The organism is uncultured Acinetobacter sp. (genome assembly GCF_947624825.1).
In the GTDB taxonomy this organism is placed as follows: Bacteria; Pseudomonadota; Gammaproteobacteria; order Pseudomonadales; family Moraxellaceae; genus Acinetobacter.
In genome coordinates, this window is the sequence record NZ_CANQLZ010000001.1 from 115344 (window position 1) to 173014 (window position 57671).

General features: G+C 41.6%; 61 protein-coding genes (2 of these 61 cut by a window edge). 50 read left to right on the forward strand and 11 right to left on the reverse strand.

Annotated features, from left to right (window positions below):
• The 4 genes from Q0017_RS00480 to Q0017_RS00495 form a co-directional block, all read left to right on the forward strand.
• Window positions 1-134, forward strand: partial view of an AAA family ATPase gene (locus Q0017_RS00480; protein WP_298141446.1) — the final stretch only. Its footprint begins 1579 nt before the window's first position; the window shows 134 of its 1713 coding nt (coding positions 1580-1713); its start codon lies off the left edge, out of view; the stop codon is at window positions 132-134.
• A 126-nt stretch (window positions 135-260) separates the two neighbouring features.
• Window positions 261-1481: a sodium/glutamate symporter gene (gene gltS / locus Q0017_RS00485; protein WP_298141449.1), complete on the forward strand. Its 1221-nt coding sequence runs from the start codon at window positions 261-263 to the stop codon at window positions 1479-1481.
• A gap of 71 nt (window positions 1482-1552) precedes the next feature.
• On the forward strand, window positions 1553-2470 hold the full coding sequence (locus tag Q0017_RS00490; RefSeq protein ID WP_298141452.1) for a LysR family transcriptional regulator: 918 nt from the start codon (window positions 1553-1555) through the stop codon (window positions 2468-2470).
• 105 nt (window positions 2471-2575) lie between these two features.
• A complete protein-coding gene (locus Q0017_RS00495) occupies window positions 2576-3751 on the forward strand; it encodes a CynX/NimT family MFS transporter (RefSeq protein WP_298141454.1) in 1176 nt (391 codons plus the stop codon).
• Here Q0017_RS00495 and Q0017_RS00500 read toward each other — a convergent pair.
• Window positions 3725-4180 carry a DUF441 domain-containing protein gene (locus Q0017_RS00500; RefSeq protein ID WP_298141679.1) on the reverse strand — a complete coding sequence of 152 codons (456 nt, stop codon included), beginning with the start codon at window positions 4178-4180 and terminating at the stop codon, window positions 3725-3727. The two genes, Q0017_RS00495 and Q0017_RS00500, sit on opposite strands and share 27 nt — an antisense overlap.
• 100 nt (window positions 4181-4280) lie before the next feature.
• Between Q0017_RS00500 and Q0017_RS00505 the strand changes: the two genes are divergently transcribed.
• Window positions 4281-4997 (forward strand): pseudouridine synthase, encoded by a 717-nt coding sequence (locus Q0017_RS00505; RefSeq protein WP_298141457.1) that lies wholly within the window; start codon window positions 4281-4283, stop codon window positions 4995-4997.
• Here the strand turns inward: Q0017_RS00505 and Q0017_RS00510 are convergent.
• Together Q0017_RS00510 and Q0017_RS00515 are read right to left on the reverse strand one after the other, a co-directional pair.
• Complete coding sequence (locus Q0017_RS00510; protein WP_298141459.1) at window positions 4989-5432, reverse strand: GNAT family N-acetyltransferase; 444 nt, start codon at window positions 5430-5432, stop codon at window positions 4989-4991. The genes Q0017_RS00505 and Q0017_RS00510 overlap by 9 nt on opposite strands.
• A gap of 124 nt (window positions 5433-5556) precedes the next feature.
• On the reverse strand, window positions 5557-6552 hold the full coding sequence (locus Q0017_RS00515) for an RluA family pseudouridine synthase (RefSeq protein WP_298141462.1): 996 nt from the start codon (window positions 6550-6552) through the stop codon (window positions 5557-5559).
• Between the two features lie 101 nt (window positions 6553-6653).
• Between Q0017_RS00515 and tsaE the strand changes: the two genes are divergently transcribed.
• From tsaE to hfq, 4 genes are all read left to right on the forward strand, one after another.
• A complete protein-coding gene (gene tsaE, locus Q0017_RS00520) occupies window positions 6654-7130 on the forward strand; it encodes a tRNA (adenosine(37)-N6)-threonylcarbamoyltransferase complex ATPase subunit type 1 TsaE (protein WP_298141682.1) in 477 nt (158 codons plus the stop codon).
• The gene (gene mutL, locus Q0017_RS00525) at window positions 7123-9036 is read left to right on the forward strand and encodes a DNA mismatch repair endonuclease MutL (RefSeq protein ID WP_298141465.1); all 1914 of its coding nucleotides are present in this window, start codon (window positions 7123-7125) and stop codon (window positions 9034-9036) included. The genes tsaE and mutL overlap by 8 nt, the downstream gene beginning before the upstream one ends.
• A gap of 5 nt (window positions 9037-9041) precedes the next feature.
• Window positions 9042-9986: a tRNA (adenosine(37)-N6)-dimethylallyltransferase MiaA gene (miaA, locus tag Q0017_RS00530; protein WP_298141468.1), complete on the forward strand. Its 945-nt coding sequence runs from the start codon at window positions 9042-9044 to the stop codon at window positions 9984-9986.
• Window positions 9987-10082: 96 nt separating this feature from the next.
• Window positions 10083-10598, forward strand: a complete 516-nt coding sequence (gene hfq / locus Q0017_RS00535; RefSeq protein ID WP_298141471.1) for an RNA chaperone Hfq — start codon at window positions 10083-10085, stop codon at window positions 10596-10598.
• A 93-nt stretch (window positions 10599-10691) separates the two neighbouring features.
• Here hfq and Q0017_RS00540 read toward each other — a convergent pair whose 3' ends face one another.
• Together Q0017_RS00540 and Q0017_RS00545 are read right to left on the reverse strand one after the other, a co-directional pair.
• Window positions 10692-11993: a peptidylprolyl isomerase gene (locus tag Q0017_RS00540; RefSeq protein WP_298141474.1), complete on the reverse strand. Its 1302-nt coding sequence runs from the start codon at window positions 11991-11993 to the stop codon at window positions 10692-10694.
• Window positions 11993-14452, reverse strand: a complete 2460-nt coding sequence (locus tag Q0017_RS00545; RefSeq protein WP_298141478.1) for an LPS assembly protein LptD — start codon at window positions 14450-14452, stop codon at window positions 11993-11995. Before Q0017_RS00545 ends, Q0017_RS00540 begins: the two co-directional genes overlap by 1 nt.
• A 120-nt stretch (window positions 14453-14572) precedes the next feature.
• Here Q0017_RS00545 and Q0017_RS00550 point away from each other — a divergent pair, with 120 nt between their 5' ends.
• The 27 genes from Q0017_RS00550 to pyrF all read left to right on the forward strand — a co-directional run bounded on the left by Q0017_RS00550 (window position 14573) and on the right by pyrF (window position 35753).
• A complete protein-coding gene (locus Q0017_RS00550; protein ID WP_298141481.1) occupies window positions 14573-15586 on the forward strand; it encodes a phosphotransferase in 1014 nt (337 codons plus the stop codon).
• Entirely contained in the window at window positions 15587-16276 is a 690-nt protein-coding gene (gene murU / locus Q0017_RS00555; protein WP_298141484.1) for an N-acetylmuramate alpha-1-phosphate uridylyltransferase MurU, read from the forward strand.
• Between the two features lie 81 nt (window positions 16277-16357).
• Complete coding sequence (gene rsmG, locus Q0017_RS00560; RefSeq protein ID WP_298141486.1) at window positions 16358-16990, forward strand: 16S rRNA (guanine(527)-N(7))-methyltransferase RsmG; 633 nt, start codon at window positions 16358-16360, stop codon at window positions 16988-16990.
• Between the two features lie 24 nt (window positions 16991-17014).
• Window positions 17015-17791: a ParA family protein gene (locus Q0017_RS00565; protein ID WP_297427642.1), complete on the forward strand. Its 777-nt coding sequence runs from the start codon at window positions 17015-17017 to the stop codon at window positions 17789-17791.
• Window positions 17788-18678 carry a ParB/RepB/Spo0J family partition protein gene (locus tag Q0017_RS00570; RefSeq protein ID WP_298141490.1) on the forward strand — a complete coding sequence of 297 codons (891 nt, stop codon included), beginning with the start codon at window positions 17788-17790 and terminating at the stop codon, window positions 18676-18678. Before Q0017_RS00565 ends, Q0017_RS00570 begins: the two co-directional genes overlap by 4 nt.
• Before the next feature lie 11 nt (window positions 18679-18689).
• A complete protein-coding gene (locus Q0017_RS00575; RefSeq protein ID WP_298141493.1) occupies window positions 18690-19301 on the forward strand; it encodes a MotA/TolQ/ExbB proton channel family protein in 612 nt (203 codons plus the stop codon).
• Window positions 19298-19726 (forward strand): biopolymer transporter ExbD, encoded by a 429-nt coding sequence (locus Q0017_RS00580; protein ID WP_298141495.1) that lies wholly within the window; start codon window positions 19298-19300, stop codon window positions 19724-19726. Before Q0017_RS00575 ends, Q0017_RS00580 begins: the two co-directional genes overlap by 4 nt.
• Window positions 19723-21450 carry a lipid A export permease/ATP-binding protein MsbA gene (gene msbA / locus Q0017_RS00585; protein WP_298141497.1) on the forward strand — a complete coding sequence of 576 codons (1728 nt, stop codon included), beginning with the start codon at window positions 19723-19725 and terminating at the stop codon, window positions 21448-21450. The genes Q0017_RS00580 and msbA overlap by 4 nt, the downstream gene beginning before the upstream one ends.
• 3 nt (window positions 21451-21453) lie before the next feature.
• Complete coding sequence (gene lpxK / locus Q0017_RS00590) at window positions 21454-22458, forward strand: tetraacyldisaccharide 4'-kinase (RefSeq protein WP_298141499.1); 1005 nt, start codon at window positions 21454-21456, stop codon at window positions 22456-22458.
• A 3-nt stretch (window positions 22459-22461) separates the two neighbouring features.
• Window positions 22462-23223, forward strand: coding sequence for a 3-deoxy-manno-octulosonate cytidylyltransferase (gene kdsB, locus Q0017_RS00595; protein ID WP_298141501.1), 762 nt, complete (start codon window positions 22462-22464; stop codon window positions 23221-23223).
• Between the two features lie 10 nt (window positions 23224-23233).
• Entirely contained in the window at window positions 23234-24211 is a 978-nt protein-coding gene (locus tag Q0017_RS00600) for a DNA polymerase III subunit delta' (RefSeq protein WP_298141503.1), read from the forward strand.
• An 11-nt stretch (window positions 24212-24222) separates the two neighbouring features.
• Window positions 24223-24564, forward strand: coding sequence for a PilZ domain-containing protein (locus tag Q0017_RS00605; RefSeq protein ID WP_298141508.1), 342 nt, complete (start codon window positions 24223-24225; stop codon window positions 24562-24564).
• Window positions 24565-24591: 27 nt separating this feature from the next.
• On the forward strand, window positions 24592-25365 hold the full coding sequence (locus Q0017_RS00610; protein WP_298141512.1) for a TatD family hydrolase: 774 nt from the start codon (window positions 24592-24594) through the stop codon (window positions 25363-25365).
• A 34-nt stretch (window positions 25366-25399) separates the two neighbouring features.
• Complete coding sequence (locus Q0017_RS00615; RefSeq protein ID WP_298141515.1) at window positions 25400-26008, forward strand: TetR/AcrR family transcriptional regulator; 609 nt, start codon at window positions 25400-25402, stop codon at window positions 26006-26008.
• A complete protein-coding gene (locus Q0017_RS00620; protein ID WP_298141518.1) occupies window positions 26009-26521 on the forward strand; it encodes a prepilin-type N-terminal cleavage/methylation domain-containing protein in 513 nt (170 codons plus the stop codon).
• The gene (gspI, locus tag Q0017_RS00625) at window positions 26511-26900 is read left to right on the forward strand and encodes a type II secretion system minor pseudopilin GspI (protein WP_298141522.1); all 390 of its coding nucleotides are present in this window, start codon (window positions 26511-26513) and stop codon (window positions 26898-26900) included. Before Q0017_RS00620 ends, gspI begins: the two co-directional genes overlap by 11 nt.
• Window positions 26887-27483, forward strand: a complete 597-nt coding sequence (locus tag Q0017_RS00630) for a type II secretion system protein GspJ (protein WP_298141525.1) — start codon at window positions 26887-26889, stop codon at window positions 27481-27483. The genes gspI and Q0017_RS00630 overlap by 14 nt, the downstream gene beginning before the upstream one ends.
• Window positions 27483-28430, forward strand: a complete 948-nt coding sequence (gene gspK / locus Q0017_RS00635) for a type II secretion system minor pseudopilin GspK (protein ID WP_298141529.1) — start codon at window positions 27483-27485, stop codon at window positions 28428-28430. Before Q0017_RS00630 ends, gspK begins: the two co-directional genes overlap by 1 nt.
• A gap of 102 nt (window positions 28431-28532) precedes the next feature.
• Window positions 28533-29129: a 6-carboxytetrahydropterin synthase gene (locus Q0017_RS00640; RefSeq protein WP_298141531.1), complete on the forward strand. Its 597-nt coding sequence runs from the start codon at window positions 28533-28535 to the stop codon at window positions 29127-29129.
• A 26-nt stretch (window positions 29130-29155) separates the two neighbouring features.
• Window positions 29156-29869, forward strand: coding sequence for a uracil-DNA glycosylase (gene ung, locus Q0017_RS00645; RefSeq protein ID WP_298141534.1), 714 nt, complete (start codon window positions 29156-29158; stop codon window positions 29867-29869).
• Window positions 29866-30990, forward strand: a complete 1125-nt coding sequence (locus tag Q0017_RS00650) for an enoyl-CoA hydratase/isomerase family protein (RefSeq protein WP_298141537.1) — start codon at window positions 29866-29868, stop codon at window positions 30988-30990. The genes ung and Q0017_RS00650 overlap by 4 nt, the downstream gene beginning before the upstream one ends.
• A 3-nt stretch (window positions 30991-30993) precedes the next feature.
• Complete coding sequence (gene tadA, locus Q0017_RS00655) at window positions 30994-31506, forward strand: tRNA adenosine(34) deaminase TadA (protein ID WP_298141541.1); 513 nt, start codon at window positions 30994-30996, stop codon at window positions 31504-31506.
• A 72-nt stretch (window positions 31507-31578) separates the two neighbouring features.
• Window positions 31579-32262: a (d)CMP kinase gene (gene cmk / locus Q0017_RS00660; RefSeq protein ID WP_298141544.1), complete on the forward strand. Its 684-nt coding sequence runs from the start codon at window positions 31579-31581 to the stop codon at window positions 32260-32262.
• A gap of 109 nt (window positions 32263-32371) precedes the next feature.
• Window positions 32372-34048, forward strand: coding sequence for a 30S ribosomal protein S1 (rpsA, locus tag Q0017_RS00665; protein ID WP_298141547.1), 1677 nt, complete (start codon window positions 32372-32374; stop codon window positions 34046-34048).
• 161 nt (window positions 34049-34209) lie between these two features.
• Window positions 34210-34515, forward strand: a complete 306-nt coding sequence (locus Q0017_RS00670; RefSeq protein ID WP_298141685.1) for an integration host factor subunit beta — start codon at window positions 34210-34212, stop codon at window positions 34513-34515.
• Between the two features lie 16 nt (window positions 34516-34531).
• The gene (locus Q0017_RS00675) at window positions 34532-34891 is read left to right on the forward strand and encodes a lipopolysaccharide assembly protein LapA domain-containing protein (RefSeq protein ID WP_297427700.1); all 360 of its coding nucleotides are present in this window, start codon (window positions 34532-34534) and stop codon (window positions 34889-34891) included.
• Window positions 34892-35072: 181 nt separating this feature from the next.
• Window positions 35073-35753 carry an orotidine-5'-phosphate decarboxylase gene (pyrF, locus tag Q0017_RS00680; RefSeq protein WP_298141550.1) on the forward strand — a complete coding sequence of 227 codons (681 nt, stop codon included), beginning with the start codon at window positions 35073-35075 and terminating at the stop codon, window positions 35751-35753.
• Between the two features lie 51 nt (window positions 35754-35804).
• Here pyrF and Q0017_RS00685 read toward each other — a convergent pair whose 3' ends face one another.
• Window positions 35805-36713 (reverse strand): lysine exporter LysO family protein, encoded by a 909-nt coding sequence (locus Q0017_RS00685; RefSeq protein ID WP_298141552.1) that lies wholly within the window; start codon window positions 36711-36713, stop codon window positions 35805-35807.
• Window positions 36714-36882: 169 nt separating this feature from the next.
• Here Q0017_RS00685 and Q0017_RS00690 point away from each other — a divergent pair, with 169 nt between their 5' ends.
• From Q0017_RS00690 to Q0017_RS00705, 4 genes are all read left to right on the forward strand, one after another.
• Entirely contained in the window at window positions 36883-37890 is a 1008-nt protein-coding gene (locus Q0017_RS00690; RefSeq protein WP_298141555.1) for an AraC family transcriptional regulator, read from the forward strand.
• 59 nt (window positions 37891-37949) lie between these two features.
• Window positions 37950-39095, forward strand: coding sequence for a cell division protein ZapE (gene zapE, locus Q0017_RS00695; protein WP_298141687.1), 1146 nt, complete (start codon window positions 37950-37952; stop codon window positions 39093-39095).
• 273 nt (window positions 39096-39368) lie between these two features.
• Window positions 39369-41534, forward strand: coding sequence for a malate synthase G (locus Q0017_RS00700; protein WP_298141557.1), 2166 nt, complete (start codon window positions 39369-39371; stop codon window positions 41532-41534).
• Window positions 41535-41659: 125 nt separating this feature from the next.
• Window positions 41660-42322, forward strand: a complete 663-nt coding sequence (locus Q0017_RS00705) for an SOS response-associated peptidase (RefSeq protein WP_298141560.1) — start codon at window positions 41660-41662, stop codon at window positions 42320-42322.
• A 5-nt stretch (window positions 42323-42327) separates the two neighbouring features.
• Here the strand turns inward: Q0017_RS00705 and Q0017_RS00710 are convergent, their stop codons facing one another.
• The gene (locus tag Q0017_RS00710) at window positions 42328-42792 is read right to left on the reverse strand and encodes a MarR family winged helix-turn-helix transcriptional regulator (RefSeq protein ID WP_298141563.1); all 465 of its coding nucleotides are present in this window, start codon (window positions 42790-42792) and stop codon (window positions 42328-42330) included.
• A gap of 418 nt (window positions 42793-43210) precedes the next feature.
• Between Q0017_RS00710 and Q0017_RS00715 the strand changes: the two genes are divergently transcribed.
• Entirely contained in the window at window positions 43211-44734 is a 1524-nt protein-coding gene (locus Q0017_RS00715) for a TerC family protein (protein ID WP_298141566.1), read from the forward strand.
• Between the two features lie 463 nt (window positions 44735-45197).
• Here Q0017_RS00715 and brnQ read toward each other — a convergent pair whose 3' ends face one another.
• Window positions 45198-46490 carry a branched-chain amino acid transport system II carrier protein gene (brnQ, locus tag Q0017_RS00720; protein WP_298141570.1) on the reverse strand — a complete coding sequence of 431 codons (1293 nt, stop codon included), beginning with the start codon at window positions 46488-46490 and terminating at the stop codon, window positions 45198-45200.
• A 352-nt stretch (window positions 46491-46842) separates the two neighbouring features.
• On the opposite strand from brnQ, the gene map reads away from it, so the two are divergent.
• On the forward strand, window positions 46843-47643 hold the full coding sequence (gene map, locus Q0017_RS00725; RefSeq protein ID WP_298141573.1) for a type I methionyl aminopeptidase: 801 nt from the start codon (window positions 46843-46845) through the stop codon (window positions 47641-47643).
• A gap of 14 nt (window positions 47644-47657) precedes the next feature.
• Here the strand turns inward: map and Q0017_RS00730 are convergent, their stop codons facing one another.
• Entirely contained in the window at window positions 47658-48566 is a 909-nt protein-coding gene (locus Q0017_RS00730) for a LysR substrate-binding domain-containing protein (protein ID WP_298141576.1), read from the reverse strand.
• 156 nt (window positions 48567-48722) lie between these two features.
• Between Q0017_RS00730 and Q0017_RS00735 the strand changes: the two genes are divergently transcribed.
• Window positions 48723-49049, forward strand: coding sequence for a hypothetical protein (locus Q0017_RS00735; protein WP_298141578.1), 327 nt, complete (start codon window positions 48723-48725; stop codon window positions 49047-49049).
• Window positions 49050-49085: 36 nt separating this feature from the next.
• Here the strand turns inward: Q0017_RS00735 and glnG are convergent, their stop codons facing one another.
• A complete protein-coding gene (glnG, locus tag Q0017_RS00740) occupies window positions 49086-50555 on the reverse strand; it encodes a nitrogen regulation protein NR(I) (protein ID WP_298141582.1) in 1470 nt (489 codons plus the stop codon).
• Entirely contained in the window at window positions 50542-51651 is a 1110-nt protein-coding gene (gene glnL / locus Q0017_RS00745) for a nitrogen regulation protein NR(II) (protein WP_298141585.1), read from the reverse strand. The genes glnG and glnL overlap by 14 nt, the downstream gene beginning before the upstream one ends.
• 354 nt (window positions 51652-52005) lie before the next feature.
• On the opposite strand from glnL, the gene rimO reads away from it, so the two are divergent.
• The 7 genes from rimO to rseP form a co-directional block, all read left to right on the forward strand.
• Window positions 52006-53346 (forward strand): 30S ribosomal protein S12 methylthiotransferase RimO, encoded by a 1341-nt coding sequence (gene rimO / locus Q0017_RS00750; RefSeq protein ID WP_298141587.1) that lies wholly within the window; start codon window positions 52006-52008, stop codon window positions 53344-53346.
• A 39-nt stretch (window positions 53347-53385) separates the two neighbouring features.
• Complete coding sequence (pyrH, locus tag Q0017_RS00755) at window positions 53386-54117, forward strand: UMP kinase (RefSeq protein WP_297424773.1); 732 nt, start codon at window positions 53386-53388, stop codon at window positions 54115-54117.
• 62 nt (window positions 54118-54179) lie between these two features.
• On the forward strand, window positions 54180-54734 hold the full coding sequence (frr, locus tag Q0017_RS00760) for a ribosome recycling factor (protein ID WP_298141591.1): 555 nt from the start codon (window positions 54180-54182) through the stop codon (window positions 54732-54734).
• 3 nt (window positions 54735-54737) lie between these two features.
• Window positions 54738-55487 (forward strand): polyprenyl diphosphate synthase, encoded by a 750-nt coding sequence (uppS, locus tag Q0017_RS00765; protein WP_298141593.1) that lies wholly within the window; start codon window positions 54738-54740, stop codon window positions 55485-55487.
• Between the two features lie 3 nt (window positions 55488-55490).
• Entirely contained in the window at window positions 55491-56318 is an 828-nt protein-coding gene (locus Q0017_RS00770) for a phosphatidate cytidylyltransferase (RefSeq protein ID WP_298141596.1), read from the forward strand.
• The gene (gene ispC / locus Q0017_RS00775) at window positions 56319-57512 is read left to right on the forward strand and encodes a 1-deoxy-D-xylulose-5-phosphate reductoisomerase (RefSeq protein ID WP_298141599.1); all 1194 of its coding nucleotides are present in this window, start codon (window positions 56319-56321) and stop codon (window positions 57510-57512) included.
• A gap of 3 nt (window positions 57513-57515) precedes the next feature.
• Window positions 57516-57671, forward strand: partial view of an RIP metalloprotease RseP gene (gene rseP / locus Q0017_RS00780; RefSeq protein ID WP_298141602.1) — the 5' end (the start) only. Its footprint extends 1197 nt past the window's final position; the window shows 156 of its 1353 coding nt (coding positions 1-156); it begins with the start codon at window positions 57516-57518; the stop codon falls past the right edge of the window.

The window sequence follows — 57671 nt, forward strand, 5'->3', positions numbered from 1 at the left end:
AGCGTTTAATCAAGCGCCAAAATCCTGAACATTTCAATGAAGACGGTCAAATTAAATTGCGCCCGATTGTTGAGGCAACCACACCACGTATGGGCTATGACCAAGTGCGTTTGGCGCTTTTATTTATTAAGTAGCACAGTGCTTTAAAGCCAGTAAAACGGGTTTTAAACTGAGCTATACGCCAAGATTTACATTTTAAAACGGGTCTTGATTAGATTGCACTTTACTATAGCAATACAAAACAAGAACTCGGATATAAAATGAATCTGGAAATAACGGCTTTTGGAACGATTTTTATTGCGGTGATGGTGTTGTTTGTGGGACAACGCTTAGTGAACCGCATTGCTTTTTTAAAGCGTTACAATTTACCTGAACCTGTGGCAGGTGGGCTAGTTGCAGCCTGTGTGACATTGTTGTTGTTTCAATTTTTTGATGTGCGTTTAAGCTTTAATGCTGATATTCAAAGCGCTTTTATGCTGATGTTTTTTACCTCGGTGGGTTTAAGTGCCAGTGTGGCCAAACTCAAAGAAGGTGGCAAAACCTTATTGCTATTTTTAGTGTGTATTTTCATGTACCTATTATTGCAAAATGCAGTCGGCATGGGGTTGGCAACCCTGTTGGGTTTAGAGCCATTAATTGGCTTAATGACAGGTTCCATTACCCTCATTGGTGGGCATGGTACGGCTGGTGCTTGGGGTGGGGTATTTGAACAACAATACGGTTTACAAGGTGCCATTGTTTTAGGTATGGCCAGCGCCACTTTTGGATTGATTATTGGTGGGGTAATGGGTGGCCCTGTAGCAAAATTTTTAATTCAGCGTTATCAGCTTGCACCTGAGCAACCGCTTGAAAAAAGCCTAGAGCCTGCGCCACCTGCTGCAGAAGTCGCTCCGTTTGAATATCCTGAAAAAACCCGTCTCATTACTGCCGAAGATGCTGTTTTGACCTTAGGTATGTTTGCTGCGTGTATTTATTTTGCCAATTGGATGGCAACCGTTGCCAGTGGACAATGGTTTGAACTTCCTACCTTTGTCTGGGCTTTAGCCGCAGGTGTGCTGCTGCGTAATAGTCTTGAACATATCTTTAAAATTGAACTGTTTGATCGTTGTATTGATGTTTTTGGTAATGCTTCGTTGTCTATGTTTTTAGCCATGGCACTTATGGGTTTGCAATTGTGGATGCTGGCAGATTTAGCAGGTCCTTTAGTATTGATTTTAGCCACACAATCTTTGGTATTGGCACTTTATTTATACTTTGTGACTTTTAAAGTGATGGGTAAAAACTATGATGCGGCAGTGCTGTGTGCGGGTCAATGTGGTGTAGGTTTAGGTGCCACTCCCACCGCGATTGCCAATATTCAAGCTGTAACCAATACTTATGGCCCCTCCCATAAAGCCTTTTTAATTATTCCGCTATCTGGGGCATTTTTTGTGGATATTATGAATGCGGTGGTGATTCAAACCATTTTGAGTTGGTTTTAAAGCATTACATGAATTATAATCATAATTTTTATGCTAAATTGAAAGCTATTCATCTTTAACACCTAGGCGTTATGTTAGAAATTCGGCATTTAAAAACCTTACTTGCGCTGCGTGAACATGGTTCCTTGGTGGCAGCAGCCAGTGATTTGTGTTTAACCCCATCGGCAATTTCGCATCAACTCAAAGAGCTTGATCATTGGTATGGGGTTGAGGTGGTCAATCGTCGTAGCCGTCCGGTGAGTTTTTCACAGGTTGGTCAACGCCTACTTAAATTGGCCGATGAGATGATCCCGCAATTGCAAATTGCGCATACCGATATTACTCGTATTGTGCATGGGCAAACCGGACGCATTATTTTTTCCTCAGAATGTCATAGCTGTTTTGATTGGTTGATGCCACTGTTAAATCAGTATCGTCAGCAATATCCTGATGTAGATTTAGACTTTGCCTCAGGCTTTGAAGCCAATCCACATGAGCTGCTACAACATTCTGAATTTGACTTACTGATTACTGCCGACCCGATTGCGTTAAAAGGCATTGAATATTTTGCCATTTTTGAATACGAATCACGTTTGGTTCTGTCACAAACGCATCCTTTAGTCCGCGCTGAATCCATTAGCGTACAGGACTTGGCCGAGGAAACTTTAATTACCTATCCTGTGGACAAGCATCGCCTTGATATTATGGCCAAGCTGTTTATTCCTGCCAATATTCAGCCCAAAAGTATTCGCACCACCGATTTAACCCAAATGTTAATTCAGTTGGTGGCCAGTGGTCGTGGTGTAGCAGCCCTGCCAGACTGGGTAGTCAATGAATATGAGCAAAAGGGTTGGGTCACCTCACGGCGTTTAGATTGTGTGGCGCAAGAAGGTTTAAGACGGACCCTATATGCAGGCTTTCGGACTGAAGATAAAGACAAAGGCTATTTTGATGGGTTTTTAAAGCAATTGGCCAAATTTTCACAAAAGCGACAGTCGTATTACCACTAAAACGACCACTTAAGCTGTATTGTGGTGTTCAAAGCAGTGCTACAGCCGCTATTTTTTTAACCTAAGCATTGCAATATGTGCGTGTGAAAAACATAAGGAAACATGATGCGCCGTGAGCTATGGATTATTGTTGCTGGATTTATGGCAGCAGTACATGTGGGAAAATTGCCAGCCAGTGTGCCAGTACTCACCCAAAGCTTAGGTTTAAGCTTGGTACAAGCCGGTATTTTATTGTCCTTGGTACAAGGTGCAGGCATGTTGTTGGCTTTGCTCTTGGGCAGTTATAGCCAACGGATTGGTCTTAAACGTTGCATGCTGTTGGGTTTAATAATTTTAGGGGCAGCCAGCACCTGTGGCGCAATGTTTAGCAGCTTAAATATGTTATTGCTGTTACGTGCTGGTGAGGGTTTGGGCTTTTTATTGGTGACCTTAACTGGCGCGGCTTATTTGCGTGAGTTGGTATCTAGTGATCAATTACAAAAAGCCTTAGGTGTATGGAGTGCTTATATGGGCGGTGGTATGGGGATCGCCTTACTGCTTACGCCGTGGTTATTGCACTACACCACTTGGCAAGGCGTTTGGGTAGCTTATGGCATAGCAAGTTTTGTTTTGGCAGCAATCATTTATATTTATGTGCCACACACCACGTCCAATGCCAAACAGCAAGTGGGACAAATTTTAAAGCTCACCTTGGGGCATCGTCCTGCTTGGCTATTGGCACTGGTTTTTGCCTTGTACGCGGGACAATGGTTATGTTTGGTTGGGTTTTTACCCACCATTTACGCTGAAAATCAAATTTCCCTGACTGTGGCGGGCAGTTTAACTGCTTTTGTTGCTATGAGTAATGCTGTGGGTACTGCCTTATGTGGACGCTTGTTACAAGGTGGTTATCCAGCGGTCACGTTAATACGGGTTGGTTTTTTGGTGCTCAGTATTTGTGCTATAAGCTTTTACACCTTACCAACTGAGCTTAATTTTGCCATGCAATATTTATGTGTGGTGCTGTTCTCTTTAGTGGGTGGTTTAATTCCTGCTAGTGTATTTTCTTGTGCCATGTATGTGGCACCGCAGCCGGCTGCCATTCCCGCCACCATAGGTTTGACTTTACAATGTTCTGCTTTGGCCCAGCTTGTCTTTCCACCATTTTGTGCCATGTTGGTGGCAACCACGCACAGTTGGTCAGGTGTGGGCATCAGTATGCTGCTGATGTCTTTGCTGGCCTTAGGATTGGTACATTTATTATTTAATAAGTCTTTAAGATTGACCGATCAGCAAGGATAAAATCCCTGCAGCAATTAGTGGACCCACAGGGACGCCGCGCAATACGGCGACCCCGGCCACTGTACCGATTAATAAACCAGCCACAATATTGGGTTGATGACTCATTAAACTGACCCCACGCGCACCTAACCAAGCCACAAACATGCCCACAGCAATCGCCAGTAAAGATTTCCAATGTAAAAAAGATTTTAAGATTGCATCGCCTGGAATTTTGCCACTGGCAATCGGTGTAAGTACACCAATGGTTAAAATAATCACCCCAATATTGAGACCATGTTGTTGTAATAAAGGAAAAAACTCAGCCAATGGTGTGATTTTAAACACAATTAATACCGCAGCCGCAATGGTCACTGCGCTATTGTGGCTCAAGACGCCCACCACCAGTAACAGCAACAACACAGCCAAATTGACATCTAAATGGGAGAGCATAGACATAGGCCAAAACAAAGATCATGCATTGTAAGCCCAACCGACATTTTCTACAATTTTAGGCTAAAATACGCTTTTTGTTGTTAGAAGTAGTTGAGTCATGTTGTTAGAAAAAATGTTGCAATCGCAAGGCTTTGGTTCACGTAAAGCCTGTCAGCAGTTAATTAAACATGGCTTGGTGCGTATTAATGACGAGATCATCACCGATTTAAAATATAAATTTGACTTAAAACAGCCTGATTTTCAGGTAGATGATCAAGCCTATCAATACCGTGAAAAGGTCTATATTGCCTTAAATAAACCCCAAGGTTATGAATGCTCACATCAAGCCACGCACCATTTTAGTGTGTTTGATTTATTTGATGCGGTATTGCTCAGTCGTGGTCTTCAATGTGTGGGACGTTTAGATCAAGACACCACAGGTTTATTGTTACTCACCGACGATGGTCAGTTTTTACAAGCGCTGACCCATCCTAAAAAGCACGTGCCAAAAGTGTATCAAATGCATACTGCCGATGTAGTCACAGATGGGCAGATGGCACAATTGACTCAAGGCGTTGAATTACGTAACGAAAAGGGTATTTTTGCTGCAACAGATGTCACACGTTTAGCCGAACAGCATTTGCAAATGACGGTTCATCAAGGTGTCTATCATCAGGTCAAACGTATGTTGGCTGCGGTGGGCAATAAAGTTGAGCGTTTGCATCGTCAGCAAATTGGTGAATTTGCTTTGCCACAGGATTTGGCTGAAGGTGAGTGGATATATTTAAGCGAAACTCAACTGGCTCAGGCCAAAACCCGAGATCAATCACTGTAAAAAACAGTGATAGGTCTGAAACTCGTGATCTGCTACAAAGCCCATACTTTCATATAAGTGCTGTGATTGTAGATTGCTTTTTTGCGTGTGTAGGCTTAAGCGTAATGCGCCTTGGTGTTGGGCAAATAACATGGCAGTATCAATCAGCTGTCGTGCTGCGCCTTGGCGACGATAGTTTGGGCTGACATAAACATCATCTAAAATATAATAATTGGCACAGGACACCGAGGAAAAACCCAAATACAGCAACACAAAACCCGTGATGGTGTCATCTTTTAAGTGAATAAAGATCACACTTTCTTGATTGTTAAAACGCTGCTGCAAAAAAGCATGCGACTGCTCAAGCGCTGTTAAAGCACCATAAAATTGACGATATTCATCAAACAACACCGCTAAAGCAGCTAAGTCTGATTGCGTGGCACGGCGAACAATCATGTATCGCTCCTTATTGTTATTGTGTTTTAGCATATAAAAGTGCTGCGCCTTGGAGCGTTGATATTTTGTGACTTTAATGCGTTTTATTTTGAGCTTAGTAGGTTGTTGTCAGTGCAGCCAAGGCTTATTGTTGCTCAGTAGATCCATTTGTTGAGGCATAACAAATTGAGTTTTTTGGCTTATTTTGCAAAAGCGAGATGTCATTTGAATGACAGGGTAAATTTAACTGAAAAGATGAGCTAAATTGCATCGCCTGTTGCGTAATGGGGTCAATAAATGCAATGTGTTGTGCCAGTAATTGTAAAGGTTGACTAAAGTCATCGTCGGCTTTATGACACACCTGTGGGTAAAACGGATCATTTAAAATTGCAAGCCCGAGAGAGTTTAAATGTACGCGCAATTGATGCTGTTTGCCTGTAATCGGTTGTAGCACATACTTGGCAAAACTTTGATTATGTTCAAGAATTTCAATTAAGGTTTCACTGTTGGCTGTGCCATCTAGCACTTGCATGGTATAAAATGGCTCGCCTTTTTGCATGCGCAGTTTAACTGTACATGGAAAACTTAAACTTGGCGCATAGGGCGCAATAGCATGATAAGTTTTGTGAACCAAACGCTCGGCAAACATTTGCTGATAGGCTGCGCGACTTTTTACTTGTTTAGAAAACAAGACAATGCCTGCGGTTTCACGATCCAGTCGATGAATTGGGGTAAGCTCAGGATTTTGGGTCTGTTGTTTTAAACGTACCAATAAAGTTTGTTGTACATATTGACCGGTGGGGCTGATGGTTAAAAAATGTGGTTTATCGACCACCAATAAGTGTTCATTTTCAAACAAAATACGATGCTCAAACGGCACTTCAATTTCATGTGCTAAAAAACGATAATAAAACACATGCTGATTGGGCGTATAAGCACTTGTCATGGTCAGCTTTTGTCCCACATGATTATAGACTAACCCTGCTTCAAAACGTTGTTGCCACTCACTTGCTGCAATGTGTGCAAAATTTTGCGTTAAATAAGCATAAATGCTGCAAGGCATGGGGCAAACCTGCGGTAAAAATACTTTACTGGCAGTGACGCCATTGATCATGGGTGGGGTAAATGCAGAATCAATCATGCCGAGCCTTGCTAAAAAATAGACAATTCCACTGCTGAACATGGGCATTGCAACAGGGCAATGTTATGATATTCGATCTTTGCCATCCTGTCGTGAGTATTATGCAGTATTCCTTCCAAATTCAATTGAAGAATGAAAATGATACCCAAGCCTTAGCCCAAGTGTTGGCGGCAAATTTTAAGCAAGGTATTGTGTATTTAATTGGCGATTTAGGAGCGGGTAAAACCACATTAAGTCGCTATTTCTTACAAAGTTTGGGGCATCAAGGTGCAGTCAAAAGCCCTACCTATACTTTGGTTGAACCGTATCAAATTCAGGGGCAAGATATTTTTCATTTTGACTTGTATCGTTTAAACGACCCTTATGAGCTTGAATTGATGGGAATTCGTGATTATTTAGACACACCCAATGCTCTATGCTTATTTGAATGGCCGTCTAAAGGTGGCGATGAAATCCCGGCAGCTGAATTAATCATCAATATCGAAAAATCTGAAGATGAGTTAAGCCGTATTGCCACTTTAAGCAGTAACAATGCTCAGTTAGATCATGCGTTAAAGAGCCATTTTAGTCATGAATAATGCAGTCAGTGTGCGCCGTATTCAAACTCTAGATGCAGCACTTGCCAACCAAATTGCGGCAGGTGAAGTCATTGAACGTCCGGCTTCGGTGGTCAAAGAGTTGCTTGAAAATGCCATAGATGCAGGTGCGACCGAGATCACCATTCGGGTGGCGCAAGGCGGCACCACACTGATTGAAATCATAGACAATGGACGTGGGATTCATCGTGATGATTTAAGTTTAGCGGTGATGCGCCACGCCACCAGTAAAATTTATCATGCTGATGAATTACATGCGATTGCCAGTTTAGGTTTTCGGGGTGAAGCTTTAGCCTCTATTGCGGCCATCTCGCGTTTAAGCCTTACCAGTAGCCAAGATGATGACGGCATTGGTTATCGGGTAGAGGTCAATGGAACTGCTTTTGATGCACAGCAGGTACAGGCGGTGGCTGCACAAAAAGGCACGCATATTCGGGTACAAGATTTATTTTTTAATGTACCGGCACGACGTAAATTTTTAAAAAAGCCCGGCACCGAATTTGCCCATATTGAAGAGGTGGTGCGTCGCCTTGCTTTAATTCATTTTGACATCCGTTTTGTGCTAGAACACAACGATCAAATTCGTTTAAATCTTGCCATTGCCGACAGTGGTGAGTTACGTACTCAACGTGTACAGCAACTTTTAGGTAAACAATTTAGTCAAAATGCCTATTGGATAGATGCCCAAGGACAGCATTTACGTTTATCGGGGTGGTTGGGGCATCCCTCTGATGCTCGTGCCCAAGCCGATTTACAATATGTTTATGTCAATGGGCGCATTGTTAAAGATAAAACCATGGCACATGCCTTAAAAATGGCCTATGAGGGCATTTTACATGGTCATCAGTACGCGGGTTACTTGTTGTTTTTACAGATTGATCCGCAAGAAGTTGATGTCAATGTGCATCCAACCAAAAACGAAATTCGTTTTTTAAATCAACGTGAAGTGCACGAATTTGTACGCCATCATGCCAAAGCGACTTTAGCCCAGTTTCAAACTGCAAGCGCTGATTTAGCCCAAGCCATGAAAGCACCAACTGTTGTTACAGCCCCCATGCCCACCCAACAAGAACAATTGCCACTGCACAGGGCAACAGTTGAACCTGTTATACCCAACAATGGTGATGTTGGGCGCACTGTGAGCTATTCTGCTCGTAGTCAGTATCAACCTTCAGCCCAAGTCAATAATGCCATACAAAGCTATTTAGCGCCATTGCGTGATGCAGCCGAGCAGATGCCTGAGCAACAGTCCATCTCTTCAAGCGTAGACACCACCTTTGAGCCTACTGCTGCTGTGGATGAGTATCCATTGGGTACGGCAATTGCGCAATTGCATGGCATTTATATTTTGGCGCAAAACCACGACGGGCTAATTATTGTTGATATGCATGCAGCACATGAACGTATTGTCTTGCAACAAATGAAAACTGCATGGGATCAACCTGAGTTTTGGATGTCACAACAATTACTCATTCCCAAAGTGGTCAGTATTAGTCGTATGCAAGCGCTACGTGTCAATGAACTTAAAAATCAGTTGTCACGTTTAGGTTTAGATATTGACCAATATGGTGAAGATCAAGTGATTGTACGTGGCGTGCCGGCTATTTTACAAAAAGCCGATTTTGCAACCTTGGTGCCGCAATTGCTCAATGACTTAGATCCAAGTGATGAAGCCGCAGGCTTGTTACAAAAGCGTGATCAAATTTTAGCAGGCATGGCCTGTCACGGTGCGGTACGCGCGCACCGTATGCTGAGTCTATCTGAAATGAACGCATTGCTGCGTCAGATGGAACGTACCGAATTTGCCAGTCAATGTAACCATGGTCGTCCGACGTGGCGCGCCTTTCCATTGGCTCAGCTCGATAAACTTTTTGCTCGAGGAGAGTAGTTTTCATGTCAACACAATTGCCGGTCATCAATTTAATGGGACCTACTGCAAGCGGCAAAACCGCTTTGGCATGTCAACTGTATGAACAAGGTGGTTTTGAGTTGATTTCAGTCGATTCAGCTTTGGTTTATCAAGATATGGACATTGGTACAGCCAAACCTACTAAAGCAGAGCAAGCGCAATATCCGCATCATTTAATTGATATTATTAGTCCACTTGAAGTGTATTCGGCGGCTGAATTTGTCAGTGATGCGACGCGTTTAATTGATGACATTCATGCCCGTGGTAAAACCCCAATTTTAGTGGGTGGTACCATGCTGTATTTTAAGGCGTTGTTAGAAGGTTTAGCCGATAATTTACCCAATGCTGACGATGAGGTGCGCCGTGCAATTGAACGACAAGCCCAAACACAAGGTTGGGATGAAGTTTATGCGCAGCTGTGTGCTGTAGACCCTAAAGCGGCTGAAAAATTTAAACCTAGTGATAAACAACGCATCATTCGTGCGCTCGAAGTTTATCAATTAACCGGCAAGCCCATTAGCCAATTACAAGCAGAACAACCTAAAAATCAGCCTTATCGTTACAACTTTCACAATTTTGCCTTAATGCCAGAGCGTGGTGAATTACATCAAAGAATCGAAAAGCGTTTAGAGATTATGTGGGGTATCGGATTTTTAAATGAGGTGGTTTCACTTATGGAAAAATACGATTTAAGCCCGGAAATCCCTTCTATGCGCTGTGTAGGTTACCGCCAAGTGTTAGATTTTCTACAAAAAGGTGAGCAAACCCCACAAAGTATTCAAGAAATGCAAGATAAAGCTTTATTTGCAACACGACAACTGGCAAAACGTCAATATACCTGGTTACGTTCTTTGCAAGAAGCGCATCAATTTCAAACATATTTAACCATAAAGCAGGCACAAGAAGACTTGCGAAACCGTTACAGATAAAGCAAAATTTAACGGCTATCTTTTTTATAATTTTTAATTGAAAAATGAAGATAGCTTTTTTGCGCTGATTTTTAATTTATTTTTTGGAGTTATAACATGTCTAAAGGTCAAACTTTACAAGATCCGTTCTTGAATTCTCTCCGTAAAGAACGCATTCCTGTGTCTATCTTCCTAGTAAACGGTATTAAATTACAAGGTCACATCGAATCTTTTGACCAATACGTTGTTTTATTAAAAAATACAGTAAGCCAAATGGTTTACAAACACGCGATTTCTACAGTAGTTCCTGCACGTAATCCACGTCCTGCTGGTGCGCCTGCTGGTGGTCAAGCAGCAGGCGGCTTCGGCGGTCAAGCAACGGGTGGCTTTGGTGGTCAAGGCGGCTTCGGCGGTCAACCAACGGGTGGCTTTGGTGGTCAAGGTGGCTTTGGTGGTCAAGGTGGCTTCGGTGGTCAAGGCGGTTTTGGTGGTCAAGGCGGCTTCGGCGGTCAACCTGCTGGCGGCTTCGGCGGTCAAGGTGGCTTTGGCGGTCAACCTGCTGGTGGTTTTGGTCAAGGTTTTGACAACGATGCAAAATTTGATGATGTACAAGAAGACGACAACAATCGTTAATTGATACCTTTAAAAAGCCTCGCGATTGCGAGGCTTTTTTTATGCTTAACATTTAAGTATAAAAAAGCCAGTGCATGCACTGGCTTTGGGTTATCAAGAAGCGTTATTTTTACTGTCTAAGCGTGGGTCTTTAATTTCCACATAGGCATTATTACGTACTTCACGTAACCAGTTGTCAAGCTCTGCATCAAACTGACGTTCAGCTAACATTTGACGTGCAATACGCTGTTGATATTCTTGGGTCATATCATGCTGACGGGTATCAGTCACTTGCAAAATATGCCAACCAAATTGACTTTCAAAGGGTTGAGTGAACTGACCTACCGTTGTGCTTTTCATTTTTGCTTCAAATTCAGGCACCATCATCCCTAAATTAACCCATCCTAAGCTGCCACCATCACGTGCAGACCCTGGGTCATTGGAAAAAGTAGCTGCCAATGTCGCAAAGTCTTCACCTTGTTGTAAGCGGCTATATAAATTATCAATCATTTGCTTAGCTGCTTCAGGGCTGACCACTTCTGAGGTTTTTACCAAAATATGGCGCGTTTGGTATTGTGGTACCACAACTTTTTGCTCAGTCGATTTACGCTCAAGCAATTTCATCACATGAACACCATCACTTGATGCAATCAGCTCAGAGGTTTGACCCTTGGTAAGTGGTGTAATGCGTGCTGCAAGTTCAGCAGGAATATCCGATAAGGCACGAAAGCCCATATCTGCACCTTGAACACTCACCCCATTTTGACTAAAACGCTTGGCAATCGCATTCACATCATTAGAATCATTTAAAGCTACTTTGACTTGTTCAGCGACGCTTTGAGCATTTGCACCACTAATACGCATATGCAAAACGTGTGCTTGTGTACCAAGTGCAGCTTGACCTTGCGGGGTTTTTAAAAAGTTAGCGATGTCTTGATCGCTAATTTTAATACGTGAAGTGACTTGTTGCTGACGCACACGTTCTAAGCTTAAATCGGCGGCAATACTGCTACGTAATTGGGCGTAGCTGCCGGTTTGTTTGCTATCTAAACTTTTTTGAAAACTATTTAAATCTTTAAAGCCATTTTTTTGCGCCACACTCAAAGTGGCTTGATTAAGTGCTTGTTCATCTACAGGCACATTGTAGCGTTTGACTTGTTCAAGTTGTGCTTGACGGTTAATCAGCTGTTCAAGCGCCATTTGAGCAAAGTAAGGCTGAGGGGGAACTTCACGTTTTTGAGCGGCATATTGTTGTTGTATTTGTGTCATGGCTTGCATGACATCGCTGGCCAAAATCACACTATTGTCAACCACAGCTACAATTTGGTTACTTTGGGCAAATGTTGGAATACTGGTTGACATCAGCACAGCCAATGCACTTGCTTTGATGAAATTTTTTAACTGTTTGGTCTTCATTAACGCTGTGTCCAAGATTGCTGAGTTTGATCAAAACCTAAAATACGGTTTTGCATTAAAGATACAAGTTTATTATTAAAACCACCTAAGCCTTTTAAGCTAAATTCTGCCATCACGGCACGCTTAGGCTTAGCCTCTGGTGCATTCACATCATCAAGATCGTTATAGTACGAACGGCCATAAACCGATACGCCCCAACAACACGACTCGTAATTCACGCCGAGTAAATATTCACGCCCCACATTGTTATCAATATCGTATTGTGCATGACCTAAAATACGCCATTGTTCAGACAGAGGCTGAATAAATGATGCGACAACTTGATCATAATCGTCTTGACGGTTTTGTAAGCCTTGGCGATGGAAATAACCGACGTTATACAACTGACCATAGTCGTTGGTATAGAACATTTGTAAATCGCGTTGAGCATTGTCACCATTAGACATCCAAGCACTATTGGCACTGACCAGTACATTTTCAGATAATTGGCTGGCGACACTAATTACAGGACCTGTACGGTTTTCACGGTCAAATTCATCGCTTTGATTGTTTAAACTGACACGGCGATCTTCAAAAAAGAAGCTTTGACCGACACTGGCTTTTAAACGCTCTAGACCCACATCATCAAACAAGCTATAGCTTAAACCTAAGGATGCAAAATTATTGTCCTCTAAACGGTCATTACCATAAAAACGACGTGCGCTAAACAATTGGTCATAGCTAATTGAGGCATTTACAGAGTCAAAGTTTGGATAGCCATTTTGATCTTCGTATGGTGCATAGGCATAAAACAGGCGCGGCGTAAGAGTTTGTAAGAAATCACCTTGCTTTTCAAAGGTTAAACCTGTGTCTAAAGTAAATTGTGGTACTGTGACTGATTTGTTTTTGCTTGACGATTGGGTTTGACTTTGTGCGTCACGCGTATCTTGGTCAAAGAAGGTATTGACGTTACGTAACGATACTTCAGGTAAAACAAATGACCAAGGTGTACGGTAGTTATAACGTACTGCAAAATCATTGTACAAACGTGTGCCACTTGGCTGAAGAGCATCTGGATTATTATTGCTCAGTAAATCTAGATCTTTTTTAAAATAAGCAGTGTCGTTGTTGTACTCGTATTGTAAACCTTGTGGATTACCACCGGTGTAATTGAGCAAGAACTGCGGTAAACGTGCATAAGGGCGATCAAGATCAGAAATATTTTTATCTAAGGTTTGGAAATCTTCAACTTTAAGCTGTGCTCTTAAACCTGGAATGCCATTACGATAGTTAAGTTCCCATGCACGACGCAAATTTAAGTCGGTTTTGGAGTTTGGGTTATTATCAAGATCGGTAAATACATCTTTGTCTGAGGCATAGTTGTAATCTAGACGCGTATTGAATTGATCATTGATTTGCCAATCGTGATCAAAACTTAAATGCTTACGATCTTCGCTATTGTAATCATCATCAGAGGGTAGGTAACCACCAAACAGCTGACCTTGACCGAAATTTTCAGTTAAATAACGAAATTCACCTTCGAGCATTGCACCACGACTACCCAAATAGCGTGGCGTAAGCGTGGCATCAAAGTTAGCGGCTAAATTGAGGTAAATCGGCAACGAAATCTCTGCACCACCGTCACTGGTAAAGCCAAAACTTGGGGTCAATACACCTGTAGTACGACGATCATCAATGGGGAAGTTAAAATAAGGCACAGCTAAAACAGGGGTGTCTTTAATATATAGCTTAGTGCCACGTGTTTGACCGCGACCGGTGGCTTGATTGAGTTCAATCTCGTCGGCTTGGATTTTCCAGGTTGGTTTTTGTTGCGGTGGACAGGTGCTATAAGTGGCATTGTTTAAAACCACCACATCATTTGAAGTCTTGGCAATTTTTTCAGCATAGCCATAGGCATGCTGTTGTTCAGCAATGTAATAGCTGTTATTTAAATCGCCTTGCTGGGTTTTTAAATTGTAATTAATCTGATCACTTTGTGATAAAAGACCACCTTGCGCCAATTGAACTCGACCTTCGGCATTGGCAAAGGTCTGGGTTTGATCAAGCGTGACTTTGTCGGCACGGATTTCACGCCCTGGTTGGCTAATCACCACATTGCCTTCAAGCACAGAATCGCCATTGGGATTATAGTGACCATAATCTGCAGTTAAGGTTGATGTTGCATCTAAGCCATCAGAGACATTTGTGTCGGGTGCAATCGGGGTAACCCATGCACCTTGGCAATAGGCAGCAGTGAGCGCTTGACCATGACGTTGCTGGGCTTCAGGGGTTGATTTATCAACATAATACTGTTCAAAAAAAGCCTGACCCGGATAGGTGTCATTTAAACTTTGTTTTAGTTGTTGATTATCAAGCGCTGATGGCTCATCCAGAGAATCAGCATAACTGGAAATTGAGCTACCACATAAAAGGGTAAAAATCGCAGTCGCTAATGGATTAAATTTAAACTGATGCTTCATTTGTCTCATTAACCAAGAGTGCTTAATCGCAATTAATTATGGTTGCATCATAGAGAAAAACTTGATAAGTAGCTACACTTAGCACTTTAAAAACTCAGCCTGTCTTAGAATTTATCGCAAATGAATACACAACGTGAACAATTGATACAAACATGGATTCAATCTGTACTAGGTTCGGATCAATTTGAAATTAATTTTTTGGCAGGTGATGCAAGCTTTCGCCGTTATGCACGAATTGTCTTTGATCATAAAACATTGATGCTCATGGATGCACCACCTGAGAAGGAAGATTGTGCGCCATTTGTAAAAATTGATGATTTTTTTGCCGAGCATGGCGTGCGCGTGCCACACATTATGGCCAAAGACTTAACACACGGCTTTTTATTATTAGAAGATTTTGGTGATGTTTTACTCTCAACCTTGCTCAATGATGACACGGTAGATGCTTATTACGCACAAAGCTTTAAACAATTGGCACAACTACAAAGCATTGATGGCAAAGACCAATTTCCTGAATATAGCTACGAAAAGCTCATCAGCGAGATGGAGTTGTTTACAGATTGGATGTTACCGTCTTTAAACATTCAGCCCACTGCTGCGCAAAGTGCGTTAATTAAGCGTACTTTTGCCATTTTAGCCAATGCTGCTTTGGCACAGCCACAAGTGATTGTGCATCGTGATTTTCATAGCCGTAATCTCATGCATATTGCAGGTGAAAGCGATTTAGGCGTGATTGATTTTCAAGACGCCGTGATTGGTGCCGACACCTACGATTTAATTTCAATTGCCCGCGATGCCTATGTGCAGTGGAACCCTGAGCGTGTATATACGTGGTTTAAGCTGTTTTATGACGTATTGCCTGAAACACAAAAACAAGATCGTGATCTTGAACAATTTAAAAAAGATGCCGATTTGATGGCGATTCAACGTCACCTGAAAATTTTAGGAATTTTTGTACGTTTATTTGAACGCGATGGCAAAGCAGGTTACTTAAAAGATTTACCGCGTGTGATGTGGTATTTACGTCAAGAAAGCCAAGCTTATCCTGAACTTGCCGCGTTTATGCAATTTATTGAAGATGTGGTCATGCCAAAATTTACCCAAAAATACGGTGTGTATGAGGTGGTGGCTTAAATGAAAGCGATGATCTTGGCCGCAGGTTTAGGCAATCGTATGCGTCCCTTGACGTTGCATACCCCTAAGCCTTTGCTTGAAGTTGCAGACAAACCTTTAATTGTATGGCACATCGAAAAGCTACGTGATTTAGGTGTGACCGAAATTGTGATTAACACCGCATGGCTTGCACAGAAGTTAGTCGATGCTTTAGGAGATGGTTCAGCATTTGGTGTACATATTTTATGGTCACATGAAGCTGAAGGATTGGAAACCGCAGGCGGTATTATTCATGCTTTGCCATTATTGGGCGATCAGCCGTTTATTTTAGTCAATGGCGATGTATGGACCACGATGGATTTTGCAGCACTACTTGATATAAAACTTAACGAAAATTTGGCGCATTTGGTTTTGGTCGACAATCCAACGCAACATCCAAACGGCGATTTTACTTTAAGTGAAGGTCGGGCTTACACTTTTGATCAAAACATACCAGGTGAAAATCTGACCTTTAGCGGTGTATCGCTGATTGATCCTAAAATGTTTGCAGGTTTAGCAGCTGGTAAACGAGCATTGGCACCACTGCTTAAAGCCTTTATGTTAGATCAAAAAATTGCGGCATCTAAATTAAAAGGCGCGTGGGTAGATGTTGGAACACCTGAGCGTTTAGCACAATTAGATCAACAGATTCGCACAGGTCAATACGCTTAATTGCATATTCGCTAAGCAGTATTTGGCTGTGACTTCATTGATAAATCGGTATACTGCCATTAATTTTTTTGGGATAACGTTATGCATCCGTTTTTTAAAGACCTGCAACAAGGCGCGCAAGCATTAGGCTTAAACTTAAGCGAAGAGGCTTTAAATTTATTGCTTAAATATCAAGATGCACTGGTGCTTTGGAACAAAGCCTATAATTTAACGGCAATTCGTGAACCTAAAGAAATGTTGGTCAAGCATTTGCTCGATAGTTTAAGTATCTTAAATGACTTACCACAAGGTCGTTTATTGGATATTGGTACAGGCGGTGGTATGCCGGGCATGATCATTGCGCTGTGCCAACCTGGGCGTCAATGTGTGTTATTAGATTCTAACGGTAAAAAAATCCGTTTTTTAAAGCAATTTATTGCCGACTTAAAACTTCCAAATGTGATTGCAGTACAAACTCGTGTCGAAAACACCGACAGCATTAACGAATTGGGTCAATTTGATGTGATTACCAGTCGTGCCTTTGCATCACTAACCGATTTTGTCAATGCCTCAAAACCGTATATGCACCAAGACAGTATTATTGCTTCAATGAAAGGCTTAATTCCTGAAGAAGAAGTCGAAGTGTTTAAAGCGCAATTTAAGATTGATATTGTGGCGTTAAGCGTGCCACGTTTGGATGAACAACGTCATCTCATTTTAATGAAACAACTTTAATTTTTCTAAGGATTAGGATTTACCATGGCACACATTATTGCGATTGCGAACCAAAAAGGTGGCGTAGGTAAAACCACAACCGCAGTAAATTTGGCTGCCTCGCTTGCAGTATTAAAAAAACGCGTGTTATTGGTTGATATGGACTCTCAGGGCAACGCCACCATGGGTTCTGGGGTACAAAAAAACGATCTACTGTATTCAGTGACCGATGTGTTATTGGGTGAAGTGCCAATTGAAACTGCAATTACCAAAGCCGAAGTCGGTTATAAGGTGCTAGGTGCCAACCGTGATTTAGCCGGAGTGGAGCTTGCAATTGCTGAGCAAGAGGGACGTGAATTTATTTTACGTCAAGCCTTAAAAGAAGTAGAGCAAGACTATGATTTTATTATCATTGATTGTGCGCCAAGTTTAAGCCTCATCACCATTAATGCACTGGCTGCGGTACAAGGTGTGATTATTCCAATGCAATGTGAATATTATGCACTCGAAGGTTTGGCTGATCTGACTCAAACCATTGATCGTATTCAACAGGTGGTCAATCCAAACTTAGAAATAGTAGGTGTAGTGCGTACGATGTACGATGCACGTAATGCCTTAACGCGCGATGTGGCGGCCGAATTAGAACAATATTTTGGTAAAAAACTCTACGACACGGTCATTCCGCGTAATGTGCGTTTAGCAGAAGCGCCTGCACATGGTTTGCCGGTGATTTATTTTGAAAAAAGTTCTAAAGGTGCAGTGGCGTATTTAAACTTAGCTGCCGAAATCGTTAAAAAAATCAAAAAAGGAAGTCCTGCATGACCACTCGAAAACGCGGATTGGCTAAAGGTCGTGGTTTAGATGCCTTATTGGGTTCAATTCAAAAAGAAAAATTGCAGCTTGAAGCACAATCTTTAGATCACGGTCAGCTCAAACAACTGAATGTGCATTTATTAAAACGTGGTGAATATCAACCGCGTCGTACAATCAACGAACAAGATTTACAAGAGCTGGCAGCATCCATTGAAAAACATGGCGTGATGCAACCGATTGTGGTGCGTCCGGTCGATGGCGATGAACAGCGCCCTTATGAAATTATTGCCGGTGAGCGTCGTTGGCGCGCGGCACAATTGGCAGGGTTAACTGAAATTCCTGCCATTGTGCGTGATTTGCCCGACCAAGTGGCCATTGCCTTAGCTTTAATTGAAAATATTCAACGCCAAGACTTAAATCCAATGGATCAAGCCATGGCTTTGCAGCGTTTTCACGAAGAGTTTGGTTTAAGCCATCAAGAAATTGCCGAAACGGTCGGTAAAGCACGTACTACAGTCAGTAACCTATTACGTTTACTCACTTTAGCTGAACCAGTTAAAGATTTCATGCAGCAAGATTTATTGGATATGGGGCATGCGCGTGCCATTTTGACCTTAAAGCCAAAAGATCAAGTTAAAATTGCAGAATTGGTGATTGAAAAGAGCTTGTCTGTACGCCAAACCGAGCAACTGGTACGTGATTTAAACACACCCAAACATGATCGGGTTAAGCCAGAACTTGCTCCAGACATTCAACAACTTGCTCAGCGTTTATCTGAACGCTTTAGTGCAGACGTGAAAATTGATTATAACAAACAAGGCAAAGGCAAATTGGTGATTCATTATCATTCGCTCGATGAGTTGGATGGTATTTTGGATATCTGTTTAGCAGGTTAAGGGGACATCTCATGTGGGAGTTAGTAAAAGCAGGGGGTTGGCTAATGCTGCCATTGCTGCTGTGTTCTATTTTTATGCTGGCGATTAGTTTAGAACGCTTGATTCGACTCAAACGCAAGAGCATTCTCCCACCACAATTGCTGTTACAGGGCGACGATAATACCCAAACTGTGATGGATGCCTTACACCAAGATGCAGATTTAAAAGACTCTACTTTGGGTCGGATTTTTATGGCAGGTGAACGTAGCCGTTTGCAAAGCCCTGAATATGCACGTGCGCAAATGGAAGCGGTGGCCTCAGAAGAAATTGGCTATTTGGAAAAAAATATTAATTTTTTAGGGACTTTAAGTGCTGTCGCCCCATTACTTGGCTTACTGGGCACGGTACTTGGGATCATTGAATCATTTTTAATTTTAGATTTAAGCGCTAACAGCAATCCAACTTTAATGATTCCTGGAATCTCTAAAGCACTAATAACCACAGCAGTGGGCATGTTAATTGCGATTCCGGCATTGTTTGCTTATCGCTATTTTCAGCGTTTGGTGCATGAATATATTATGCAACTTGAACAACAAGCCACGCTTTTTCATGCGGCATATTTTTACCATAAAGGTCAGCGATGAAATTTCAGCGTCGCGCCACTGCCGATGACATTCATATCAATCTCACCCCCATGATTGATTGTTTGTTGTTTATCTTAATTTTTTTACTGCTCTCGACCAGTTTTAATCAATATAGCCGTATGAACTTAACTTTGCCCGATGCCCAAGGCGTCCCTACAAAGTCATACGAGCATAAGATTGAAGTGGTGGTGGATGCCAAAGGGCAGTACACTTTAAATGGGCAAACGCTTGGTGGTCAAAGCAGCAACGATTTACATCATGCGATTCAACAGGTTGCCAATCAGCGCCGTGATCTTAGTTTTATTATCGCAGCTGATGCCAAAGCGTCCCATCAAGATGTGATCCGTGTCATGGATGTTGCCGGTCAGCTTGGTTTTGTCAATATCAATATCAGTACCAAAGTGCCTGCTCGAGGTGATGAGTGAATCAAGATATCAAGGTCTATACGCGCCTACTGGGTTATTTAAAACAGTACTGGGGCATTGCGATCTTAGTGGTGGTCGGTTTTACCATCAATGCGGCAACAGAAGTTTCAGTAGCCAAACTGCTAGAATATATTATTACTGCAATCCAAGATAAAGACCAAAACTTCACCACTTTATTTCCAATATTGGTGGTGGTGCTCATGTTTTTCCGTGGTTTAGGTACCTTTATGGGTGGCTATTTTACTGCGGTGATTTCACGTAACTTAATTTTTAATGTACGCCAAGAAGTGTTTGCTAAATTATTGCGTTTACCGGCGCAATATTATTTAGACAATACCAGTGGTCACATTACTGCCAAAATTATGTATAACGTGGAGCAGTTAACTGCGGCATCGACTGAATCACTCAAAACTATTTTGCAACAAGGTTTAATTGCATTGGGTTTAATGGGTTATTTGCTGTATAGCAACTGGCGCTTAACCATTTGTATTTTGGTGTTTGGGCCATTGATTGGCTTTATTATTCGTCAAGCTGCAAAACGCATGCGTAAATTGTCCAAACAAGTACAAAATACCATGGGTGATGTAAACCATGTAGTGCAAGAAACCGTCAATGGTCACTTGGTGGTAAAAGGCTATGGCGGACAAGCCTATGAAGAAGCACGTTTTCGCGAAAGTTCATTAGAAAACTTGCGCCGTGGTCTAAAAATGGTGGCCGTACAGCAACTCAACAGTCCTGTTGTACAATTTATTATGTCTTTGGCAATGAGTATTATTATTTGGATTGCATTGCGTCCAGAGATTTTACGTGAAACTACGGCAGGTGAATTTGTTGCCTATATTACCGCAGCCGGCATGTTGGCCAAGCCAATTAAAGCACTGACAGATGTCAATGAAAAAATACAACGTGGTATGGCAGCAGCACATTCTGTATTTGAGCTGCTCGATTTACCCGAAGAGCACAATCAAGGTCAAAAAACTCCAAAACTTGCAGGTCATCTGCATTTTAAAGATGTCAATTTGGTTTACCCTGATGGTCATCATGCCATTCAAAATTTTAACTTAGAGGTCAAAGCCGGTCAAACTGTCGCATTGGTGGGACGTAGTGGCGCAGGTAAAACCTCATTGGTCAATTTATTGGTGCGCTATCAAGACATCAGTAGCGGTGCTTTGTATGTAGACCAAGATTTAATTGAAGAGATTGAACTCAATAGCTTGCGTACTCAAATTGCCATGGTGAATCAGCAAGTGGTGTTGTTTAACCGTAGTGTGCGTGAAAATATTGCCTATGGTCAATTAGAAGGTGCCAGTGATGAAGCGATCATTGCAGCGGCTCAAGCCGCTTATGCCCATGACTTTATTATGCAGTTGCCACAAGGCTATGATACGATTTTGGGCGCACAAGGTTTAAACTTGTCGGGTGGTCAGCGTCAACGTATTGCCATTGCGCGTGCAATTTTAAAAAATGCACCAATCTTGATTTTAGATGAAGCCACCAGTGCTTTAGACAATGAATCGGAATACTTTATTCAACAAGCTTTTGACGCTGCTATGCAAGATCGTACCACCATTGTGATTGCCCATCGTTTATCGACCATTGAAAATGCCGATATGATTGTGGTCATGGATCAAGGTCGTATTGTTGAGCAAGGCACCCATCAAGAATTAATCACTCAGCAAGGTGCTTACTATCAATTGCATCAACGTAATTTTGAGGAGCATTGATTGATGTCATTGGCACAGCGGATACAAGAGGCTTGGCACCAACAGGCCAAATGGCTTGTTGTACTTCGACCGTTATCGTGGCTGTATCGTGGCGGATTTTTGCTGAATCAAAAAATGTACCAAATGGGCATTAAACATGCCTATCGTGCGCCTGTGCCTGTCATGGTGATTGGAAATATTACCGTGGGCGGCAGTGGTAAAACGCCGCTATTAATTCATTTGGTCAATTACTTACAGGCGCATCAAGTACGCGTTGGCGTGATTAGTCGTGGTTATGGCGGGCAAGGGCCTTTTCCTGCATTGGTTGAGCTTGATGCAGCACCTAAGCAGGTTGGTGATGAGCCATGCTTAATTGTACAAGCCACGCAAGCACCGATGGCAGTTGGACCAAATCGCCAAAAAAGCATTGAGCTGTTACTGAGTCGTTATGACTTAGATTTAATCATTAGTGATGATGGCTTACAGCATTTGGCCTTAGCACGTGATCTTGAGTGGATTGTGTTGGATCAAAATCGTGGTTTGGGCAACGAAAAGATATTGCCTGAAGGTTATTTGCGTGAACCCAAAAGCCGTTTAGAACATGCTACGGTGATCGAGCATAGCCACCAGCCCACGCGTGACATGCATATGCATTTACAAGCCACAGCGCCGTATTTGTTACATGGGCGTGATGAGTTGTTTGATCCAAAAGAAAATTTTTATGCAGTGGTGGGAATTGGTTTTCCACAGCGCTTTTATCAAACTTTAGAGCGCATGGGAATTTTGGATTTCCAATGTCATGAATTTCCAGATCATCATGAATATGAATGGGATGATTTACAGTTTGATGATCAACAACCCATTATTACCACTGAAAAAGATGCTGTCAAAATTCTACCTCTATTACAGCAACAGCCTGATTTTAAAAATAGTATTTGGGTTGTGCCAGTAGAAGCGACGTTATCTGCGACTTGTTATTCCACCCTAGCAGCACAAATAAAACTGCTGGGTGTTCATTTAAAAGGTTAACACATGAAACATATTGTGATTCCAGCACGCTTTGCAAGTTCTCGTTTGCCGGGTAAACCCTTACTTGAAATTCATGGACGTGCCATGATTTTACGTGTGGTCGACCAAGCCAAAAAAGTTCAAGGCTTTGACGATGTTTGCGTGGCAACCGATGATACGCGTATTGCACAAGTGTGTCAGGCCGAAGGAGTTGATGTGGTCATGACCTCGCCCAACCACCCATCTGGCACGGATCGTTTAAGTGAAGTGGCGCGAATTAAGGGTTGGGACAGTCAAGACATTATTGTCAATGTACAAGGTGATGAACCCTTGCTTCCGGCACAATTGGTCCAACAAGTGGCAGATTTGTTACAAGTAAAACCAGATTGCTCTATGTCGACTTTGTGTGAGCCAATTCATGAATTAGATGAATTTCAACGCGATAGCATCGTGAAAGTGGTGATGTCTAAACAGCAGCAAGCCTTGTATTTTAGCCGCGCCACGATTCCGTATGACCGTGATGGAGCAAAATTGGCAGTCCCTAAGCTGCATAGTTCAGCCTATCGTCATTTAGGCTTATATGCCTATCGCGTGCAGTTGTTACAAGAGTATGTAACCTGGGATATGGGAGTGTTAGAACAACTTGAATCCCTTGAGCAGTTGCGTGTGCTTGAAAATGGTCATCGTATTGCCATTAGTGTCGCCCAAGCAAATCTACCACCGGGTGTAGATACGCCAGCCGACTTAGCGCGTTTAAATGCCATGCCTGCTTCGGCATTTGAATAAAAGGTTGCTTATGCAAGATGTCGCAGGACACGTCTATTCTTGGCAACAAGGCCTTTGGCACAATTTAACCACTCGTTTTCCCAATATTGGGCATGGTTTATTGTTCTATGGTAAGCCCGGTTCAGGTAAAGAGGCATTTACCCAGCAGTTTGTAGCATGGGTGTTATGTCAGGCGCGCCAAGCCGATACAGCCTGTGGTCAATGCCGCAGTTGTCAGTGGCTGAACGCCAATACCCATCCCAATTACATGTATGTGAGTACTGATGAAGAGACTAAGAAACAAAACCCGCAAATTAAGATTGAAAAGATCCGCGACTTATTACCATTTGTACAACAAACCGGCGAAGGTTGGCGGGTTATTGTTATTCAGCCGGCTGAAGCGCTAAATTTAGCGGCCAGTAATGCATTGCTAAAAACCCTAGAAGAGCCGGGTGAGCAGGTGTTAATTATATTATTGGCGCAGCATTATCTGAAGCTACCAGCCACGATTCGTAGTCGTTTGCAACATTTTGCTTTAGATCGGATTACAGCTGAACAAGCACAAGATTATTTACATACTTATTTGCCACAAGCAGGTCAAAGCCAATACAATTTACTCATGAACCTAGCTAATCATATGCCGATTCAAGCGGTTGAATTGGCACAAGCAGAATGGTTAGGGCGTCGGGCTGAATTTTTAAGCGATTGGTTGAAATTGGTCAGTCAAAAAAATATGCCTATGCATATGGCCAATAAGTGGAACAAGGCTTTAAGTTTTGCCGACTTTGCACAGATGTTTGAATATCTGTTGGCGGATTTAATAGCCCATAAACTTGCGCAACCGATTAAAAATATTGATTTAGATTTTAATACGCTTGCAACACATTATTCTTTAGACTACTTGTTTGAAATTTATCAAGCGCTACAACAGTCGAAACAATTGCTCAAACAAAACGTACAAAGCAATTTAATCGTCGATCAGTTGTGTATCCAACTTATGCATGTTTAAAGGGGAAAACCATGCAATCACGTACCGGTGGTATGATTCAAGCCAATATTCCAAATAAAGAAGCTTTATATGCCAGCTACATGCCATTTATTGAGGGCGGTGGTTTATTTGTTCCATCGCGTTTGTCAGTAAAATTGGGTGATGAAGTCTTTGTCGTGGCAACTTTACCCGATAATCCACAAAAAGTGCCGCTTAAAGGCAAAGTGGTTTGGGTGTCACAACGTCAAAATGGCATTAGCGTACCGGGATTTGGCATTCAATTGAGTGGCGAAAAAGGCGTTTATTACAAATCAGAAGCAGAAAAAATTCTCGCAGGTCTTAAGTCTGAAGGGCGGACTAGTTACACTATGTAATTATTGATCATTACTTAGGATAACATTGTGTTTGTTGATACTCACTGTCATTTAACGCTCCTTGATTTAACGCCTTATCAAGGCGATCTTGATGCAGCTTTAGCGCAAGCACGTGCTGCAGGCGTGTCTAAATTTATGAGTATCTCTGTTGATCTTGATGATCACATTTTGCTTGAAAAAATTGCAGCGCGTCATGCTGATGTCGGTTATACCGTGGGGGTTCACCCTTGTGAGGACCCTCAAGTGATGGCGCGTGCCACTACGGAACATTTAATTGAATTGGCGTCCAAAGACAAAGTGTGGGCCTTGGGTGAAACTGGCTTGGATTACTTCCATAGCACCGATTTTATTGCAGAACAAAAAGCCTGCTTTGCCCGCCATATTCATGCGTCACAAGCACTGAATAAACCGGTGGTGGTGCATACCCGTTCGGCCAAACATGATACTGTAGATATCATTCGTGCCGAGCAATCTACACATGGTATTTTGCATTGTTTTACCGAAGATTGGGACACCGCCAAAGCGGTCTTAGATTGTGGTTACTATGTGTCTTTTTCAGGCATTGTGTCGTTTAAAAATGCTCAAGATTTACGTGATGTGGCCAAACAAGTGCCGCTTGATCGGGTCTTGATTGAAACAGACAGCCCATATTTAGCACCTATGCCATATCGTGGTAAAAGCAATGAACCTAAATATGTGCCTTTTGTAGCCAAAGCTTTGAGTGATGTGTATGGTAAGTCACTTGAAGAGATGGCAGAGATTACCATGCAAAACTTTAATAATCTTCTGGCACAAAAGTAAAAAACAACACATATAAGAGAGCATACGGGTGAAGATGGATCGTCAGGCGCAGTTTCGAGCACGCGAAGCACTTATTTTTGAAACGGCTGAGCGTTTGTTGCTAGAAAATGGCGAAGCCGGCATGACTTTAGATGCACTTGCAGCTGAATTAGATTTGGCCAAAGGCACGCTATATAAGCACTTTCAAAGTAAAGATGAGCTGTATATGCTGCTGATGATTCGCAATGAACGCATGTTATTTGACATGCTCAGTACACCTAATCGGCAGTTTCCTGAGCATCTGGGCTACTTTATGTTGCACCATCTTCACCATCCTGAACGCACCGTGTTGTTTCATCATATTGAAGAGCGTTTGTCTGTCACAGGACAAGGCATCCAAAGCTTATTTGGTGAATTGTACCGAGTGCGTCGTCAGCGTTTAAAAATTATTATTCCCATGACTGAGCAATATTTACAAAAAGTCGGCAGCCAAATGTCCGGGCGTGATTATTTGGCAGCCATTTGGGCGCTCACCCATGGCACTGCGGCTATTTTAAATTCAAGTTTTTATCAGCGTTATTTAGGTTCGCGTGATGGCTTAAGAGTGGTGACCATTGAGCAAGCCTTACAATTGCCCATGCAACAGCCGCGAGTAGTGCTCTAAATGCGTGCGCGTGGTTTTACTTTGGTTGAAGTCATGGTGGTCATTGTGGTGATGGGTATCTTGGCTTCTTTATTGTTAATGAATATTTCAGGGGTAGATCGTCGTCAGGCAATGCAAGCGCGTGAATTGCTGATCAGTGATTTAAAAGCCATACAGCGCTTGGCCACTGAACAAGGTCAAGTCTTGGCCTTTGATTTGCGTCCTCAGCACAATGCTATGCAGTATCAACTGCTGCAATATCAAGCACAACAAACTGAGCAGACGCAAAAATGGCAAACATTTGAATTGTTTGACATCAGAACCTTAGCACCTGAGATGCGCTTAGATATTACCCCAATTGAACAAAATTATCCCAATGCCAATAATCTTGAATTGATTGGGGCGCAAGCGCCGAAATTAATTTGGTTAGGCAATGGGGAAGCCAAACCGGTACGGATTCAAGCCTATTGGCAAGACCAAGCGATTGGTGCTGAAATTGAAATTGATTATTTAGGAAAAGTCCATGAAAAATAAGGGCTTTACCTTACTTGAGGTCATGGTGGCATTGGCGATTTTTGCCGTTGCAGCTATGGCTTTGACCCAAACTGCGATGCAATATACCCAAGCCACCAGTCATTCTATATTAAGAACCAAAGCACAGTTTGTGGCCATGAATGAAATTGCCCGTATGGAAATCCAACAAGAATGGCTTAGCGGTACAGCCTCCACACAAATTGAAGAACAAGGCGAAATGTGGCAAGTTGATAAAACCAGTCAAAGTACTATCAGTCCCAATGTACAACGTGTACAAGTCAAGGTCAGTTTGTATGACACACAGGCTGCAAAAGTCACAGGGAAAATTGCCGAATTGAGTTTTTTTAATTATAGGCAAGGGAAAAATGGCAACTCGTAATGGCTTTACTTTGGTGGAACTGTTGGTTTCAATTGCCATTTTTGCCGTGCTCTCGGCATTGGGTTGGCAAGTTTTTGACTATCTTAATAAAGTCAAAAGCCGTAATGTGGTGCATGAGGCAGCTTTAGAGCAATTGCAATTGGGCTATCAGCAACTGTTAAAAGATACTGCACAGTTGGTGCCAATCAGTGCACAAGTCAATACACAAAAAGAACCGGCCTTAGTGCTGCAAAATGGTCGCTTAATCTTGAGTAAAGCCGGCGTGACGGATCCTTTGCAACAAGGTTTGGCTGTGTATGAGCGCATTGAGTATCGCTATGATGCCAATGAGAAAATTGTCTATCGTTTAAAATACCCACATCTTGATCGGGATGGGAAACTACAGCCAATTTCAAGTGAGTTAATGACCGACGTGGAGCGTTTTGAAATCGCAGTGCTCAACCCTGATGTGTCAAATCAATGGCCTAAAAATTCTGAACAACTGATGGCTTTGCCGCGAGGTATAGAAGTTCAACTCCAAGTACGCGAACAGCCCTTTATATGGCGTTTTAGTGTGTTGCCGCAATCACAAGGGGTGAGCTAATGCAACAACAACGCGGCATTGCTTTAATTACTATTTTAATGATGGTGGCATTGGCAACTATTTTAGCGGCCACAATTGCCAAGCAACAACGCGCCACGGCACAAGCCACGGGCAGTTTAATTCAGCAAAACCAAGCACTGCTATATGCCAAAAGTGCAGAGGCTTTTTTCTCTGAGCTGTTGGTCGATGATGCCAATAATGCTGCTCAGATCGATCATTTACAAGAAACATGGGCACAACCTATGCCGCCTTTTCCAGTGGATGGCGGTGTAGTGATGGGGCGGATTGAAGATCAAAACAGTAAGTTTAATCTCAATAGCTTGTTGAAAAGCGACGGTAAAAGCATTAATCCTGCCGCAGAGGCATGGTTACAGCGAATTTTGCAACGTGTAGATGCTCCCATTGAACTGACCCAAGCTCTCATTGATTGGCAAGATCAAGATGATGAAGTGACGGGGAGTATGGGCGCCGAGGGCAGTTATTATCAAAGTTCGGGGCAAGGCTATGTGGCACCCAATGCAGTATTTCATGATGTGTCTAGCCTAAGCCAAGTACGAGGCATTGATGCTGCGCTGTATCAACAGCTTAAGCCTTATGTAGCAGCGTATTCAGTTGAGCAAAAAGTCAATATTAATACGGCATCGGCATGGTTATTGGCCAGTATCGATCCGCAGCTTAAAATCAGTGACATTGAAAATGTACTGACTCAACGCCGTGGTCAGTTGCAACATTGGCAAAATTTAAATGAGTTTTGGCAAACTGCACCATTTGATCAGGTAGAGCCAAATATTCGTAATCAAATGAATACTATGTTGGGGGTACAATCCAATACTTTTATCAGTTATGTAGAAGTTGAATTTTCAGGATATAGCCGTTATATGCAAAGCCAATTGCAGCGTGATCATAAAAAAATACAGGTCATGTCACGTAGTTTGGCACCTTTTTGATAGCCTTTACCGATGCTGCTAAACAGCAAAATAAATGCCCACTGTTGGTATTTTGCTTTATAATCGGAATAAATTCACAAGTTTTGGATCCCATTACGACATATGTTAATTCGTAAATTATTTAAGTTCGAAAATGCCCATATTGTCCGTAATTGCACCTCGGATCGTTGCAAACGTTCAATTCATGGTCACAGTTATAAAGTTGAGCTGTTGCTCAAAGCCTCAAAACTTGATCATGGACAAATGGTCTATGATTTTGGTTTGCTCAAAGGCGTGATTAAAGATTTATACGATGCCTTTGACCATGCCATTTGTTTTTGGCAGCAAGATGACGCTGACTATATTCACGCTTGTAAAACCTTTAGCGCCCGCTGGATCTCGCTACCTGTCTCGCCATCGGCTGAGCAATTCTCACGTATCTTCTTTTATTTGGCACAGCAAGTGTTGGCTTCCACCCAGACCCAAAATGGTGAAGGTGACGTTGAGGTGTATTCTGTGATTGTGCATGAAACCGATACCGGCTACGCACAAAGCTTTTTAGAAGATATTGACAATGCACAAATGGGTGAACTGCGTTTAGAGGACATTATTTTCTCTGAGCAAATTCAAAGCGAGTGGAATGACCCCGAGATGTATCACAAGCTCAAAACAGGTCAGCACTTTTGTAACCCAAGTGTTGAACTACAAGTTAAACTTTAATTTTCCGGTTCTATAGGGATATCATCATGTCATTGACTGAGCAACAACAAGCCAAACTACAAAAAATTCAGTTAGATGAGAGCTGGAAATTGACGTTGAGTGACTTTTTACTCAGTCCAAAGATGGATGAGCTGAAACAATTTCTTGTACAAGAAAAACAAGCCGATAAAACCATATATCCGCCAAGTTCATTGATTTTTAATGCCTTAAACACCACACCGCTTCACCAAGTCAAAGTGGTGATTTTAGGTCAGGACCCTTATCATGGGCCTAATCAAGCCCATGGTTTGAGCTTTTCGGTACAAAGAGGGGTTGCAATACCGCCATCTTTGCGTAATATTTTCCATGAGTTACATTCCGACTTAGGGGTCGATATCCCTAAGCACGGTAATTTAACCCATTGGGCTGAACAAGGAGTGCTGCTGTTAAATGCAGTGCTGACCGTCGAGGCAGGACAGCCGACATCACATCAAAAACGCGGTTGGGAAGACTTTACCGACCATGTGATTGATGTCTTGAATCAGCAGTGCGAGCATATTGTGTTTATTTTATGGGGCGCATATGCACAGCGAAAGGGACAACGTATTGATCCAAATAAACACTTGGTGCTCAAAGCGGCACATCCGTCGCCATTAGCAGCCAACCGTGGTGGTTTTTTTGGATGCAAAGCGTTTTCAAAAACAAATAATTATCTGAAACAAAATGGCATTGAGCCGATCAATTGGCAGCTGGACGCATGACATATTCTCCCGTAACAAAAGATTATCATCCCGATTTAATTGTTGAACAGGCGGCAAATGGTTGGCGTATTGTAAGATTAAATCGTCCAAAATCCTTACATGCTTTGGATGAAAGTATTGTGTCGGCACTTTTAGCCGTGTTTCAAGATTTTCATCATGATGACAACGTTAAAGCCATTTGGTTAGATTCCACTACCCCCAAAGCCTTTTGTGCAGGCGGTGATGTGCGTAAATTACGCCATTTGGTGATCAATGGCGATGTTGATGTTGCCAATCAATTTTTTGAACAAGAATATGCTTTAGATGCCTTGCTGCATAACTATGCAAAACCTGTCTTGGTGTGGGGTGAAGGCTATGTGATGGGTGGTGGTTTAGGGCTGTTTATGGCCGCACCATTTCGTTTGGTGACCCCATATTCACGTCTTGCGATGCCGGAAATTAATATTGGTTTATACCCTGATGTAGGCGCAACACGTTTCTTAGCAGATCGTGGTGCAATTGGCTTGTTTACTGGTTTAACTGGTTCAATTATGACTTCAGCCGGGGCTTATGGCATTGGCTGGGCGACGCATATTTGTGATGCACACCGCGATAAAGTATTAGACAAAATGGTCAACATTGATTGGGGGCATTACCCAGCGGGTGATTTCCGTGCCATTGACGACACCTTAAACAGCATGCATCGTCCGGTGGGTCCTGGTCCATTACAAAATTCTTTAGATGTCATTCAAAGCGTATGTCGCGGCGTGATCTTTGAACAGGATTATGAATCCATTATCGGTTTAAGTGATGCTCGTAGTGATTGGTTACGTCAAGCCAGCGAAAACTTACAAAAAGGTTCACCTGTTACAGCAGCATTAACATGGTTGTTATGGCAATGGGGTAAACAAGATCATTCTTGGACTGAAGTTTTTGAATTAGAACGTCAAATCTCAGATTGGAAAATTCGCCATCCTGATTTTGTTGAAGGCGTGCGAGCACGTTTAGTGGATAAAGATTTAGCACCTGCATGGCAACGCGGCACTGATTTGTCTTTAAAAGGTATTTTAGCCGAACATCCACCTGTTACTGATATTCAAAGTTGGAATGATTTGCTTAAACACTATGGTGTACTTGCTTAAGCGATGACTGAAATTACACGTGATGAACATTGGATGCAGCTTGCCTATGCGCAGGCTGCCCATGCAGCAAATTTAGGTGAAATTCCGGTGGGTGCTGTGTTGGTAAGTCAAAATCAAGTAATTGGGGCGGGGTATAATCATCCGATTGCGTCACATGACCCCACTGCACACGCCGAAATTCAGGCCATTCGTATGGCTTGTCAGCAACTTAATAATTACCGCTTACCCGAAGATAGTGTGCTATATGTCACTTTAGAGCCGTGTACCATGTGCGTTGGAGCTTTAATTCATGCCCGTGTGTCGCGTGTTGTATTTGGTGCAACTGAACCTAAAGCGGGCTCATTGGTCAGTGCGCGTAATTTATTTGCAACAGGGTATTACAATCATGTTTTTGCGGTAGAGTCGGGTTGTTTGGCTGAACAGTGTTCAAGCCAACTCAGTGACTTCTTTAAAATGCGCCGTGCACAAAAACGTGAATTAAAACTCAAACAAAAACAAGACTTACATACCCCTTAAGCTGTTTTTGCCCGCCTGATTTTAGATCAAGACAATAATCTATATTTTATTTATGAGCAAAATGGAACAACCATGAGCATTCAAATTATTACCATTGATGGTCCAAGTGGCTCAGGCAAAGGCACACTTGCAGCCAAACTTGCACAACATTATCAATTTCATTTGCTTGACTCTGGTGCTTTATATCGCTTGTTGGGGTTGGCTTTAGAGCAACACAACTTACTTGATGCATTAGATAGCCAATTGGCAAGCTGTGTTGAGATTGCCACTCACTTAGATATTGAGTTTAAATCCACAGCACAAGGCATTGCAGTGTTACTCAATGGTGAAGATGTTTCCACCACCATTCGCACTGAACGTGTAGGCGAATTTGCATCTAAAGTGGCTGCAGTGCCAGAACTGCGTGCCGCATTACTGACCCGTCAACATGCTTTTGCTCAAGCCCCAGGCTTAGTGGCAGATGGTCGTGATATGGCCACTGCAATTTTTCCACAGGCGCAAGCTAAAATTTATTTAACCGCATCGGCTGAATCTCGTGCAGCACGTCGTGTAAAACAGTTGCAGGCAATGGGGCTGGATGTTAAAATAAACGACATTTTAGCTAATATCGAAGCGCGTGATCAACGTGATATGCAACGCAGTGTTGCACCACTTAAGCCTGCGCCCGATGCTTACATTATTGATAGCTCTGATTTGAGCATCGATGAGGTATTTACACTCATGACCACTTATGTGGATCAGTGTTTAGCCAATTAATTTATTTGTTACAGCCGAAGCATAGCCTGATCAGTTTATATGGACTATGTAGACGCTTTATTAAACCGGCCTTGTCTGATCCAAGACCGCTGACTTTATCAGGTATATCATGACCGAATCTTTTGCAGCCCTCTTTGAAGAAAGCGAATTAAACCTCAACGTTGAAAAGGGTGCAGTCATCCAAGGCGTTGTAGTAAGCATCGACTCTGACTGGGTAACAGTTGACACTGGCCTTAAGTCTGAAGGTGTGGTTGACCGCGCTGAATTCTTAAACGACCAACGTGAACTTGAAGTTGCTGTTGGCGACACAGTTGATGTTGTTGTTGAAGCTCTTGACAACGGTATGGGTCAAACAGTTCTTTCTCGCGAAAAAGCAAAACGCGCTGAGACTTGGACTAAACTTGAAAAAATCTTTGAAGACGGCGAAATCGTTACTGGTGTTATCTCTGGTAAAGTTAAAGGCGGTTTCACTGTTGACATCGGTCCAGTACGTGCATTCCTTCCTGGTTCTTTAGTTGATACTCGTCCTATTCGTGATACAACTCACTTAGAAGGTAAAGAGTTAGAATTTAAAGTTATCAAACTTGATGCTAAACGTAACAACGTTGTTGTATCTCGTCGTGCGGTAATGGAAGCTGAATCTTCAGCTGACCGTGAAGCGCTTCTTGCTCAGCTTGAAGAAGGCCAAACAGTTACTGGTACAATCAAAAACCTTACTGACTACGGCGCGTTTGTTGACCTTGGCGGTATCGACGGTCTTCTTCACATCACTGATATGGCTTGGAAACGCATCAAGCACCCTTCAGAAGTTGTTGAAGTGGGTCAAGAAGTTACTGTTAAAGTACTTAAATTTGACCGCGAACGTAACCGCGTATCTTTAGGCCTTAAGCAATTAGGCGAAGATCCATGGTTAGCGATCATGAGCCGTTACCCTAAAGGTTCTATCGTTAAAGCACGTGTTACTAACTTAACTGACTACGGCTGTTTCGCAGAAATCGCTGAAGGCGTTGAAGGTTTAGTACACGTGTCTGAAATGGACCACACAAACAAAAACATCCACCCATCTAAAGTTGTTCAGATCGGTGACGAAGTTGATGTTATGGTTCTTGAAGTTGACGAAGAACGTCGTCGTATTTCTCTTGGTATCAAACAAACTCGTGCTAACCCATGGGAAGAGTTTGCTAAAAACCATGACAAAGGCGAAAAAGTATCAGGTACAATCAAGTCAATCACTGACTTCGGTATCTTCATCGGTTTACCAGGTGGTATCGATGGTCTAGTTCACTTGTCTGATATTTCTTGGAACGAACAAGGCGAAGAAGCCATCCGTCGTTACAAGAAAGGTGACACAGTTGAAGCGGTTATCTTGTCTGTAGACGCTGAAGGCAACCGTATCAGCCTTGGCATCAAACAAATGAACAACGATCCGTTCAACGATTTCTTAGCAACTAACGAACGCGGTGCGCTTGTTAAAGGTACAGTAACTGCTGTTGACGCTCGTGGCGCAACTGTTAAGTTAGCTGACGAAGTTGAAGCAACTTTAAAAGCATCTGAAATCAACCGCGATCGCGTTGAAGATGCAACTAAGTTCTTAGAAGTTGGTCAAGAAGTTGAAGCGAAAATCATCAACGTAGATCGTAAATCTCGCTCTATCAACTTGTCTATCAAAGCGAAAGACGAAGCTGAAGAGAAAGAAGCGGTTGCTAACTTGAAAACTGTTGCAACTTCTCAAGAAAACGGTCCTAAAACGATCGGTGACTTGATCAAAGCTCAAATGAATCACTAAGTAGATGGATAAAATGTATTGTTAATGTAATTTAACCAATACTTTTTACACAAATACTATAAACGGTAGCGTAGTATTCACTTATTGCGCTACCGTTTTGTATTTAAACAGGTTATTATCTTTTTAAGTTAAAAGTAGCTTGATAATTAAAGAGGTCGATGATGACTATAGAAGCACTTAATAAGTCTGATTTAATAGAGCGAATTTCTCTTAAAAATCCGCACTTAGCTGAACCCTTAGTGGAAGAAGCTGTAAAAATTATGATTGACCAAATGATTGCTGCTTTATCATCGGACAATCGTATTGAAATCCGTGGCTTTGGTAGCTTTGCGCTACACCATCGTGAACCGCGTATTGGTCGTAACCCAAAAACCGGTAAATCTGTTGAAGTGGCTGCTAAGGCGGTACCACATTTTAAACCGGGTAAAGCACTTCGTGATGCGGTAAACGAATCTGCCAATAAATAAAATTTAAGGGGTGTTTATGCGTTACGTTCTGGTTGTTTTATTATTGGTTCTGTTTGGCTACTCACTGGCCTTAGTGTTACAAAACAGTACTGAGCTTTCAGTAGATTTGCTCTTTACTCAAATTCCTGCAATGCGTCTTGGCTTATTGTTATTAATTACCTTAGGTTTGGGTATTACTTTAGGTTTACTCATTGGTGTACAGGTGTTTCGAGTTTTCCAAAATAGTTGGGAAATCAAGCGACTGCGTAAAGATATTGAGCATCTACGTCAGGAACAAATCCACGTGGCGCAAGCTGCAGCCGCAGAAGCTGCAGCGCACACCCGACATGAAAAAACTGTGTTAGATATTCATAGCCAAGACCGTCCGCCGGTTTAAAGGCATCAAGTCAACACATTAATTCTTTGGTGTTTTGCCAAACATAATAAAAATTACACTCTAAGGTGAAAGCTTTAGAGTGTTTTTTTATGCAACAAAGACATAATTTTAAGCGCATACTTGAGCTTGATTTAATAATCTTTATAATGCCTCTAATTTGTTTTTTAAAAGGGTCAATCTCTTGAGTATTATCGTTGCATTAGATGCCAAAAGCCAATATGACGCTTTAACTATTGCCGAACAACTTGACCCTGCATTATGCCGTGTCAAAGTAGGTAAAGAGCTGTTTACCCATGAAGGTCCGAGTGTGGTTAAAGCATTGCATAATCAAGGCTTTGAGGTGTTTTTGGATCTTAAATTCCATGATATTCCAAACACCACAGCACAAGCAGTATGTGCAGCGGCTGATATGGGGGTATGGATGGTCAACGTGCATGCCTCTGGTGGTCGTAAGATGATGGAAACCTGTGTCGAGCGCTTGCATGCAGGTAACTATGCCACGCAATTGATTGCGGTAACCGTTTTAACGTCCATGGGTCGTGAAGATTTGCGTGACTTAGGTTTAGACGTTGAGCCATTTGAGCATGTAAAACGCTTAGCCACTTTAACCAAAGATAGTGGTCTAGATGGCGTGGTATGTTCAGCACAAGAAGCTAAGATGTTACGTGAAGCTTTAGGCGCAGACTTTGCGCTTGTCACGCCGGGTATTCGTCCTGAAGGTGCAGCAGCTGATGATCAAAAACGTATTGTGACACCTAAGCAAGCTATGTTGGATGGTTCAACCCATTTGGTGATTGGTCGTCCAATTACCAAGTCAGAAAATCCTCGTCAAACCTTAAGAGACATTTTAGCCACACTTTAATTAGGCTTTAAAAGCTCAAGCTTCTTGTGAGAAGCTTGAGCCAAATATACCTTATAGTGCAGCTAACACGCTGACCAATATGGGTGCAAGAATGGATAAGACCAAGCCGCTGAGCATGGCGTGAGGAATAAACGTATTGCCACACGCTTGTTTGACCATGGGTAAAGTCACATCCATGGCAGTGGCACCGGCGGCTGCAATAGCTGATCGTGGGTATCGCCACCCAAGGGCATACATCAATAAAATTGCAAAAATTTCTCTAAGTAAGTCGTTGATTAATGCAATACTGCCCAACTTTGGCCCTTTAAGTTCACTAATCACAATGCTCGACATAGAATAAAAACCATAGCCTTGAGAGAACAATAAAGCATCCATAAAGCTTAGATCTTTCAGCACCATATAACTCAAATAAGCACCTAAACAAGAACCGATTATACAGCCCATCGGTACGCATAAAATCTTCCAATTTATCCAGCTTCGATCAACAGGATGTTGGGCTAAATCAAGTCCAATAAGTAACATAAACCCCAACAGTAACCACCAACTGTTTATCACGAGCTTGATCTCAAAGGCTTGTAAGGTGTATGCCAAGAGTACGCCGGCCAATAAGGCAAACACAGCATAGCCAATATTGAGTAAGGAATTGAGCAATAAAGACAGATCAATTTTGCCTTGGCTAGGTTGGCTTTTTAAACCTTTAAACAGCAAATAGCAGCACACAAAGGCACCAAGGGATGTGCTAAAAGACAAGGTCAGTGCGGGAATGAGTAAAGTTAAAGGATCGGAGATCGAATCTAACACTTGAAAAAATTCGATTGCAATGGCCACTAAAATTAAATAGCTGCAATACGGCAGCAGTTTGAAAGCATATTGTTTAACTGTTTGAGGCAGATAATTTGAACTAATAAAGCCTAAACCTAAACAGAGTAGTAATTGTAAAATCAGTCCAATAGATTGCATAACAGACACAGAGTAAACATGCTGCAGCCATGATACGTTGATTTTGCTCTAAATCGAATACATCTAGGCACATAATCCATACTTTTAAGTGAAAAGTGATCATTTCGGCAATGTTCAAATTCAATGAAATAGCGTAAAAACGTGATAGTTGTGGGGCAGTGGCAAAATTATGAAAAGATCTATTTTAGGACTAATGTACTTGATTCAAGGTATGCGTAAAGCTGGACTTGAAGTGGATCCTAAATTACAGGCAGTAGGTTTACGTAGCGAAGCCTTAGATAGTAGTGCTGTGATTCATCCAAGTTTAGAGTGGAACTTGCTCGAAGTGATTGGTAAAAATGTCAATCCTGCATTGGGTTTATGGATCGGACAGCATTATACCTTGGTGGGCTATGGCCCATTATTAATGTTATTGGTGACTAGTCCAAGTATTGAGGTGGCACTCAATAAAGCTGTGCAATATCAAAGACTCACACATTTAACAGGTGACTTAAGTTTAAAATTTGAAGACCATCGTGTTGGACTGTGTTACCGACCTGAACAGTTAAATACCGATTTGGGTTTATTACGTGCGCATTGTGAAATTTCCAGTACTTTTAAGTTTTTATCCGATTTATATAAAACGATGGGGCTTAAAGTACCTGATCTAAGTATCGAGTTACCATTTTTTGCGCCAGAAACCGACGATTTGATGGAAAATTATGCTGGTGTGTATGGTGATCATTTAGTATTTGATGCAGCCGCAGCCATTTTTTGGTGTGATCGCAATGTACTTAATAAAGCTATTCCTTCAGCAGATGCAATTACGTTTAAAGCCTATGAGCATAAATGCTTAAGTGAAATGAATCGTTTACGGGTTGATCACAAAGTCCCATTGCTGTTACAACGGGTGTATGATTATTTAGAATTACAACAAGGCATGTTGCCGAGCATGGCACAAACTGCGCAGGTGATTCAGGTGCCTGAGCGTACTTTGCGGCACCAATTACAGCAATTAGGCAGCAGCTACAAAGAAATTCGTGAACAAATCATGAAAGATAAAGCCTTGCGTTTAATTGAATATAAAGAGTATTCAATTGAAATGATTGCAGAATTATTGGGGTATTCCGAGCCTGCCGCTTTTAATCATGCCTTTAAACGTTGGTTTGGACAAAGCCCACGTAAGTACCATAAATAATCCAAAGTGTTATAGCACCATGCTCAATCTTGGTTATACTCTTGTCAGCTCAAAACAGTATGAATGATATGTCTGATTTAACTTCAAACCCATTATCGCCCGCAGAGCGCTACGCCCAAGCACTCGCATCTGGGCAATTTATGCCTGATGAGGCGCAAGCACAGGCCGTGCATGAGTTAGATCGTGTCTGGCAAGAACTTATACAACGCTATAAAGCGGCAAAAAAACCGTTTGCACGTTTTCGTCGTCAAACACCACCACAAGGTGTGTATATGTGGGGTGGAGTCGGACGTGGTAAAACATGGTTAATGGATCAATTTTATAATTCAGTGCCATTTCGTCGTAAAACGCGCATGCATTTTCATCACTTTATGCAATATGTACATAAAGAGCTCAATAAATTATCAGGGCAACAAAACCCTTTAGATATTGTGGCAGACCAAATTTATGCAGATGCAGTGATTATTTGTTTTGACGAATTTTTTGTGTCCAATGTCACGGATGCTATGATTTTAAGCGATTTATTCCAAAAACTCTTTAAGCGTGGCATTACTTTGGTGGCAACCTCAAACATTGCACCCGATGGTTTATATAAAAATGGTATTCATCGTGATCGCTTTTTGCCAACCATTGAAATGGTCAAACAAAACTGTGTGATTTTAAACGTAGATGCAGGGGTGGATTACCGTTTACGGGTCTTAAAACAAGCACAATTGTTTAAATATCCATTAAATGCTGAGAATGAAGCATGGATGCAACAGCGTTTTGATGCACTGACGCAAACACAAAGTAAATCAAGCGATGACATCACCATTAATAATCGTCAAATTAGCACCATTTCGCATACAGAAGATGTCTTGTGGTGTGATTTTGCCGATTTATGTTTAAAACCACGTAGCCCTGCGGATTTTATTGAAATTGCCAACATTTATAACACTGTTTTGGTCAGTAATATTCCGCATCTCACCGACTATTTAGCTGATGGGACGCGTCGTTTTATTTATCTTGTCGATGAATTTTATGACCGTGGTGTCAAGCTATTATTAACCTCAGAAGATAATATTATTGAGATCTATAATGGTGAAAAACTCGCCTTTGAGATTGAGCGAACCCGTTCACGTTTGCTTGAAATGCAGTCGGATGATTACTTAAATTCAGCGCACCGACAAATTCAAAGCAGCAACTCTGAAAAAGTAGAAATTTAAAATTAAGCGTCTTCGGACGCTTTTTTATACACAATTCAAAGAAAAAAAGCGCTTTCGTTGTTTTTTTAAACGAAAATCTGAACTTAAGTCTAATTTAGACATTTCAAAAACTTTATACACTATAAAAGAGCATTCATTCTGATGATGTTGGTGGACAAATATTGTGTTTAAAAAATGCTCATTATTTTGTTTATTAATAATCCTATTCAGAACAGTATAAATGGGTATACTCAGAAGCTCTTGGAATAAAAAATAGCAATATCAGGAAAGACAATGACTGCACGTATTCAAAAAGGCAAGTTAGCGATTGCTAAAGAACTGTATGATTTCATCGAAAATGAAGCACTACCAGGTTCAGGTCTCAACAGCGAGACTTATTGGAGCAACTTCGAACAAGTCGTTGTCGATCTTAGTCCAAAAAATACAGCACTCTTGGCTAAGCGTGACCAAATTCAAGCACAAATTGATGAATGGCACCGTAATAACACATTTGAATTAGAAGCTTATAAAGCCTTCTTAACTGAAATTGGCTACTTATTACCAGAAGTAGAAGATTTCCAAATTACGACAGAAAATGTAGACGAAGAAATTGCACTAATTGCAGGTCCACAGTTGGTGGTACCGGTACGTAATGCGCGTTATTGCTTAAACGCAGCCAATGCACGTTGGGGTTCTTTATACGATGCTCTTTATGGCTTTGATGTGATCTCTGATGAAGATGGCGCAGAAAAAACCAAAGGCTACAATCCAAAACGTGGCGAAAAAGTCATTGCTTTTGCAAAGAACTTCTTAGATGAAACCTTCCCACTTGCGGCAGGTTCACATGCCGATGCAACCCAATATGCTGTTGAAGGTTCAGCTTTGGTGGTGGGCTTAAAAGATGGTTCAACCACCACTGTAGCAGATGTAACTAAATTTGTAGGTTACAACGGTGAAGCTGCAGCACCAACAGAAGTGGTGCTTAAAAACAATGGTTTACATGCCATTATTCAAATTGATGCAACAAGCGCTATTGGTCAAACCGATGCAGCCGGCGTTAAAGACGTTGTATTAGAAGCAGCAGTCACCACCATTCAAGATTTAGAAGATTCGGTTGCAGCAGTAGATGCTGAAGAGAAAGTAGAAGGCTACCGTAACTGGTTAGGCTTAATACGTGGCGATTTACAAGAAGCGATTGAAAAAAATGGCAAAACTGTAACGCGTACTTTAAATGCTGACCGTAGCTTTAAAAATCTTGAAGGCGGTGAAACTAAAGTTCATGGTCGTTCACTGATGTTACTTCGTAACGTGGGTCACTTAATGACCAACCCTGCCATTCTTGTGGATGGTCAGGAAATCTATGAAGGTATCATGGATGCATTGGTTACACCGTTATTAACACTTGCTGATATTCGTGGTGAAAACACCATTAAAAACTCGCGCAAGGGTTCAATGTATATTGTTAAACCAAAAATGCATGGTCCTGAAGAAGTGGCATTTGCAGTTGAATTGTTTGAGCGTGCTGAACAGGCGCTTGGCTTAGCTGCAAAAACGTTAAAAATCGGGATTATGGATGAAGAACGCCGTACATCTGTAAACTTAAAGAACTGTATTGCGCAAGCTAAAGATCGTACCATCTTTATCAATACAGGTTTTATGGACCGTACTGGTGATGAAATTCATACCTTTATGGAAGCAGGTCCATTTGTTCGTAAAGCCGAAGTGAAAGGCCAAATTTGGTTCCCAGCTTATGAAAACCGTAACGTGATGGTGGGTTTGCAGACCGGTCTACGTGGTAAAGCACAGATTGGTAAAGGCATGTGGCCAAAACCAGATATGTTACGTGACATGTACAACAGCAAAACTGAACACCCAGATGCAGGTGCAAGCTGTGCGTGGGTACCATCTCCAACAGGTGCGGTCATCCACGCGATTCACTACCATCAAATTAGTGTTGCAGATCGTCAGCAAGAGTTATTAGCAACAGATGCATTGCCATTAGATGATCTGTTAACGCCACCACTTGCAACTAACACCAATTGGACAGAAGAAGAAAAGCGCAAAGAGCTTGAAAACAACTGCCAAGGGATTTTGGGTTATGTAGTACGTTGGGTCGATTTAGGCGTAGGTTGTTCAAAAGTTCCAGATATCAATGATGTGGGCTTAATGGAAGACCGTGCAACCTTACGTATTTCTTCACAACATGTGGCGAACTGGTTGCGTCATGGTGTGGTCACACGTGCACAAGTTGAAGAAGTGATGCAACGTATGGCAAAAATTGTGGATCAGCAAAATGCCAATGACCCACTTTACACGCCAATGGCTTCTGATCTTGACAACAACATTGCGTTCCAAGCAGCATCTGATTTGATCTTTAAAGGTGGTGAACAGCCATCAGGTTATACAGAGCCGCTATTACATGCAGCACGTTTAAAGTTAAAAGGTTATACAGGCGATTAAGCCTGTGAACTAAAAAAGCGCCTACGGGCGCTTTTTTTATGGTTGAAGTGATCAGTAAAATTTAACCTAGCTTCAAATGCTTCACGTTATAATAAAATCTGCTTTGTGATTGAGGTGGTGAAACAATGTGTGCAAATTTTAAACCCTTAACGCGTAGCCAACAGCAAGCTTTAAACTTGCCTGAGATTAATTTTGAGTATCGTGAAGAAGTCTATCCCAATTATAGTGCGCCATTATTATTTCAATCTGAACACGGCTTAGAATGGCGTGAAGTCAATTTTGGTTTAATTCCTAAATGGGCAGAAGATAAGACCATTGCCACGCGCACGTATAATGCCCGTAATGAAACTTTACTACAAAAACCAAGCTTTGCCGAAGCTGCTGCCAAATGTAAATTTGGTGTGATTGCTGTAGATGAGTTTTATGAGTCAAAATACATTGACGGCAAACCACAGCGTTGGGGCGTACGCCGCCGTGATGGGCAGGCATTTTATATTGCTGCTTTATATGAAATTTGCAAACTGGGTGATGAGGTGGTGCGTTCAGCCAGTATGATGACTATGGATGCCATTGACCACGCTATGATGAAAGATTTTCATGAACCCGGACCGATTAAACGCTCTGTGATTGTCATTCCACATGCGCAATTAAACGCTTGGCTTAATTTAAAGCAGCCTAACTTACAAGATTTTGTGGTCGGTTTTCCAGTAGAAGAATTTGAATGTTCACATGTACCTAAAGCGAAAACCGAAAAAGTGAGTCCGCAACTCAACTTTTTCGATATTTAAAGTGATTAATGCGCTAGATTTTTGAAAATTTGCTTTAAGCTTTCCATCATTTTTTCAATTTGTAATGGTGTTAAGCCTTCAAAAGATTGTTCAAGTACAATGCCGGTTAAATCATTGACTTTTTCGGTCATCTCTTCACCTTTAGGTGTCAAGATAACCCGAGTAATACGTGCATCATCTTCACATGAATAGGTATCAACTAAACCTTCGTCTTTTAAACGGTAAATAATTTTAGTGGTGGTTGACATTTTAGACACCACCATTTGTGATAGATCAGACACGCTCGCATTGGGTTTATTTTGTAATGCCACTAAAATACGACGACGTGAATTGTCGAGGCCATATTTTTTTAAGGCATGATCAACATTATTCACATATTGTGCGTGTACTTGCATAATCCAATAAAAAGGAAAATCTTCAAAATGCGTATTTTGAGCCGAGGGCAAAAATTTTGAATATTTTTTAGTCATGTGGTGTTCTTCCTGTTACCTAATTTTAATTTTAATTGCGTCACAATTATTTGTTATTTTATGTGAAAACTCAAGTTGCTTGATCGGTTTTTATCCGGTTAAAGTGTATTTTAAATAGGTTAATTTGCTTTTAAATTGTATAAATATAATACAATAAAAATATCTTTAAACTGTAGGTAAATATCATGAGTAGAAAAAGTATCTTCACTGAGGATTATTGCTAAAAAAAATTGCGCATGAAAATGTTGTCTACATCACTTAGATAAACAAAAAATATCAAAAAATTAATTACAATGGCATCAGTTTGTGCATAATGAAATTATCTTAAGTTACACAGGTCAAATTAAATGGATCCGTCGTCGGGGGCACAGTTGCTCGCATTTACGATTTCACTAACTCACGCAGGAGTTTTTAACTAATGGAATTTTTGTTAGATCCTGGCATTTGGGTTGGTTTAATTACTCTAATCATATTAGAAATCGTATTAGGTATTGATAACCTAGTCTTTATTGCTATTTTAGCTGATAAACTTCCCCCAGAACAACGTGACAAAGCACGTGTTCTTGGTTTAACGCTCGCTTTGGGGATGCGTTTAGGATTGCTGTTTGCGATCTCTTGGTTGGTGACCTTAACTCAACCACTGATCACCATTTTCGACCATAGTTTCTCAGGGCGCGACCTCATCTTATTGGGTGGTGGTTTGTTCTTACTGTATAAAGCCGTGTCTGAATTGCATGAAATGATGGAAGGTAAGCCTGAAGTCAAAAGCACCGGAAGTAAGGTCGTTTATGCAGGCTTTGCTGCGGTTGTCGCACAAATTGTTGTGCTTGATGCCGTATTCTCACTCGATTCGGTAATCACAGCGATTGGTATGGTTGATGATATCCGAATTATGATGGTGGCAATGATTGTTGCAATGGTCGTGATGTTAGTTGCATCTAAACCATTAACAGCATTTGTCAATCGTCATCCAACTGTGGTGATTTTATGTTTAAGCTTCCTATTACTTATCGGGATTAGCTTAATTGCCGAAGGTTTTGGTTTCCATATTCCAAAAGGTTATATCTACTCAGGTATTGGTGTTGCCATTTTAATGGAAGGCTTTAACCAGTATCGTTTACGTAATACCCAAAAACATGCAGCAAAAATTCCATTGCGTCATCGTACTGCTGATTCAATTTTAAAATTGATGGGTGGTAAGCTAGAAACTGAAGATCAATCTAGCAATTCACCAGCGCAAGAAGCTTTTGCTGATGAAGAACGCTATATGATTGGTGGGGTACTGACCCTTGCTGAACGTTCAGTGGCGTCAATTATGACCCCACGTAGTCAAATTTCATGGGTAGATCTCAACGATTCACCTGAAGAGATTCGCGAAAAGATTTTATCTGTGCCGCATAGCTTATTCCCAGTATGTCGTGGCAGCTTAGATAAAGTGATCAGTATTGTACGTGCCAAAGAATTGTTGGATGTATTAGATGACGAAGAGCAAATGAAAGCTTTAATTCGTATGCATCGTCCAATTTATATCTTTGAAACCATGAAAGTGATTGATGCGATTAATACGTTACGTAGCTCAAAAGGTTCACTTGTGTTGGTGAGTGATGAATTTGGCAATGTACAAGGCTTGATTTCACCGCTGGATGTGTTTGAAGCGATCGCGGGTGAATTCCCTGATGCTGATGAGCAGCTTGACTTAGTTAAGCTTGAAGATGGACAGTGGAAAGCCACTGGTATGCTTGATTTATATCAACTTGAACTTGAATTAGGTATGTTAGATTTGGTTGAAGAAGATGTAAATTATATCAGTGTTGCAGGCTTAATCTTGGATCAAACCCAAGGTGAAGTTACTGTTGGTACTGAACTCGATTATAAAGGTGTACATTTTACCGTAACTGAGCTCGATGGAAATCGAATCAAAACGGTTATGATTCAACACTAAATAAAAAAGCCTCACGATTGTGAGGCTTTTTTTATGCTTGTGCTTAGGTATCTCATATAAACTAAAGCATCAATTAAATATTCGGGTACCGCTATAAATCCGGAGTGTGAGCGTTCAGGCAAAGCGTGTAGTGATATAGATGGGGCGATTACTATGACGCCTGAATTGCTGGGTGGGATACTTGTATAAAATATTGAAATTGACATCTCCACGTTTGCTTATGAGATAAACCCTGTTATTTGAGTTGGTGAGGTTTATAAGGGTGTACGTGGGTTTTGTTAAAATTGTAAGCGTATTTTGATTGAACAGCTGGGTAATGTAATAGTGACGATTTAAACTTACATCCACATCATGTAGATGAAGTAAAACAATAAAAGCCCGTTTGGGTAAAACCTGACGATTATTGCGAGATGACCATGTCACGTTTGGGTAAAACGATCATGGTGCAGCACATCAAAAAAGCTTATTTTTTCACTTTATCGATCACAACACAGATTACCAATACAATAATAGAAGGGATCAGCCATGCTAAGTTTTGTGCACTTAATGGTAAGTTTGCCAACGCAGTAGGTAATGCATCACCAAAGCCTGCCACTTTTAAGCCATCTAAAATACCAAAGACTAATGCCACAGCCGTTACAGGTGCAACTACGCGACTTGGTTTGTGGAAGAAATTCCAACAAAAGCTTAATAAAATTACGGCAATAGCGGGTGGGTAAATGGCACTTAATACCGGCACAGAAACTGCAATTAATTTGGTTAAGCCTAAATTTGAAATCACAAAAGCAAAGCCGACTAAAATCAATACCCAAGCTTTGTAACCGATTTTGGTAATATGTGAGAAATATTCAGCACATGCACAGGTCAGACCAATTGCAGTCACCATACAAGCAATAAAGATCATTGCGCTTAAGAAGACTGAACCTAAGTCACCAAAGGCATGTTGTACAAAGGCATGTAAGATAACCGCGCCATTGCTTGCATTGGCGGCAATGTCATGACTGCCTAAGCCAAGTTTAAATAAGCTTAAATACACCAAAGTTAAGCCTACACCAGAAATTAAACCGGCAATCACCGCATATTTGGTAATTAACTTTTTATCAGTTAAACCGCGTGAACGGATGGCATTAATAATGACAATACCAAACACCAAAGCACCTAAAGTATCCATGGTGAGATAACCATTGACAAAACCTTCAGACACCGGACTATTTACATAGTTACCAACAGGTTCGGCAATAAAGTGAGCTGGAATGAGAACAGCACCAACACCTAAAACCACCAAAGATAAGATTTTAAGAGGTGATAAGACATAACCAACAGTATCTAAAATTTTATTTGGATATAACGACACTAAAGTCACAAAGCTAAAGTAAATCGCGCTGTAAATAAATAAACTTAAAGACGATGTACCAAAGTACGATGAAAAACCAATTTCATAAGATACGGTTGCAGTACGTGGTGTTGCAAATAACGGTCCAACGGCCAAGTAACACACAATCGTCAATAGCAAACTTGCTACTTTGCCTAAAGGTGAACTTAAGAGTTGAATTGAGCCTTCTACACGCGATAAAGCAATAATGGTCAGTACCGGTAGGCCTACGGCAGTAATTAAAAAACCAAAAGCTGCGAGCCAAACATGGTCACCGGCTTGTTGTGCCACAATAGGTGGGAAAATAATATTGCCTGCACCAATGAACAGTGCAAAGGTCATAAAACCTAAAGCAATAATGTCCCGAGTACGTAAGTTAGTCATAAGGGGAGAATAGAAGCAGAAAAGGGAAACAATTTTAGAGCAAAGTTGGCTTTTTTGGGTGATTAATTTTATATCAACTATCAGTCATTCTGATATAAAACACGATTATTTTAATCAAAAGATCTATTTTGGGTTAATTTATAGTATTGATTATAGAGCATAAAAAATAAAAATATCTAATTATAGCTAGTATTTAGCTACTGAGCATTGCAAAATATCTAGAAAATCAAGTGTATAATTAATCACCAATTTTAATGCGAAGTGCCTGAATGTTAAACGATTAAAACCCAAGCACTGTATGGCATTTAAAAAAGGTCTATACTGATTAGACTCTTAAAGAGGACAATAATTGATGCGAGCTCCTGCCATAACGCTTAAAAATGATCAAGACTTAGAACATTTACGTATTTCTGGCCGTTTGGCTGCACAAGTTTTACACATGATTGCACCTCATATAAAACCCGGTGTTAGCACAGAATATTTAGATGATTTGTGTTATGACTTTATTGTGAATACTTTAAAGGTGACGCCTGCCAATATAGGTTACTATGGCTACACTAAAACCACCTGTATTTCACCCAATGAAGTGGTCTGTCATGGCATTCCTGCCGCCAATATCATCTTAAAAGATGGTGACATTATTAATATTGATGTTGCAATTATCAAGGATGGTTATTTTGGTGATACTAGCCGTATGTACTTTGTAGGAGATGTAAAACCTGAAGCAAAACATTTGGTCGAAACCACTTATGCCGCCATGCTTGCTGGTATTCATGCGGTAAAACCGGGTGCCACTTTAGGTGATGTGGGACATGCCATTCAAACTGTGGCAGAACGAGAAGGTTATAGCATTGTGCGTGAGTACTGTGGACACGGAATTGGGCGTATTTATCATGAGCAACCGAACGTGGTGCATTATGGTCGAGCAGGGCAAGGTCTTAAATTAGAACCGGGCATGGTATTTACCATTGAACCGATGGTGAATGCTGGACGTGCTGGGGTTAAAGAATTAGCAGATGGTTGGACAGTGGTCACCCTAGATGGGCATTGGTCTGCACAGTGGGAACATATGGTGGCCGTAACCGATACTGGCTTTGAGGTTTTATCGCCGTGGCCTGAAGGTACGGGAAGTTATCCGGCAATTGAAGCATAACTGTAAAAAGCTGATCATTGATCAGCTTTTTTTTCACTTAAATGTTCAACTAAATAATCAATAAAGACCCGTACTGCTGGCAATTGACCACGTCTGGATGGGTACACTGCATGGAAAATCCCATGAGCGGCGCTCCATTCGGGTAAAACACGTACCAATTCACCCGAGGCTAGATAATCTTTGACAATACTGTCTGGTAATAACGCAATCCCACAGTTTTGACAGGTGAGTTGTGCCAACAGCATGAGGTCAGAGCCCATAACCGTCGGATTGACTTTAATTTTCTTTTGCTGCCCTTGAGAATGCACCACAATATGTTGATCAAGATGTTCATCTGACATACTTAAAATGTGATGTTGTACCAAATCTTCAGGGCTTTTGAGTTCGCCAAATTGATTTAAATAGGCTTGGCTGGCAAATAGGTGTTGTTGGATATGGGCAAATTGGCGAATGATCAGGTTGGGGTCTGTGTCTAAATGAGAGCGTACCCGTAGCGCGACATCAATGCCTTCATTAATTAAATCAACCCGTCGATTGCTGACCAATAACTGTACTTTAATTTCAGGATACATTTTTAAAAATTGCGGTAAAATCTTGGCAATTTCATTTTGCGCAATCGATACAGGTAAACTGACTTTAATCACACCGCGTGGTTGAATACTTAAATGATCCACCAAATCATGCGCAGCTTGTGCAGCATTAATCATCACTTGTGCATGCCGATATATGTTCATGCCAATATCCGTCACTGCAAAATGACGTGAACTGCGTTGGATTAAGCGCACCCCTAAGCGTTCTTCAAGCTGATAAACGCGGCGGCTGAGTTTAGATTTAGGAATGTCAGTGGCACGCTCGGCCGCGCTAAAACCACCATGTTCCACCACTTGGGCAAAACAATAAAAATCATCGAGATCGGATAACATAGCTTATGCCATTTATGCAACAATACTTCAATTAAATGTTGATTGTTGCAAATTGTCAATTTAATTTACGCGCTTAAAATAGCCTAAGCAAATATTGTGATGTCTATTGGGCTTCATTCGTTTTAAACTAATCTGGTTTTTATTTGAGTCTTTATTATGGCCTATCAACTGATCCAACTTGAGCATCAAGCCACAGATTCAATTCAATGCCCACATTGCGGTCATTGGGTGATTAATTGGCAAGAAGAGCAATACGTGCAACCGTGTGAACATACTTTATTTATTGCTATGGATATTGGCTTTGAATATATCACAGATGAATTTGAAGCCACGATGGCACATAACGTAGATGAGTTGCATGCCAATGACGATCAAATGAATATGTTTGATGCCATTAAAGCTGCCAATTATCCCCAATTTTTGGTGCTACAAGCCGATTTAGGTCTGCAAGGCTATTCACGCTATTTAGGTTTTAGCGTGTAAAATCGGTATAAAAAAGCACCCGAGGGTGCTTTTGGTTTAGCCTTCAATCTCTTCTTCAATCTCATTCTCGGCAGTGTCCATGCCAAGTTCTTTGAGTTTGCGGGTGAGGGTGTTGCGTCCCCAGCCAAGTAGTTCGGCAGCATGGCGTTTACGCCCCCGAGTTTGTTGCAAAGCAGCATTAATTAAAGTGCGTTCAAACATGGGGGTGGCAATGTCTAAAATTTTCATTTCGCCGTTTTTAAGTTTTTGTACTGCCCATTGCGCCAAGAGTTCATCCCAATGATGAATGGCCAAACGATCCAAAGCAGCTTGACCTTCACCCAATTTATCAATCGGAATTTGTTTAAGTTCGGAAGGTAAATCTTCAGGATACACTTCACGACCAGTGATCATCACTGTGAGCCAACGACAGGTATTTTCAAGCTGACGTACATTACCTTGCCATGGCAGTTGCTGCATATATTCTTGCGTTTCACGGCGTAAAATTTTGGGACTCACGCCCAATTCTTTACCAGCGCGAGCCAAGAAATGCTGTGCCAACATGGGAATATCTTCAGCGCGATGGGCAAGTTTTGGAATATGAATACGAATCACATTTAAACGGTGATATAAATCTTCACGGAAACGACCGTCATGCACCAACTTTTCTAAATCTTGATGAGTAGCCGCCACAATGCGCACATCAACTTTAACTGGAATATGACCGCCCACACGATAAAATTCACCGTCGGCCAACACGCGTAATAAGCGAGTTTGGGTTTCAAATGGCATATCGCCAATTTCATCTAAAAACAAAGTTCCGCCATTGGCTTGCTCAAAACGCCCCTGACGTTGCGTATTGGCACCAGTAAATGCACCTTTTTCATGCCCAAACAATTCAGTTTCAATTAAATCTTTGGGAATAGCCGCCATATTTAAAGCAATAAAGGGCTTGGCACTACGTGGTGAATGGCGATGTAGCGCATGTGCCACCAACTCTTTGCCTGTACCTGATTCACCGTTAATCAGCACCGTAATATGCGATTGTGACAAACGACCAATAGCGCGAAATACCTCCTGCATGGCAGGCGATTCACCAATAATTTCAGTCGATTGAATGGGCGGCGCAGTTTTGGCAGACTCTTGTTGTTGCAGTTTATTAAGATGCAAAATTGCACGGTTCACCAAAGCTAAGGCTTCATCAATATCAAAAGGCTTAGGTAAATATTCAAAAGCACCGGTTTGATAGCTAGAAACAGCCGATTCTAAATCTGAATGCGCGGTCATAATAATGACCGGTAAATCGGGATGACTGGCTTTGACTTTGCCTAAAAATGCTAGACCATCAATCCCCGGCATGCGGATGTCGGTTAAAATCACATCTGGGGCTTCTTGGGTCAATTGATCAAGTGCAGATTGCGCTTCTTCAAAACTCGTCACATCTAAACCTTCTTCTTTAAAGGTTTTTTCCAAGACCCAGCGCATGGCGCGATCATCATCAATTACCCAAATTTTATTTCGCGACATGGTTTGACTCCCAAGGTAAATATAAGCTAAATGTGGTTTTGCCTCGCATCGACTGACATTCGATCATGCCTTGATGCTGGTGCATAATATTTTGTGCAATACTCAAGCCTAAGCCTGTGCCCGCAGCACGACCAGTGACCAATGGATAAAATACCGATTCAACAATGTCTTCAGGTACACCCGGTCCATTGTCTTCAATATCAATGCGCACCATAGAGCGATGAATGACACCATTAATGGTGACTAAGCGTTGAATACGGGTTCTTAAAATCAGCTCAGGTTGTGTATCTACAAAAAAAGCTTTGTTTTCATTCATGGCCTGTACAGCATTTACGCTGATATTGAGCATTACTTGAATCAGTTGATCGCGGTCGGCCAACACATCAGGCAAAGATAAATCATAATCTCGAACCAACTTGACCCGTTTTTTGGTTTGATTGGCAATTAAAGCGCGCACACGTTCCAGTGGCTCATGAATATTGACGGGTTGATAACTTGGTAATTGGCGTGAGCCGAGCATGGTGTCGGCTAGGTTTCTTAAACGATCAACTTCACTGATAATAATCTCGGTAAATTCGGTATATTGCGGATCATTTAAACTACGTGCCAAGAGTTGTGTTGCCCCACGAATGCCTGCCAATGGATTTTTAATTTCATGTGCTACACCGCGAATCAGCTGACGTGCAACTTGATGCTGCTGAATAAAATGCTCTTCTTTGGAGATTTTCAGCATACGATCGCGTGGATTGAGCTCAATAATTAATAAAGGGTGATACGGTTTATCATAATTTAAAGCCGATACAGTGTAATCAACATGAATGTCTTTAAAATTCACGGTAATGGTGGCTTCACGGCGCGTATACGGTTGTCCGGTGGTTAAGGTGTTTTTAAGCGCATCTTCGGTATGGAAGTCATCGTTAGGGCGGTGGAGTAAATTCAAAGCGGGTTGACCGGAGGCACGTAATAAGCTGACATCAAACAAGGCTTCACATGCTGAATTTAAGTAAAAAACATTCAGATGACGATCAGCCAATAAAATCGCCGTGGTCATGTTGTCCACTAAAAGGCGGTAGTCAATTTGGTTAGGTTGATCCATGTGAGGTACAGTCCTGTATAAAAATAGCGCAGCAATAGCGGTCTAAAAACCTTATTTTAGAAATAAAAGTGCTGAATTGAGGCAGTTTAAGCAAGATACGCGCCAACTTTTTAAAAAGTGCTGCACATTGGGTAGTTTAAGACAAACTGCTGCGCTTAAATTGTTCTAAAGTCAAAAAGATATACTCAATCTAAAGCGGGCAGTAAAGTGTTTTTGAACCAAAATGGTGCACAGGGGTTTATATTGTTAAAATAATGGTTGTATTTTGGTGCATTATGCAAAGAGTGCTTGAAGCAACTATTTTTATAGACAGAAAAGACATACAATACGCCCATTCTAGTGGAGCGCAGATTCATGAAATCCCCCAAAGTCGGTTTTGTTTCTTTAGGTTGTCCTAAGGCATTGGTCGATTCTGAACGAATTCTAACTCAGTTAAAGACTGAAGGTTATGATGTAGCATCAGATTATGACGGTGCTGATTTAGTCGTTGTTAATACCTGTGGTTTTATTGAATCTGCAGTACAAGAGTCTTTAGACGCAATTGGCGAAGCCATGAGTGCTAATGGTCGTGTGATCGTAACAGGTTGTTTGGGTAAAGACGAAGATAAAATTCGTCAAATGCATCCCAATGTCTTGAAAGTCACCGGCGCTGCCGCTTATGAAGAAGTCATGGATGCGGTTCATCAATATGTACCTGAACCGCCAAAACATAATCCATTTATTGACTTAGTGCCTGAGCAAGGTATTCGCTTAACGCCAAAACATTATGCTTATTTAAAAATATCAGAAGGCTGTAACCACCGTTGTACTTTCTGTATTATTCCGAGCATGCGTGGCGATTTAGTCTCTCGTCCTGTAGGTTCTGTGCTGTCTGAAGCACAAGCACTGAAAAAAGCCGGTGTAAAAGAAGTCCTCGTCATCTCCCAAGACACTTCTGCATACGGCGTTGATACCAAATACAAATTGGATTTTTGGAACGGCCAACCGGTTAAAACTAAATTCTTCGACATGTGCGAAGCTTTAGGTCAATTGGGTATTTGGGTGCGTTTACATTATGTCTATCCATATCCACATGTGGATGCGGTCATTGACTTAATGGCACAAGGCAAAATCTTGCCGTATTTGGACATTCCATTCCAACATGCCAGCCCTAAGATTTTAAAACTGATGAAGCGCCCTGCGCACAGTGAAAACACCTTAGAGCGTTTAAAAGTATGGCGTGAAAAATGTCCTGATCTTGTGATCCGTTCAACCTTTGTGGTGGGCTTCCCGGGTGAAACCGAAGAAGACTTCCAAATGTTGCTTGATTGGCTCAAAGAAGCTGATCTTGATCGCGTGGGTTGTTTTACTTATTCATCTGTTGAGGGTGCGACGGCAAACGATTTACCAGATCATCTACCAGAAGAGATTAAGCAAGAGCGTTATGAACGTTTTATGCAAGTGCAGCAAGAAATTTCTGCGGCAAAATTGCAAAAACGTATTGGTCAAACCATGACGGTACTTGTGGATGACTTAGAAGACGAATTCCCAGTGGCTGTGGCGCGCTCGTATGCAGATGCCCCAGAAATTGATGGCAACGTTTTTGTTGAAGACATCGACAAGAGCTTAATTAAATCGGGCGACTTACTTGAAGTTGAAATTACCGATGCAGATGAATACGACCTGTACGCCAAGCTCATTCGTATTAAAGCTTAACCCATACCGATAACAAGATTAACTTTGGAGTTTATTCACATGCTAACTGATTCTAAAAATCCACGTTATGGCCGTATTTTGCTGAAACTTTCGGGTGAAGCATTAGCCGGTAACAAAGACATGGGGATTGATGCACAAGTCCTAGACCAGATGTCTTTGGCAATTGCACACCTTGTGGGCTTAGGCGTGCAAGTGGGTATTGTTGTCGGTGGTGGTAACTTATACCGTGGTAGCCAATTGCAAAAAGATGGCTTGGTGGGCCGTGTAACAGGCGACCAAATGGGCATGCTTGCAACAGTAATGAACGGTTTGGCGTTACGTGATGCTTTGGTACGTCGTAACATTAAAACTCGTTTAATGTCAGCATTGCCGATTGGTACTGTGGTTGAGTCTTATGCAAGCCGCGATGCAATTCGTCATTTAAACAATGGTGAAGTCTGTGTATTTGTTGCAGGTACAGGTAATCCATTCTTTACCACAGATACAGCAGCGTGCTTACGTGGTATTGAAATTGAAGCCAACTTGATCTTAAAAGCCACTAAAGTTGATGGCGTATACAATAAAGATCCAAGCAAACATGATGATGCGGTTAAATACGACACCTTAACATTTGACCAAGTGTTAGATGAAAAATTAGGGGTGATGGATTTAACGGCAATTTGTTTATGTCGTGATCACAATGTGCCATTACAAGTGTTTGATATGAACAAATCAGGTGCTTTATTGTCTGTCGTTATGGGCGAGAAAGAAGGCACACACGTCACCAATTAATGACGTGTGCGCCAAAGCACTTTATACTAGTTTTTATTTTAGAATTTACTCAGGAAGATCATATGATTAACGATCTGAAAAAAGACGCTGAAGTTCGCATGCAGAAGTCTTTAGAATCTTTGGAACAAGGTTTTAATAAAGTTCGTACGGGACGTGCACATCCATCAATCTTAAACGGTGTGATGGTGCCATATTACGGCTCTGACGTACCTTTAAACCAAGTGGCAAACGTGGGTATTGAAGATTCACGTACTTTATTGGTACAACCGTTTGAACGTAACATGGTGGCTGCAATTGACAAAGCCATTCGTGAATCAGATTTAGGTTTAAACCCAATCAGTGCAGATGCAATTCGTGTTCCACTTGCAGCTTTAACCGAAGAAACACGTAAAGACATGCAAAAAGTGGCGCGTACTGAAGCTGAAAATGCCAAAGTTGCGATTCGTAACATTCGTCGTGATGTATTGGGTGATTTCAAAGCTTTATTAAAAGACAAAGAAATTTCAGAAGATGATGAGCGTCGTGCAAGTGATGATGTTCAAAAAATCACAGATAAATATGTAGCAGAAGTAGATAAACGTTTAGCTGCGAAAGAAGCTGAATTGATGAAGGTCTAATCAATGACCGCTGAAGACATCACACCTCTTCCGAAACATGTTGCCATCATTATGGATGGCAACAATCGTTTTGCCAAAAAAAATCAGATGCAAAAAGGCGATGGCCATCGAGAAGGAAAAACCGTCCTTGATCCGATTGTTGAATATTGCCGTCAAGAGAAAATTCGTGCGCTGACAGTTTTTGCTTTTTCGAGTGAAAATTGGAATCGTCCGCAATTTGAAGTTGATTTGCTGATGAAACTGCTTGAAGACACCATTCACGAACAAATCCCACGTATGGAAAAATTTGAAATTTCCTTGCGTTTTATTGGGGATCGTGCACGTCTTTCGCCACAATTACGTGATTTGATGGCTTATGCAGAGCAACGTACAGCGCAATTTACTGAAATGACGTTGTGTATTGCAGTAAGCTATGGTGGGATGTGGGACATGGCAGAAGCTGCAAAGCAATTGGCAGCAGATGTTGTGAACAATAAAATGAGCTTAGATGACATTAATACCGACAGCTTTGCTCAATATATCAGTATGTCTGATTTACCGCCTGTGGATTTGTTAATTCGTACAGGTGGGGATTTTAGACTATCAAATTTCTTGCTATGGCAAGCCGCTTACGCAGAACTATATTTTACTCAGACACTATGGCCTGAGTTTACGGTGGACGAGCTTCAAGATGCCTTTAACGTGTTCGCTGGACGTGAACGCCGTTTTGGAAAAACTTCTGAGCAAATCCAACTAGAGAAAAATGAGAATTAATCGATGTTAGAGCGGATCATCACCGCATTGGTATTGGTCGCAATTGTATTGTGTAGTATGTTTGCGACAACTTCACCTTATCCAATGTTAGTGTTAATGGCGATAGCTGCGGGGGTTGCAGGCTATGAGTGGTATAAACTCATGCCGCAAAAAGCAGAACGTCTGATCAATAAGCCATTGGCTTATGGATATGGAATTTTAACAGCAGGCTTATCTGCTTTAGCAATTTATTTTAATGATATCGTTATTTTGCTGTGGTCAGCCTCGATTATGTCGTGGTGTTTAAGTCTTTATTGGGTAAAATCTTATCCAAGCTATGACGGTTGGTATAATCCAAGTTTAAAAATTATTGGTTTGATTTTGGTGGCGGCTGCCATTACCGCGATCTATAGCCTATGGAGCAGCTCACCTTGGTGGTTGATGTATCTGTTTTTATTGGTGTGGGGTGCTGATAGTGGGGCTTACTTTGTAGGGCGCAAACTGGGTAAGAAAAAACTTGCACCATCGGTCAGTCCTAACAAATCTATTGAAGGATTATATGGTGGTGTCGTCACCGCGATGATCATTGTCATTAGTGTAGAGGTTTTGTACTTAGAACTAAGCTTACTAGAACATGCGCTGTTCTTAGGTTTGTCTGTGATGACCGTGTTTAGCTCAGTGTTAGGTGATTTATTTGAGTCGATGATTAAACGCCGTGCTGGCATTAAAGATTCGGGGCGTATTTTACCTGGGCATGGTGGCGTTTTAGATCGAATTGACTCATTACTGGCCGCTGCACCGATTTTTGCAGCAGGGCTTTATATTTTAAAACTTACTGGCGTAGATTTATAAATGTCACAAACTGTTTGTATTTTAGGTGTTACAGGTTCGATTGGTCAAAGTACCTTAAAAATTTTGCAGCAACATCCTGAACAATATTCTGTCTTTGCAGTCACGGCACACAGCCGAATTGATGCTTTGGTGGACATATGCAAACAGTATCAGCCAAAAATTGCCGTTGTCCCTCAAGAAAAAGTCGACGAATTGGCTCAAAAACTCAGTGACGCAAAGCTCAATCATATTGAAATATTAAGCGGTGAAGCAGGGCTGATCAGCGTAGCTGAACATCCATCGGTTGATGTGGTGATGGCTGCCATTGTGGGGGCTGCAGGTTTACTGCCAACCCTTGCTGCGGTAAAAGCGGGTAAACGTGTGTTACTTGCCAATAAAGAAGCCTTGGTCATGTCAGGCGATCTTATGATGAATGCTGCACGTGAGTATGGTGCATTGTTGTTGCCGGTAGATTCTGAACACAATGCAATTTTTCAGTGTTTACCGAGTGATTACATCAATGCCAAACGTAATGGACAACCGCAACTTGGGGTTAAACAAATTTTACTCACCGCATCAGGCGGTCCATTTTTAAATCACAGTCTACAACAACTACAAAATGTAACACCTGCACAAGCCTGCAAGCATCCAAATTGGTCAATGGGGCAAAAAATCTCTGTTGATTCAGCCACTTTAATGAATAAAGGTTTGGAATTGATTGAAGCGTGTCATTTATTTGCAGTTTCAGAAGATTATATTACCGTTGTGGTACATCCTGAGAGTATTATTCATTCGATGGTGCAATATGTAGATGGTTCAACCTTAGCACAAATGGGTAATCCCGATATGTGTACGCCCATTGCGCATGCCTTAGCATGGCCTGAGCGTCTGACCACGCATGTGCCACCTTTAGATTTATTTCTTCATCAACAGCTTAATTTTCAAGCGCCCGATGTAACGCGTTTTCCTGCTTTAAAACTTGCACGTTGTGCAATGCAAGCTGGTGGTACAGCACCTACTTTGCTCAATGCAGCAAATGAGATTGCAGTGGCGGCATTTTTACAACAACAGATTGGATTTACACAAATTCCACAGGTGGTTGAGCATACCTTAAACCAAATTGCTTATGCCCAAGCAGATACCCTTGAGGCAATTTTGGCTGCCGACCTACACGCGCGTCGTGTTGCCCTTGATTATATTGAAACAGGAAGCTAAAACATGAGTGCCTTATTTATGATTATGGCGGCAATTTTATTGCTTGGGCCATTAATTGCGATTCATGAATTTGGACACTATTTTGTGGCACGAAAACTCGGTGTCAAAGTTTTAGTTTATTCAATTGGTTTTGGTCCAACTTTACTCAAATGGACTTCA

Excerpts from the sequence above, each read along its gene's own strand:
- gltS (WP_298141449.1), top strand. The coding sequence starts at position 261 with ATGAATCTGGAAATAACGGCTTTTGGAACGATTTTTATTGCGGTGATG.
- Q0017_RS00490 (WP_298141452.1), top strand. The coding sequence starts at position 1,553 with ATGTTAGAAATTCGGCATTTAAAAACCTTACTTGCGCTGCGTGAACAT.
- Q0017_RS00495 (WP_298141454.1), top strand. The coding sequence starts at position 2,576 with ATGCGCCGTGAGCTATGGATTATTGTTGCTGGATTTATGGCAGCAGTA.
- Q0017_RS00500 (WP_298141679.1), bottom strand. The coding sequence starts at position 4,180 with ATGCTCTCCCATTTAGATGTCAATTTGGCTGTGTTGTTGCTGTTACTG.
- Q0017_RS00505 (WP_298141457.1), top strand. The coding sequence starts at position 4,281 with ATGTTGTTAGAAAAAATGTTGCAATCGCAAGGCTTTGGTTCACGTAAA.
- Q0017_RS00510 (WP_298141459.1), bottom strand. The coding sequence starts at position 5,432 with ATGATTGTTCGCCGTGCCACGCAATCAGACTTAGCTGCTTTAGCGGTG.
- Q0017_RS00515 (WP_298141462.1), bottom strand. The coding sequence starts at position 6,552 with ATGATTGATTCTGCATTTACCCCACCCATGATCAATGGCGTCACTGCC.
- tsaE (WP_298141682.1), top strand. The coding sequence starts at position 6,654 with ATGCAGTATTCCTTCCAAATTCAATTGAAGAATGAAAATGATACCCAA.
- mutL (WP_298141465.1), top strand. The coding sequence starts at position 7,123 with ATGAATAATGCAGTCAGTGTGCGCCGTATTCAAACTCTAGATGCAGCA.
- miaA (WP_298141468.1), top strand. The coding sequence starts at position 9,042 with ATGTCAACACAATTGCCGGTCATCAATTTAATGGGACCTACTGCAAGC.
- hfq (WP_298141471.1), top strand. The coding sequence starts at position 10,083 with ATGTCTAAAGGTCAAACTTTACAAGATCCGTTCTTGAATTCTCTCCGT.
- Q0017_RS00540 (WP_298141474.1), bottom strand. The coding sequence starts at position 11,993 with ATGAAGACCAAACAGTTAAAAAATTTCATCAAAGCAAGTGCATTGGCT.
- Q0017_RS00545 (WP_298141478.1), bottom strand. The coding sequence starts at position 14,452 with ATGAAGCATCAGTTTAAATTTAATCCATTAGCGACTGCGATTTTTACC.
- Q0017_RS00550 (WP_298141481.1), top strand. The coding sequence starts at position 14,573 with ATGAATACACAACGTGAACAATTGATACAAACATGGATTCAATCTGTA.
- murU (WP_298141484.1), top strand. The coding sequence starts at position 15,587 with ATGAAAGCGATGATCTTGGCCGCAGGTTTAGGCAATCGTATGCGTCCC.
- rsmG (WP_298141486.1), top strand. The coding sequence starts at position 16,358 with ATGCATCCGTTTTTTAAAGACCTGCAACAAGGCGCGCAAGCATTAGGC.
- Q0017_RS00565 (WP_297427642.1), top strand. The coding sequence starts at position 17,015 with ATGGCACACATTATTGCGATTGCGAACCAAAAAGGTGGCGTAGGTAAA.
- Q0017_RS00570 (WP_298141490.1), top strand. The coding sequence starts at position 17,788 with ATGACCACTCGAAAACGCGGATTGGCTAAAGGTCGTGGTTTAGATGCC.
- Q0017_RS00575 (WP_298141493.1), top strand. The coding sequence starts at position 18,690 with ATGTGGGAGTTAGTAAAAGCAGGGGGTTGGCTAATGCTGCCATTGCTG.
- Q0017_RS00580 (WP_298141495.1), top strand. The coding sequence starts at position 19,298 with ATGAAATTTCAGCGTCGCGCCACTGCCGATGACATTCATATCAATCTC.
- lpxK (WP_298141499.1), top strand. The coding sequence starts at position 21,454 with ATGTCATTGGCACAGCGGATACAAGAGGCTTGGCACCAACAGGCCAAA.
- kdsB (WP_298141501.1), top strand. The coding sequence starts at position 22,462 with ATGAAACATATTGTGATTCCAGCACGCTTTGCAAGTTCTCGTTTGCCG.
- Q0017_RS00600 (WP_298141503.1), top strand. The coding sequence starts at position 23,234 with ATGCAAGATGTCGCAGGACACGTCTATTCTTGGCAACAAGGCCTTTGG.
- Q0017_RS00605 (WP_298141508.1), top strand. The coding sequence starts at position 24,223 with ATGCAATCACGTACCGGTGGTATGATTCAAGCCAATATTCCAAATAAA.
- Q0017_RS00615 (WP_298141515.1), top strand. The coding sequence starts at position 25,400 with ATGGATCGTCAGGCGCAGTTTCGAGCACGCGAAGCACTTATTTTTGAA.
- Q0017_RS00620 (WP_298141518.1), top strand. The coding sequence starts at position 26,009 with ATGCGTGCGCGTGGTTTTACTTTGGTTGAAGTCATGGTGGTCATTGTG.
- gspI (WP_298141522.1), top strand. The coding sequence starts at position 26,511 with ATGAAAAATAAGGGCTTTACCTTACTTGAGGTCATGGTGGCATTGGCG.
- Q0017_RS00630 (WP_298141525.1), top strand. The coding sequence starts at position 26,887 with ATGGCAACTCGTAATGGCTTTACTTTGGTGGAACTGTTGGTTTCAATT.
- gspK (WP_298141529.1), top strand. The coding sequence starts at position 27,483 with ATGCAACAACAACGCGGCATTGCTTTAATTACTATTTTAATGATGGTG.
- Q0017_RS00640 (WP_298141531.1), top strand. The coding sequence starts at position 28,533 with ATGTTAATTCGTAAATTATTTAAGTTCGAAAATGCCCATATTGTCCGT.
- ung (WP_298141534.1), top strand. The coding sequence starts at position 29,156 with ATGTCATTGACTGAGCAACAACAAGCCAAACTACAAAAAATTCAGTTA.
- Q0017_RS00650 (WP_298141537.1), top strand. The coding sequence starts at position 29,866 with ATGACATATTCTCCCGTAACAAAAGATTATCATCCCGATTTAATTGTT.
- tadA (WP_298141541.1), top strand. The coding sequence starts at position 30,994 with ATGACTGAAATTACACGTGATGAACATTGGATGCAGCTTGCCTATGCG.
- cmk (WP_298141544.1), top strand. The coding sequence starts at position 31,579 with ATGAGCATTCAAATTATTACCATTGATGGTCCAAGTGGCTCAGGCAAA.
- rpsA (WP_298141547.1), top strand. The coding sequence starts at position 32,372 with ATGACCGAATCTTTTGCAGCCCTCTTTGAAGAAAGCGAATTAAACCTC.
- Q0017_RS00670 (WP_298141685.1), top strand. The coding sequence starts at position 34,210 with ATGACTATAGAAGCACTTAATAAGTCTGATTTAATAGAGCGAATTTCT.
- Q0017_RS00675 (WP_297427700.1), top strand. The coding sequence starts at position 34,532 with ATGCGTTACGTTCTGGTTGTTTTATTATTGGTTCTGTTTGGCTACTCA.
- Q0017_RS00685 (WP_298141552.1), bottom strand. The coding sequence starts at position 36,713 with ATGCAATCTATTGGACTGATTTTACAATTACTACTCTGTTTAGGTTTA.
- Q0017_RS00690 (WP_298141555.1), top strand. The coding sequence starts at position 36,883 with ATGAAAAGATCTATTTTAGGACTAATGTACTTGATTCAAGGTATGCGT.
- zapE (WP_298141687.1), top strand. The coding sequence starts at position 37,950 with ATGAATGATATGTCTGATTTAACTTCAAACCCATTATCGCCCGCAGAG.
- Q0017_RS00700 (WP_298141557.1), top strand. The coding sequence starts at position 39,369 with ATGACTGCACGTATTCAAAAAGGCAAGTTAGCGATTGCTAAAGAACTG.
- Q0017_RS00705 (WP_298141560.1), top strand. The coding sequence starts at position 41,660 with ATGTGTGCAAATTTTAAACCCTTAACGCGTAGCCAACAGCAAGCTTTA.
- Q0017_RS00710 (WP_298141563.1), bottom strand. The coding sequence starts at position 42,792 with ATGACTAAAAAATATTCAAAATTTTTGCCCTCGGCTCAAAATACGCAT.
- Q0017_RS00715 (WP_298141566.1), top strand. The coding sequence starts at position 43,211 with ATGGAATTTTTGTTAGATCCTGGCATTTGGGTTGGTTTAATTACTCTA.
- brnQ (WP_298141570.1), bottom strand. The coding sequence starts at position 46,490 with ATGACTAACTTACGTACTCGGGACATTATTGCTTTAGGTTTTATGACC.
- map (WP_298141573.1), top strand. The coding sequence starts at position 46,843 with ATGCGAGCTCCTGCCATAACGCTTAAAAATGATCAAGACTTAGAACAT.
- Q0017_RS00730 (WP_298141576.1), bottom strand. The coding sequence starts at position 48,566 with ATGTTATCCGATCTCGATGATTTTTATTGTTTTGCCCAAGTGGTGGAA.
- Q0017_RS00735 (WP_298141578.1), top strand. The coding sequence starts at position 48,723 with ATGGCCTATCAACTGATCCAACTTGAGCATCAAGCCACAGATTCAATT.
- glnG (WP_298141582.1), bottom strand. The coding sequence starts at position 50,555 with ATGTCGCGAAATAAAATTTGGGTAATTGATGATGATCGCGCCATGCGC.
- glnL (WP_298141585.1), bottom strand. The coding sequence starts at position 51,651 with ATGGATCAACCTAACCAAATTGACTACCGCCTTTTAGTGGACAACATG.
- rimO (WP_298141587.1), top strand. The coding sequence starts at position 52,006 with ATGAAATCCCCCAAAGTCGGTTTTGTTTCTTTAGGTTGTCCTAAGGCA.
- pyrH (WP_297424773.1), top strand. The coding sequence starts at position 53,386 with ATGCTAACTGATTCTAAAAATCCACGTTATGGCCGTATTTTGCTGAAA.
- frr (WP_298141591.1), top strand. The coding sequence starts at position 54,180 with ATGATTAACGATCTGAAAAAAGACGCTGAAGTTCGCATGCAGAAGTCT.
- uppS (WP_298141593.1), top strand. The coding sequence starts at position 54,738 with ATGACCGCTGAAGACATCACACCTCTTCCGAAACATGTTGCCATCATT.
- Q0017_RS00770 (WP_298141596.1), top strand. The coding sequence starts at position 55,491 with ATGTTAGAGCGGATCATCACCGCATTGGTATTGGTCGCAATTGTATTG.
- ispC (WP_298141599.1), top strand. The coding sequence starts at position 56,319 with ATGTCACAAACTGTTTGTATTTTAGGTGTTACAGGTTCGATTGGTCAA.